Origin of the sequence: Collinsella sp. SGI.184 (assembly GCF_050313415.1) — a bacterium.
In the GTDB taxonomy this organism is placed as follows: Bacteria; Actinomycetota; Coriobacteriia; order Coriobacteriales; family Coriobacteriaceae; genus Collinsella.
In genome coordinates, this window is record NZ_JBNPLJ010000014.1 from 1 (window position 1) to 53,799 (window position 53,799).

43 protein-coding genes and 1 tRNA gene are annotated in these 53,799 nt (G+C 59.3%); 32 read left to right on the top strand and 12 right to left on the bottom strand.

Translation table 11 applies throughout. From position 1 onward, the window contains the following. Positions 1–52: 52 nt before the first annotated feature. Positions 53–1,039 (bottom strand): zinc-ribbon domain-containing protein, encoded by a 987-nt coding sequence (locus tag ACQRAJ_RS05870; protein WP_427747985.1) that lies wholly within the window; start codon positions 1,037–1,039, stop codon positions 53–55. 296 nt (positions 1,040–1,335) lie between these two features. On the opposite strand from ACQRAJ_RS05870, the gene tmk reads away from it, so the two are divergent. From tmk to ACQRAJ_RS05955, 17 genes are all read left to right on the top strand, one after another. Continuing rightward, entirely contained in the window at positions 1,336–2,019 is a 684-nt protein-coding gene (tmk, locus tag ACQRAJ_RS05875) for a dTMP kinase (RefSeq protein WP_427747986.1), read from the top strand. Between the two features lies 1 nt (position 2,020). Next, the gene (locus tag ACQRAJ_RS05880; RefSeq protein WP_427747987.1) at positions 2,021–3,148 is read left to right on the top strand and encodes an ATP-binding protein; all 1,128 of its coding nucleotides are present in this window, start codon (positions 2,021–2,023) and stop codon (positions 3,146–3,148) included. Continuing rightward, positions 3,139–4,833: a PSP1 domain-containing protein gene (locus ACQRAJ_RS05885; RefSeq protein ID WP_427728612.1), complete on the top strand. Its 1,695-nt coding sequence runs from the start codon at positions 3,139–3,141 to the stop codon at positions 4,831–4,833. Before ACQRAJ_RS05880 ends, ACQRAJ_RS05885 begins: the two co-directional genes overlap by 10 nt. A gap of 150 nt (positions 4,834–4,983) precedes the next feature. Beyond that, positions 4,984–5,742, top strand: coding sequence for a ComF family protein (locus tag ACQRAJ_RS05890; protein ID WP_427747988.1), 759 nt, complete (start codon positions 4,984–4,986; stop codon positions 5,740–5,742). Positions 5,743–5,753: 11 nt separating this feature from the next. Next, positions 5,754–6,863: a hypothetical protein gene (locus ACQRAJ_RS05895; protein ID WP_427728607.1), complete on the top strand. Its 1,110-nt coding sequence runs from the start codon at positions 5,754–5,756 to the stop codon at positions 6,861–6,863. A gap of 749 nt (positions 6,864–7,612) precedes the next feature. Further along, the gene (locus ACQRAJ_RS05900; RefSeq protein ID WP_427748015.1) at positions 7,613–8,605 is read left to right on the top strand and encodes a substrate-binding periplasmic protein; all 993 of its coding nucleotides are present in this window, start codon (positions 7,613–7,615) and stop codon (positions 8,603–8,605) included. A 317-nt stretch (positions 8,606–8,922) separates the two neighbouring features. Beyond that, positions 8,923–9,507: a ribosome hibernation-promoting factor, HPF/YfiA family gene (hpf, locus tag ACQRAJ_RS05905; protein WP_055285508.1), complete on the top strand. Its 585-nt coding sequence runs from the start codon at positions 8,923–8,925 to the stop codon at positions 9,505–9,507. An 80-nt stretch (positions 9,508–9,587) separates the two neighbouring features. Further along, entirely contained in the window at positions 9,588–10,541 is a 954-nt protein-coding gene (locus tag ACQRAJ_RS05910) for a DegV family protein (protein WP_427718953.1), read from the top strand. A 97-nt stretch (positions 10,542–10,638) separates the two neighbouring features. Continuing rightward, positions 10,639–11,718, top strand: a complete 1,080-nt coding sequence (locus tag ACQRAJ_RS05915; RefSeq protein ID WP_427747989.1) for an NAD(P)-binding domain-containing protein — start codon at positions 10,639–10,641, stop codon at positions 11,716–11,718. Positions 11,719–11,723: 5 nt separating this feature from the next. Next, positions 11,724–12,152, top strand: a complete 429-nt coding sequence (locus ACQRAJ_RS05920) for a hypothetical protein (protein WP_427728604.1) — start codon at positions 11,724–11,726, stop codon at positions 12,150–12,152. Between the two features lie 15 nt (positions 12,153–12,167). Then, on the top strand, positions 12,168–12,866 hold the full coding sequence (locus ACQRAJ_RS05925) for a hypothetical protein (protein ID WP_427718960.1): 699 nt from the start codon (positions 12,168–12,170) through the stop codon (positions 12,864–12,866). 6 nt (positions 12,867–12,872) lie between these two features. Then, positions 12,873–13,958: an isocitrate/isopropylmalate dehydrogenase family protein gene (locus tag ACQRAJ_RS05930; protein WP_427747990.1), complete on the top strand. Its 1,086-nt coding sequence runs from the start codon at positions 12,873–12,875 to the stop codon at positions 13,956–13,958. A 126-nt stretch (positions 13,959–14,084) separates the two neighbouring features. After that, on the top strand, positions 14,085–15,170 hold the full coding sequence (locus tag ACQRAJ_RS05935; protein WP_427747991.1) for a hypothetical protein: 1,086 nt from the start codon (positions 14,085–14,087) through the stop codon (positions 15,168–15,170). 532 nt (positions 15,171–15,702) lie between these two features. Beyond that, a complete protein-coding gene (locus ACQRAJ_RS05940; RefSeq protein ID WP_427728598.1) occupies positions 15,703–17,193 on the top strand; it encodes a PTS transporter subunit EIIC in 1,491 nt (496 codons plus the stop codon). A gap of 232 nt (positions 17,194–17,425) precedes the next feature. Continuing rightward, positions 17,426–18,157 (top strand): GntR family transcriptional regulator, encoded by a 732-nt coding sequence (locus tag ACQRAJ_RS05945; protein WP_427718969.1) that lies wholly within the window; start codon positions 17,426–17,428, stop codon positions 18,155–18,157. Positions 18,158–18,300: 143 nt separating this feature from the next. Next, complete coding sequence (gene nagA, locus ACQRAJ_RS05950) at positions 18,301–19,470, top strand: N-acetylglucosamine-6-phosphate deacetylase (protein ID WP_427728596.1); 1,170 nt, start codon at positions 18,301–18,303, stop codon at positions 19,468–19,470. Between the two features lie 32 nt (positions 19,471–19,502). Further along, the gene (locus tag ACQRAJ_RS05955; RefSeq protein ID WP_117778978.1) at positions 19,503–19,976 is read left to right on the top strand and encodes a YhcH/YjgK/YiaL family protein; all 474 of its coding nucleotides are present in this window, start codon (positions 19,503–19,505) and stop codon (positions 19,974–19,976) included. A gap of 212 nt (positions 19,977–20,188) precedes the next feature. Here the strand turns inward: ACQRAJ_RS05955 and ACQRAJ_RS05960 are convergent. Both ACQRAJ_RS05960 and ACQRAJ_RS05965 read right to left on the bottom strand, forming a co-directional pair. Beyond that, positions 20,189–20,264: transfer RNA gene (locus ACQRAJ_RS05960), tRNA-Thr, on the bottom strand. A gap of 206 nt (positions 20,265–20,470) precedes the next feature. Beyond that, the gene (locus ACQRAJ_RS05965) at positions 20,471–21,523 is read right to left on the bottom strand and encodes an aldose epimerase family protein (RefSeq protein ID WP_427747992.1); all 1,053 of its coding nucleotides are present in this window, start codon (positions 21,521–21,523) and stop codon (positions 20,471–20,473) included. Positions 21,524–21,729: 206 nt separating this feature from the next. Between ACQRAJ_RS05965 and ACQRAJ_RS05970 the strand changes: the two genes are divergently transcribed. Next, positions 21,730–22,494: a DeoR/GlpR family DNA-binding transcription regulator gene (locus tag ACQRAJ_RS05970; RefSeq protein WP_427747993.1), complete on the top strand. Its 765-nt coding sequence runs from the start codon at positions 21,730–21,732 to the stop codon at positions 22,492–22,494. A 510-nt stretch (positions 22,495–23,004) separates the two neighbouring features. Here the strand turns inward: ACQRAJ_RS05970 and lacG (ACQRAJ_RS05975) are convergent. Both lacG (ACQRAJ_RS05975) and ACQRAJ_RS05980 read right to left on the bottom strand, forming a co-directional pair. Beyond that, complete coding sequence (gene lacG / locus ACQRAJ_RS05975) at positions 23,005–24,426, bottom strand: 6-phospho-beta-galactosidase (RefSeq protein ID WP_427747994.1); 1,422 nt, start codon at positions 24,424–24,426, stop codon at positions 23,005–23,007. Between the two features lie 75 nt (positions 24,427–24,501). Then, positions 24,502–26,280, bottom strand: coding sequence for a PTS lactose transporter subunit IIBC (locus ACQRAJ_RS05980; RefSeq protein ID WP_427747995.1), 1,779 nt, complete (start codon positions 26,278–26,280; stop codon positions 24,502–24,504). 284 nt (positions 26,281–26,564) lie between these two features. Between ACQRAJ_RS05980 and ACQRAJ_RS05985 the strand changes: the two genes are divergently transcribed. Continuing rightward, positions 26,565–27,566, top strand: a complete 1,002-nt coding sequence (locus ACQRAJ_RS05985; RefSeq protein ID WP_427747996.1) for a LacI family DNA-binding transcriptional regulator — start codon at positions 26,565–26,567, stop codon at positions 27,564–27,566. A gap of 357 nt (positions 27,567–27,923) precedes the next feature. On the opposite strand, the gene lacG (ACQRAJ_RS05990) is transcribed toward ACQRAJ_RS05985, so the two are convergent. Beyond that, positions 27,924–29,363, bottom strand: coding sequence for a 6-phospho-beta-galactosidase (gene lacG / locus ACQRAJ_RS05990; RefSeq protein WP_154514977.1), 1,440 nt, complete (start codon positions 29,361–29,363; stop codon positions 27,924–27,926). A gap of 66 nt (positions 29,364–29,429) precedes the next feature. After that, positions 29,430–31,205 (bottom strand): lactose/cellobiose PTS transporter subunit IIB, encoded by a 1,776-nt coding sequence (locus ACQRAJ_RS05995; RefSeq protein WP_427728585.1) that lies wholly within the window; start codon positions 31,203–31,205, stop codon positions 29,430–29,432. Between the two features lie 357 nt (positions 31,206–31,562). Here ACQRAJ_RS05995 and ACQRAJ_RS06000 point away from each other — a divergent pair, with 357 nt between their 5' ends. The 7 genes from ACQRAJ_RS06000 (at position 31,563) to ACQRAJ_RS06030 (ending at position 38,121) form a co-directional block, all read left to right on the top strand. Next, positions 31,563–32,567 (top strand): LacI family DNA-binding transcriptional regulator, encoded by a 1,005-nt coding sequence (locus ACQRAJ_RS06000; protein ID WP_427728584.1) that lies wholly within the window; start codon positions 31,563–31,565, stop codon positions 32,565–32,567. Between the two features lie 214 nt (positions 32,568–32,781). Further along, on the top strand, positions 32,782–33,120 hold the full coding sequence (locus tag ACQRAJ_RS06005) for a PTS lactose/cellobiose transporter subunit IIA (protein ID WP_055252615.1): 339 nt from the start codon (positions 32,782–32,784) through the stop codon (positions 33,118–33,120). Between the two features lie 411 nt (positions 33,121–33,531). After that, positions 33,532–34,542: a hypothetical protein gene (locus ACQRAJ_RS06010; RefSeq protein ID WP_427747998.1), complete on the top strand. Its 1,011-nt coding sequence runs from the start codon at positions 33,532–33,534 to the stop codon at positions 34,540–34,542. Positions 34,543–34,852: 310 nt separating this feature from the next. Then, a complete protein-coding gene (gene lacA, locus ACQRAJ_RS06015; protein WP_006234830.1) occupies positions 34,853–35,281 on the top strand; it encodes a galactose-6-phosphate isomerase subunit LacA in 429 nt (142 codons plus the stop codon). Positions 35,282–35,344: 63 nt separating this feature from the next. After that, positions 35,345–35,869 (top strand): galactose-6-phosphate isomerase subunit LacB, encoded by a 525-nt coding sequence (gene lacB, locus ACQRAJ_RS06020; RefSeq protein WP_427747999.1) that lies wholly within the window; start codon positions 35,345–35,347, stop codon positions 35,867–35,869. 378 nt (positions 35,870–36,247) lie between these two features. Continuing rightward, positions 36,248–37,129 (top strand): aldose 1-epimerase family protein, encoded by an 882-nt coding sequence (locus ACQRAJ_RS06025; protein ID WP_427748000.1) that lies wholly within the window; start codon positions 36,248–36,250, stop codon positions 37,127–37,129. Positions 37,130–37,185: 56 nt separating this feature from the next. Further along, positions 37,186–38,121, top strand: a complete 936-nt coding sequence (locus ACQRAJ_RS06030; RefSeq protein WP_427748001.1) for a hexose kinase — start codon at positions 37,186–37,188, stop codon at positions 38,119–38,121. Between the two features lie 269 nt (positions 38,122–38,390). Here ACQRAJ_RS06030 and ACQRAJ_RS06035 read toward each other — a convergent pair whose 3' ends face one another. Then, positions 38,391–40,019 carry a UDP-glucose--hexose-1-phosphate uridylyltransferase gene (locus ACQRAJ_RS06035; protein ID WP_427748003.1) on the bottom strand — a complete coding sequence of 543 codons (1,629 nt, stop codon included), beginning with the start codon at positions 40,017–40,019 and terminating at the stop codon, positions 38,391–38,393. Then, positions 40,010–41,215 carry a galactokinase gene (locus tag ACQRAJ_RS06040; protein ID WP_427748005.1) on the bottom strand — a complete coding sequence of 402 codons (1,206 nt, stop codon included), beginning with the start codon at positions 41,213–41,215 and terminating at the stop codon, positions 40,010–40,012. The genes ACQRAJ_RS06035 and ACQRAJ_RS06040 overlap by 10 nt, the downstream gene beginning before the upstream one ends. Before the next feature lie 383 nt (positions 41,216–41,598). Here ACQRAJ_RS06040 and ACQRAJ_RS06045 point away from each other — a divergent pair, with 383 nt between their 5' ends. Both ACQRAJ_RS06045 and ACQRAJ_RS06050 read left to right on the top strand, forming a co-directional pair. After that, positions 41,599–42,585, top strand: a complete 987-nt coding sequence (locus tag ACQRAJ_RS06045; protein ID WP_427748017.1) for a LacI family DNA-binding transcriptional regulator — start codon at positions 41,599–41,601, stop codon at positions 42,583–42,585. A 129-nt stretch (positions 42,586–42,714) separates the two neighbouring features. Continuing rightward, positions 42,715–43,875, top strand: coding sequence for an FprA family A-type flavoprotein (locus ACQRAJ_RS06050; RefSeq protein ID WP_427748007.1), 1,161 nt, complete (start codon positions 42,715–42,717; stop codon positions 43,873–43,875). A gap of 64 nt (positions 43,876–43,939) precedes the next feature. On the opposite strand, the gene ACQRAJ_RS06055 is transcribed toward ACQRAJ_RS06050, so the two are convergent. Next, positions 43,940–44,743 carry a DeoR/GlpR family DNA-binding transcription regulator gene (locus tag ACQRAJ_RS06055; RefSeq protein ID WP_427748009.1) on the bottom strand — a complete coding sequence of 268 codons (804 nt, stop codon included), beginning with the start codon at positions 44,741–44,743 and terminating at the stop codon, positions 43,940–43,942. A gap of 334 nt (positions 44,744–45,077) precedes the next feature. Between ACQRAJ_RS06055 and ACQRAJ_RS06060 the strand changes: the two genes are divergently transcribed. Beyond that, the gene (locus ACQRAJ_RS06060; RefSeq protein ID WP_022095149.1) at positions 45,078–45,935 is read left to right on the top strand and encodes a class II fructose-bisphosphate aldolase; all 858 of its coding nucleotides are present in this window, start codon (positions 45,078–45,080) and stop codon (positions 45,933–45,935) included. 699 nt (positions 45,936–46,634) lie between these two features. Here the strand turns inward: ACQRAJ_RS06060 and vsr are convergent. Continuing rightward, the gene (gene vsr / locus ACQRAJ_RS06065; protein WP_427748011.1) at positions 46,635–47,621 is read right to left on the bottom strand and encodes a DNA mismatch endonuclease Vsr; all 987 of its coding nucleotides are present in this window, start codon (positions 47,619–47,621) and stop codon (positions 46,635–46,637) included. Between the two features lie 262 nt (positions 47,622–47,883). Here vsr and ACQRAJ_RS06070 point away from each other — a divergent pair, with 262 nt between their 5' ends. Together ACQRAJ_RS06070 and ACQRAJ_RS06075 are read left to right on the top strand one after the other, a co-directional pair. After that, complete coding sequence (locus tag ACQRAJ_RS06070; RefSeq protein ID WP_427728561.1) at positions 47,884–48,669, top strand: ABC transporter ATP-binding protein; 786 nt, start codon at positions 47,884–47,886, stop codon at positions 48,667–48,669. Then, positions 48,659–50,863, top strand: coding sequence for an FtsX-like permease family protein (locus tag ACQRAJ_RS06075; protein ID WP_427748013.1), 2,205 nt, complete (start codon positions 48,659–48,661; stop codon positions 50,861–50,863). The genes ACQRAJ_RS06070 and ACQRAJ_RS06075 overlap by 11 nt, the downstream gene beginning before the upstream one ends. Before the next feature lie 454 nt (positions 50,864–51,317). Here the strand turns inward: ACQRAJ_RS06075 and ACQRAJ_RS06080 are convergent, their stop codons facing one another. Next, positions 51,318–52,283: a response regulator transcription factor gene (locus tag ACQRAJ_RS06080; RefSeq protein ID WP_427728556.1), complete on the bottom strand. Its 966-nt coding sequence runs from the start codon at positions 52,281–52,283 to the stop codon at positions 51,318–51,320. Between the two features lie 330 nt (positions 52,284–52,613). On the opposite strand from ACQRAJ_RS06080, the gene ptcA reads away from it, so the two are divergent. Then, on the top strand, positions 52,614–53,687 hold the full coding sequence (gene ptcA / locus ACQRAJ_RS06085; RefSeq protein WP_427728553.1) for a putrescine carbamoyltransferase: 1,074 nt from the start codon (positions 52,614–52,616) through the stop codon (positions 53,685–53,687). Positions 53,688–53,799: the final 112 nt, after the last annotated feature.

Sequence of the window (53,799 nt, forward strand, 5' to 3'; positions counted from 1 at the left end):
CTACCGGCAGTTTAGGAACGTCCCTAACTGCCAGCTCGGGAACGACAAAACACTAGTTCACCTCGACGGGTTTGGCGCTGGGATAGCGGTCCTCAAAGTCCAAGCGATACTTGTTGCTGCTGGTTCCCGGCTCGTTGTCGCGTGCCAGCGGCGCCACGATTTCGTCCTTATGGTCCGAGGGCTTTGCGTACTTTAGGCTGATCTCCCAGGCATCGCAGATCGCGTCGATGCGGTGATCAAGGTCGTCATACAGGGCAATGATGTCTTTCCAGGAGTGGTAGTTCTTGGAGCTCATGGGGACGTCCAGGTCCTCGACGATATCGTAATACTGCTCGATGGTCTCCTCCGTGCGCTCGGCGACGTCGGCGAGATTTTGACGGGTGGTGCGATCTTCTTCCAGATAGCTACCATTGAAGGCCTGCGCGCAGGCGCGGACCTGGCTATCGAGGTCCTCGAGCAGGTCGTAGTATTCGCTCAGGCGACGGTAGAGGTTCTGCTCGGAGAGGGTTGCTTCGCCGCCAGCCTCGTCCTCGTCGTCATCGTCATCGTCGTAAAGGCTATTGGGGTCGCCGAGAGGCTTGAGGTCATCATCGTCAACATCGTGGTGCAGCTTGGTAACCTCGGCAGTCGTCTGCGTGGCGGAGTTGTCGAACGGTTTGATCACAAAGAAGATGACCAGGGCGATGATGATTGCCACCAGCGCAACGATAACGGCGACAAGCGCCCCGGTGCCGCTCTTTTTGGGAGCGGGGGTCTGTGGCGAAGCAGGCGCGTATGCGGGAGCCGGCTGCTGTTGGGGCGAGCCGCTCGCGACGGGTATGCACTGCGTGGTCTCGACGGCCGCGGGGCTTGCGGCGGGGTCGGGGCGATAAGCGAGGGGATCGTCCGCCTTGGCTTGCGGCGTATCAAGGGCCCCGGTCTGCTCAAAAGCGGGCTGGCTATCGCTCGCGGCTGTTTGCTCAACGGGTGCACCGCACGAGGTGCAGAACTTGGCATTATCTGCAAGAAGCTTGCCGCACGAGGCGCAATACCGAGACATTGCCACTCCTTTCGCCACATTTCAATGCCATACGACGATTATACCAAGCATCCAAAATTCCCCATCATAAGTTGCGGTGAAATAGGGACTGTTTGGCGGTCTTAGAGCTTCAGTCAGCCCCTATTTCACCGCAACTTTGTAAAGGCACCTTTAGTCATTGGGGACGTTCTTAAACGACCAGTCAATTAAGAACGTCCCCAATGACTAGGTTGGATTTGGGGTGCGCCTGCCCCTGGGGTATCATGATTTGGTTGATATATCTGCATTTACGCGCCTTGTAGGAAGGGGCTGCGCCCATGGCTTTTGAGCCCGCTCAACATAGCTTTATCACGCTCGAGGGCGTCGATGGTGCCGGTAAGTCCACGCAGGCGCGCCTGCTGGCCCGTGCGCTCGAGCTCGCTGGCTACCAGGTCGTGACCCTGCGTGAGCCGGGTGGTACCGCCATTAGTGAAAAGATCCGTGCCCTGCTGCTCGACCCCGCCAATACGGCGATGGGGGATACCTGCGAGCTGCTGCTCTACGAGGCCGCACGCGCCCAGCTGGTGCACGAGGTCATAGCTCCCGCCCTTGCGGCTGGCAAAGTGGTCCTGTGTGACCGCTTCTATGATTCCACGACCTGCTACCAGGCGTTTGCCGACGGTCTCGATCGCCAGATGGTACGCGACGCCAACAACCTTGCTGTCGCGGGGACGCACCCGGCGCTCACGCTCGTCTATCACATCACGCCCGAGCAGGCGGCGCTGCGCATGTCCGCCCGTGGTGCGGTCGACCGCATGGAGGCCAAGGGCATGGCGTTCCAGGAGCGCGTTTACCAGGGATTTAGTGCCATTGCCGCCGAGGAACCAGATCGCGTGAAGCTCATCGACGCCACCGCTTCCATCGAGGACGTCTTCGCGCAGACGGTCGAGCAGGTTCGCGCGTACGGTCTCGACATTTCCCAGGACGCCGTCACCGCCACGCTTGCCCAGGAGGCCGAGTAACATGGCCCCCGCTCAGACAAGCCTGCTGGCCAAGCTCGACACCCAAGAGCGCGTACGCGATTTTTTGACCAACGCCGTCGCCAGCGGCCGCGCATCGCACGCCTACCTGTTTTTGGGCGCTCCCGGTGCCGGCAAGCTCGATGCCGCCTGGGCGCTCGCCCAAGCCTTCCTGTGCGAGCAGGACGGCTGCGGCTCATGCGATAGCTGTGTGCGTGTCGCCCGCCATACGCACCCCGACGTGCACTATTACACGCCCGAGAGCGCCACGGGCTACCTCATCGCCCAGACCCGCGAGCTGCTCGACGACGTGCCGCTGGCGCCCATCCGTGCCAAGGCCAAGGTCTACATCATCGACCGTGCCGAGCAGCTGCGCGCCAACACCGCCAACGCACTGCTCAAGACGCTCGAGGAGCCGCCCGAGGGCGTTATGTTTATCTTGCTGGGCACCTCGGCAGACGTGATGTTGCCCACCATCGTGAGCCGCTGCCAGTGCGTGCCGTTTCGGCTGGTGTCGCCCGCCGTGGCCACGAAGGCCGTGAGCCGCGCGACGGGCCAGGATCTCGCACGCTGTCGCATGGCGGTCGCCGTGGCGGGGAGCCCCACGCGCGGCATCGAGTTCCTTAAGAGCGCCGAGCGCCAGGATGCTCGCCGCCAGATGGTCCGCGCCATCGATTCGCTCATCGCCGCCGACGAGGCCGATGTACTCAGCCGCGCCAAGTCGCTCATCGTCGCCGTTAAGGCTCCGCTCGCCGAGGTCAAGTCCACGCAGGAAAAGGTGCTCGAGCAAAACGCCGATTATCTGTCGCGTGGAGCATTGAAGCAGCTTGAGGACCGCAACAAGCGCGAACTCAACGCGCGCGAGCGTTCGGGTATCATGGAAGCGCTGGCGAGCGCGCGGACGCTCATGCGCGACGTGCTGCTGACGCTTCAGGATGAGGCGGCAGACATTGTGAACGAGGACGTGCGCGACACGATCGGGCGGCTTACCGCCGCGACGAATGTTGCGGGTGCCACCCGGGCGCTAGAGGCGGTCGCGACCGCCGAGCGCAACATTGCCAGAAACGTTACTCCCCAGCTGGCCATCGAGGTCATGCTGTTCGATATCAGGAAGGCACTGAAATGCCGTTAGTCGTACCCGTTAAGTTTACCTACGCCTCGCGCGACCTGTGGTTTGACCCGCAGGATCTGGATATCCTCGAGGCCGATTATGCCATTTGCTCCACCGAGCGCGGAACCGAGATCGGCCTGGTCACGGCCGATCCCTTCGAGGTGCCGCAAGACGAGATCGGTCAGCCGCTCAAGCCCGTGCTGCGTGTGGCGAGCGATATCGACCTGCAGCTTGCCGACGACCTGGCCATCCAGGGCGATGAGGCCATGGTCGATTTCCGCCGTCTGGTCAAAGATCTCGATCTCGAGATGAAGCCGGTGGGTGTCGAATACTTGTTTGGCGGCGAGAAAGCCGTGTTCTACTTTGCGGCCGAGGAGCGCGTCGATTTTCGTCAGCTCGTCAAGGACCTGTCCTCGACGCTGCACATTCGCGTTGACATGCGCCAGATTGGCGTGCGCGACGAGACTCGCTTGGTGGGCGGCTATGCCCAATGCGGACAGGAGCTCTGCTGCACGCGCTTTGGCGGACAGTTTGAGCCCGTCTCGATTCGCATGGCAAAAGAGCAGGACCTGCCGCTCAATTCGTCTAAGATCAGCGGCGTGTGCGGCCGCCTGATGTGCTGCCTGCGCTATGAGTTCGAGGCGTACAAGGACTTTAAGAGTCGTGCGCCCAAAAAGAAGACGCTCATCGATACGCCGCTCGGCAAGGCGCGTATCCAGGAATATGACACGCCACGTGAGCAGCTGGTGCTGCGCCTGGAGAACGGTAAAGTCTTTAAGGTCAACCTGGCCGATATGACGTGCTCGGAGGGCTGCAAAAAGAAGGCCGCCGAGCAGGGCTGCAGCTGCCGCCCCGACTGCGTGACGCGCGATGTGCTCGAGCGCATCGAGTCGCCCGAGATGCGCCTGGCGCTCATGGAGCTCGATCGCGAGAACGGCGTCGACGTGGGCGATGGCCTGTCGAGTGCCGACCGTCTGGCCGGCACGTCGATGCCCAAGCGCCGTCGTCGCGATGCCGAATCCGATGCTTGTGCCGGTCAGGCCCAGGGCGAGGGTCGTGGCCGCGGAAAGGGCCGCGGCAAGGCCGAGGCTTCCGAGGCCGAGGAGGCGGCCGGCGGCCGTCGTCGCCGCAAGCGCGCGGCGTCCGTCGACAACGGCGAGACCGCGGGCAAGAACGCCTCTCGCGAGCGCGAGGCTCAGCAGCCCCAGCAGCAAAACCGCGGCGGCGGCATGAACCCCACGCGCCGTCGTCGCCGCCACCTGTCGAGCGAGGAGCGCGAGGACGCCTTCCGCGCCGCAGCCGCTCGCGAGGCCGGTGCCGCTCCCAAGGGTGCCTCGGCCTCCGACGCGCCTGCCGACAAGGCTGGCAGGCCACGTGGCGAGGAGGAGCGTGCGCCGCGTCCGCGCCGTCGCCATTCCTCGGGCACGCAGCAGAAACCCTCGGTTCCTTCTGTGGCCGATCAGGTTTCGGATGGTGAAGTCAAGGTCACGCGCCGTCGCCCCGGCGATGGCGGAGGAGCTGCCGCCAAGGCTTCGCGCGGCGGTGCTCGCGACGAGCGCGAGCCGCGTGAGGATCGCAGTGGCGAGGGTTCGGCCGACCAGAGTCAGAAGCGCCGTCGCCGTCGCCGTTCCCGCAAGCCGCGCCAGGATGGTGGCGAAGGCTCGACCCACACCTCGTCCGCACCGCAACCGCCTGCCGGCGAATAGCGCCCTCAAGCGGATTCGACTTGTCTGACCCCAAGTGCAACGGGGTATCATGGCACTGAATCGACAACCCTCCCTTCGCCCAAGCGTAGGGAGGGTTTTGTCATAAATAACTGTCTGAATGGTTTGAGCCGCTTACGGAGTGCCGGCATCTTGCCGTTTGCGGATGAATTGCTACCGTTTGCCGAGCGCGCGGCGCATGAGGCACTCGAGGTTCTTTCGCCCACGCGATGCGCCGGTTGCGAGTGTGCCGGTGCGCTTATTTGTCAGGAGTGCCTGGCGTCGCTCACGCTTGTCGATCCGCGCCACAGCTGCACGAGGTGCGGCGCTCCGTTTGGAGGCCTGCTGTGTACCGAGTGCTCGGTCGAGGGTGCGTCTTCGACGGTGGCTAAGGCCCTCGATCGCTGCCTGGTGTGCGCTGTCTATGCACATCCGTTGCCGCGCATCATCAAGGCATACAAGGATGCGGGCGAGCGCCGTCTGGCACCGTATCTGGCAGAGCTGCTCTACGACACCGCCTTGCATGCCCAGGTAGCAGCCCCCGACCGTTACGGCGGCGTGCTGTCCGGTGTCGACGCGGTGGTATTTGTTCCCGCGACTGCGGCGGCGTTTCGGCGGCGTGGTTTTGATCACATGGAAGCAATCGCGCGCTCGTTTTGCGATCTTTCGGGCGTGCCATTGCTGGACGCCTTGGTCAAATACGGTCATGGCGACCAGCGCGAACTCGGTCGCGCCGAGCGCCGGGAACATGCCCGGGACATGTACGAGACGGTCGAGGATGTACGTGGCTGCCGTCTGCTGCTCATCGACGATGTCATTACCACGGGCTCGACAATGGCAGCAGCCTCGGCGGAGCTTAAGCGCGCCGGCGCCAAAGCCGTCGATGGCCTCGCTATCGCACGCGTTTGGTAGGGGTGATTCGTGTGGCGGTAACAATCAGGCAGTGTGACAAACCGACAAAAGAGCAGCTAGCGGCTTCCGTGATCCTGACGGGCGCCTCGGCGTTGCGTATGATTCGAGCCGAGCGCCGGCAGATGGGCTACATCGGCTGGAAGGACCTTGAGCCCGAGGAGGAGCGCCGCGTGCTGTGTACGTCATCGCCTTCGACCGAGGATATCTATCTTCCCGACCTGGTGCGAATTGGAGCCAAAAGCGGCGAGGTGCAAGAAGATCTGTGCTTGCTGGTGGGATCTGCGGCGCAGCGCCGCCGCATGCCTGGCGTGGGCTGGTCCGTGTGCTCCGGGTTGCCTGTCGGCTCGATTCTAGAGGTGGAACCGGGGGTGTACAGCCTATCTCCCGAGGCCCTTTGTGTTGCCGTCGCCCGCGAGGTCGGCTGTATCCAGGCGTTTGCCCTGGCCCAGGAACTGTGTTCCAAGATTTCACTAAGCGATCGCGGGAAGTATCTACCTCCCTATACTTCGCCTGTTGCGAATAGACTTGCAAAGGACAAGGACCAACCGGCAGACGTGGGCTACTTTGAAGTCGAGCCGGTGTTGACGCCCGATCGCCTGGCAGATTACCTTGCGGCATGCAAGGGGAGTGCGGCCAAACAACTGCTACGCCTGTGTCCCTACCTGTCAGAAAACCTGCGCTCACCCCTGGAGTGCATCATGCTTGCCATGTTTTCGCTTCCGTTTTCCTATGGCGGATTTGCCTGCGGTCCCTTTAAGACCGACTACAAGATCGAGTTCGATGACCGCGCGCAGGCAATCTCGGGGATGCCGTATGCAGTTTGCGATGCGTATCAGGAAACAGCCCGGTTTGACCTGGAATACAACGGTGAGCTTGGTCATTCCTCTCGAAGGGGACGTGTCCATGATGAAAAACGCAACACGGGCTTGATTACTATGGGAGTCGAGGTCGCGACGGTCAATAACGAGATACTTTGCGACATGGAGGCAATGGAGGCACTCGCATGGCGCATCCACCAGCGTATGCGAAAGCGGTACCGGAATCGTGTCGATGCCCGCAGGAAGAAGCAAGAGGCGTTGCTTAACACGCTGCGGGCGTGTTTTGGGCTTAAGCCGGTATAATTCGCGTCGAAAATAGGGGGTTAATCATATGCCCTGGCCAAAATATGGCAAATATGAGTACTGTCACTAAATCAGTAACAGCAAAATCAAGGAATTTAGGACTCGGCGGCGTCGTAAAGTAAAAAGATAATAAACAAATGTAGAATAACTAAGCATCAGGTTGGCGACACTGAGCGCAAAATCTGTCCGAGAGGCCAAAATTGCCTGTTACAAAATTGGTAACAGTACTCATATTTGCCATTTTTTGGCCACGGCACCCCGAGGCGGGCGCCCCGGAGCTCCCCGTAGGGGAGCTCTGGGCTTCATGGGAACACGCACGGTCCGCTCCGACCTGCGAAATCTGTACTCGCGGTGCGAATGACGACCTAACCTTAAACTTTAGCTTGAACTTAGCTATAATGCGCTACGTTCCCGCCAGGCTGTGGTTGCGGACGGGCAATGCGCCCATCCAAGTCCAAGACAGACGCGGTCAAAGGGATCCACGTAAGCGACCGCGTGCGCGCGGCGCGATCATGGCGCGTCCTAGATGTAAGCCGCACCGTCCGTTCTACTTTCTTTGGGGCAATACCGCCTCGCGGGCGAGCGGGCCAGTCGTGAAGGTGGCTGCGGCCTCCCGAGCAAACGCCCCGGTGCGCAAGTGTGGGGTCAAATACCAGGTCAGCTGGTGGGAACAACCCGATATTCCGTGCAGGGCACGGATCGTTTACGACACAGAAGGCAGGGTAGCGGACATGGTGAGGGGCAGCTTGATGCATGCAGCTCGGTTGGGTGCTGGGACCGCGGCGGTCATTGCCGTTTTGGGCCTGAGTGGATGCGCGTTCAATCCACTGTCCACGTTCACGACGCCCACGATCGACCAGATCGAGCGCGAGACCGTTACCCCCACGGTATCGGACGATGCCCTGGTCACGCCGGGAACCCTGACGGTCGCCCTCGATACTTCCGATGCCCCGCAAGCCATGCAGGATGCCGACGGAAACCTCACGGGCTATGCGGTCGATGCCGCTCGTGCCCTCGCATGCCGTATGGGTCTCAAGGTCGCCTTTGTCGATGCGTCCTCGGCCGATTCCGCGCTCAGCGATAAAAAGGCCGATATCTTCATTGGCGACGTCAGCTCTACGGACGGCGATATCAGCTCGCTTGGCACCTGTCTGTACGACGCCCCTGCCGTATTCGGCAAGAGCAGTGACGGCGAGTCGTTGAGCGTTTCCACCGAAACGCTTAACACCGCTACCCTGGGCGTTCAGACCTTTTCGGCCTCGCAGGAAGCGCTCGCCAAGCAGGGCATCACGGCCAACCAAAAGACCTTCTCCAACATCAACGAGTGCTTCGAGGCACTCGAGTCGGGCGAGGTCGATTACGTGATCTGTGATTCCACGGCCGGTGGTTACCTCGCGCGCCTGATGAGCCAGATCTCCTGTGTCGGCACGCTCGAGACGCCCTCCACGCTTGGCATCGCAGGCCTTAGCTCTAACGATGAGCTGTGCCGTGCCGTGAGCGATGCCCTCGACGACATCACGGTCGACGGCACGCTCGAGGCGGTCCACTGCGTCTGGTACGGCCAAATGCCCTATGACCTTACCGCCAAGACTGTTTCGGGGGCCAATGTGCAGGCATCCGAATCTACGTCCAACGAGACCGAGTCCTCCGATGGCGACACCTCCGATAACAACGGCGACAGCCCGTCGTCTAGCCAGGAGGGCGCCATCACCGACGATGACATCAACAAGCTCAATAGCTAGTTATTGGTAGGGGTGGCGCCTGCCATACATTGAACAAGGCGCTTCTTCACGGTTTCAACACGCATGGCCGGGTCTCCCCCATAGGGGAGCCCGGCTTTTCAATTTTGATAAAACCAGCAGCTCAAGGGCAATTTCCAGGAGAAAAACCAACTCCGCCGACGCCCTCATATAGCGCACTTTGCCGCGGAAAAGTGCGAGACTTCGGTATGCGGTATCAAGCAGTCGTTATTCGGGCCTTTGGGAATTCGGGTGATTAAATGCACGGCAATGGGTACATAGCCAGTACAGTAAGTCCCCGAGGCAGATTGGAGCCACGTATGGATATCAAGGTTTCTGGACGCAAGACGACGGTAACCGATGCTCTGCGTGCGCATGTGGACGAGAAGATCGGCGAGGCGCTCAAGGTTTTCGATATCGAGCCCATGACAGTCGACGTCGTGCTTCGTTATGAGAAGAACCCCTCGAACCCCAACCCGGCAATCGTCGAGGTCACGGTTCGTGCCCGCGGCTCTGTGATTCGCGTCGCCGAGCACGGCGCAGATATGTATGCCGCCATCGATCTCTCCGCCGATAAGGTCACCCGCCAGCTGCGCAAGTTCAAGACCAAGGTTGTGGACAACCGCCAGGGCGGTGCCAGCGCCGCGGATGTCGCACCGGTCGAGCGCGTCGAGGATCTGGCCGACCTGCTGCTGCCCGAGGAGGACGACGACCTGCTCGTCCGCGAGAAGGTCATCGATGTCACCCCGATGACTGAGGAGCAGGCGCTGGTGCAGACCGATCTGCTCGGCCACGACTTCTACGTGTTCGAGAACGCGACGACTGGCCTCATCAATGTGGTGTATCACCGTAAGAATGGTGGATATGGCATCATCAAGCCCCGCATCGAAACACTTGACGAGTAAAATACGTTAACTTGCATGAGTTAACGGTTGGCGGCCATCCCATGCGGGTGGCCGCCTTTTTTACGTAAGGAGTCGCTTTGATGGACAAGGCCGCATCCGCCGGTCATTCGGACCGTTGCCGTATCGTCGTCGATACCTGCTGCGACTTTAACCCCGAGGTCGCCGCGAACCTCGATGTCGATATCTTGGGCTTCCCTTTCATTATCGATGGCGAGGAGCGCACGGACGACATCTGGTCGAGCATGAGCCCTAAGGAGTTCTACGACCGCATGCGCGCCGGTGCCCGCGTGTCCACCTCGGCTGTGTCGCTCGGTCGCTATATCGAGTTCTTTACCGAGTGCGCCAAAGAGGGCACGCCCACGGTTTACCTGTGCTTTACCTCGGCGCTGTCGTCGAGCTACAACTCCGCGTGCCAGGCGGCAGATGCCGTGCGCGCCGAGTATCCCAACTTTGAGCTCTACGTGGTCGACAACGCTCTGCCCTGCGCGACCGGCGAGCTCCTGGCGCTTGAGGCCGTGCGCCAGCGTTCGGCGGGACTGACTGCCAAGCAGCTGGTCGATTGGGCAAACGAGGCCAAGACCTACGTGCACGGCTACTTTACGCTCGAGAGCTTCGATGCGCTGGCTGCCGGCGGCCGCATTCCGCCCGCGGCGGCGCAGCTCACGGCAAAGCTCGACGTCAAGCCCGAGCTCTCCTACGACCTTGCCGGCTCGCTGTCGCTGATCGGCGTCAACCGCGGCCGCAAGAAGGCGCTCAAGTCCATTCTCAAGTCGTTCCGCGAGAACTACGTGCCCGATCGCACTATGCCCATCGCCATCATGACGGCCGATGCCGAAAAGGACGGTGACTGGCTCGAAGCCGCCATCCGCAAGGAGGAGGGCTGCGCCGACGTCACGATCATTCGCAGCTCCGTGGGCCCCACCATCGGCTCGCACGTGGGCCCCGGCATGGTGGCCTGCGCGTTTTGGGGCAAGAACCGCACCGACAAGGCGTCGCTTTCCGACCGCATCGCCCGCCGCGTGCGCGGCCAGTAGACAAGCGCTGCGTCCGTAATCGCCCTCGACTCACAGCCCAAACGCTGGCAACGAGTATTCAACCTGGTAATAACACCCAACCCAAAAGGAAAGGTTTATGGCAAACAAGCTCTCTGTCGCATTTATCGGCACCGGAATCATGGGTGCCCCTATCGCCGGCCACATTCTGGACGCTGGCTATCCCGTCACGGTCAACAACCGCACCAAGTCCAAGGCTAGAGCGCTTGTTGAGCGCGGTGCCGTCTGGGCCGATACGCCGGCAGATGCCGCGGCGAACGCCGACGTCGTCTTTACCATGGTGGGCTATCCCTCCGAGGTCGAGGAGCTCTACCTAGCGGGCGACGGTCTGCTTGCGTGCACTAAGCCCGGTGCGGTCCTGATCGACCTCACCACGAGCTCGCCCGAGCTGGCGCGCGACATTGCCGAGGCCGCCCAGGTTTCCGGCCGCATGGCGTTTGACTGCCCCGTCACCGGCGGCGAGTCGGGTGCTATCGCCGGCACGCTTACGGCTATCGTGGGCGCTACCGAGAACGACATTGCCCCGGTCCGCGATATCCTTTCCACCTTTGCGGCAACCATCTGCTGCTTCGATGGCGCCGGCAAGGGCCAGGCTGCCAAGCTCGCCAACCAGGTGTCGCTGGGCGCCTGCATGGTCGGCATGGCCGATGCGCTGGCGTTTGCCGAGCTGAGCGGCCTTGATATGGAGAAGATCCGTCAGATGATCCTGGGCGGCACCGGCAAGTCCGGTGCCATGGAGAGCTTGGCGCCCAAGGCGCTCGACGGCGACTACAAGCCCGGTTTTATGGTGGAGCACTTCATCAAGGACCTGCGCTTGGCGCTCGCCTATGCCGACGACCGCGAGCTTGCGCTGCCCGGCGCCGACGTGGCCTTTACGCTCTATGACATGCTCGACGCCATCGGTGGTGCCAAGCTGGGTACCCAGGCCATCAATGTCCTCTATAAGGAGGAGGCCGACGCCATTGCAGCCGGTCTGGACTGGTCGCAGTATCGTCCCGAGGAGCATGGTGCTCACGAGGAAGGCTGTGGTTGCGGCGAGCATGGCGACGACCACGAGTGCGGTTGTGGCCACCACCATGGCGAGGACCACGAGTGCTGCGGCGGCCACGGCCATGACGACGGCCACGAGTGCTGCTGCGGCCACCATCACGAGGAGTAGCGACCATGAGCTGGACGTTCGTGGTGCTTGCACTAGTGCTCTTTCTCTTTGCGATCTACATTGGCTTTTTGTGCGGCCAGTGGGCGTGCGAAAAGCGCGTCGTCACCAAGCGCGACTACTGGATTGCCAACTTTGCAGGAGCGGCGGCAGTCGTCCTGCTGACCTGGGTGTTCTCGCTGTTCCCGCTGGTGCAGTTTGCGCCGATCGGCTGGCTTGGCGGCTTTATCGCCGGCCTTAAGATGAGCTTTGGCGAGTCCGTTGGTCCGTGGCGCAAGCACGATGAGGTCTTTAACGTCAACCAGGCTCATCGCGCCGCCGCCGACGCAGGAGACGCCGAGGAGCGCCGCCGCGCGCGTCGCAATGGCGCGGCTGACCGACAGCTCATCTCGGTCACCGATGACAGCAAGGGTGCTGGCAGGCACACTAAGAAATAGTAAGAAGAGGTAACTATGGCAGAAAACAAAGACGAACAGCTCACCGACGAGGAGCTGGCACAGCTTCAGCTGGCAGAGGAGAACGAGAACACCGTCGACCGCTTGGTCCAGGAGCTCGGCTGCCCCACGCGCCGTATCCGCCAGTTTGCCGCCCGCGTGCTGCACCTGCTTGCCGAGCGCGACCCGCAGCGCGTCGTGCCCTGCGTGCCCGCGCTGATCGAGGCGCTCGACCGGCCCGAGGCTCAGACTCGCTGGGAGGCCCTCGATGCCCTGGCGGCGCTCGCCACCACCTGCCCCGACCAGCTGGGTGATGCCTTTGAGGGCGCCGAGACCGCACTGTTTGACGAGATTTCCTCCACGCTGCGCTATGCCGCCTTCCGCCTGCTGTGCGTGTGGGGTGCCACGAGCGTCGAGCGTTCGCGCGAGGCTTGGCCCATCCTGGACGAGGCCATCCAGTGCTACCACGGTGACCTCGAGTATCGCGATATGCTCGGCTGCCTGTACGAGTTTGGGAAAGGCGAGATCGATGCCGAGATCGCCGAGAAGCTTGCGCTGCGCCTTAAGTTCGATGCCGAGAACGGCAAGGGCAGCTATCTCAAGGCCCGTTCGAGCGAGATTTGCGAAATGCTTGTTAAACGTTTTGGCCTGGATCTCTCCAAAAAGAAGAAGCGTGCTAGCGTTAAAAAATCTGACGACGCCGAAGACGAGGAGTAACAGATTATGGCGCACGATGTAGTCCTGATTCCCGGTGACGGGATCGGTCCCGAGATTACGCAGGCCATGCGCCGCGTGGTCGAGGCCGCCGGTGTCCAGATCAATTGGAACGTCCAGGAGGCCGGTGCCGGCGTCATGGACGAGTTTGGCACGCCGCTGCCCCAGCATGTGCTCGATGCCGTCGCCCAGACCAAAGTTGCCATCAAGGGCCCCATCACCACGCCGGTCGGTACGGGGTTCCGCAGCGTCAACGTTGCCCTGCGTAAGAACTTCGATCTGTACGCCTGCGTGCGCCCCTGCCTGTCGCAACCGGGCGATGGCTCGCGCTTCCGCGATGTCGACCTGGTTATCGTGCGCGAGAACACCGAGGACCTCTACGCTGGTATTGAGTTCGACGAAGGCGCTGCCGAGGTCGAGGAGCTTTCACAGCTTGTCGAGCGCTCGGGTCAGAAAACCTTCGCCGCGGATTCCGCCATCTCGATCAAGCCCATCTCCATCGCCAAGAGCCGCCGTATTGTGGAGTACGCCTTTGAGTATGCTCGCCGCTGCGGCCGCAAAAAGGTGACGGCCGTGCATAAGGCCAACATCATGAAGGCGACTGACGGCCTGTTCCTGCGCGTGGCTCGCGAGGTGGCTGCCAACTATCCCGATATCGAGTTCAACGACAAGATCGTCGACGCCACCTGCATGGGTCTGGTTCAGAACCACAACGACTTCGATGTTCTAGTCCTGCCCAATTTGTATGGCGATATCGTCAGCGACTTGTGCGCCGGTCTTGTGGGCGGCCTTGGCATGGCCCCCGGCTCCAATATCGGAGCCGACTGCGCCATCTTTGAGGCCACGCATGGCTCCGCGCCCGATATCGCTGGCCAGGATATCGCTAACCCCACGGCCGAGATTCTGTCTGCGGCCATGATGCTCGATCATCTGGGCGAGAACGATGCTGCCAATCGTATTCGCTCCGCCGTATCTGCCACGCTCGACGAGGGCGAGCAGGTTACCGGTGACGTGCGTCGTGCCCAGACCGGCTCCATTGAGGGCGCCGTGGGCACGCAGGCCTTTGCCGATGCCGTTATCGCGCATCTTGCCTAAGGGGATACGGCTTCAAACGCCTAAGCGGTACTTATACGTTTGCGGATAACCTGAGAATGAATACGCCCGGCGCTCTGTCGGGCGTATTCTATTGAGGACTATGTTTCTTAACAAGGAGTAACTGATATGGGTCTGATTCAAAAGAAGGACGAAAAGGACGAGATCGACGGCATCCAGATCATCGAGCGCGGCGAAGGCCCCGACGGTGACGAGGACGAGAAGATCGATCTGGTCGCAGGTACGTCTGCCGAGCACATTGCTGCCGGCACGACCGCCGAGGAGGAGGACGCCCGCCTGGAGGCTCAGATTACCGCGGATGCCGCCGACGAGAACCTCATGCCTGAGGAGCAGGACGAGGACGATGACTCCGACGTGGACGACAGCGCATCCAAGCACAAGAAGACGATGATTGCCGCCTTTGTGGTCGCCATCGTGATCGCTGCTGTGGTCGGCTTCTTTATCGGCAACGGTGGTTTTGGCGGCAAGGGCGTCGGCTCGGCGACCCTCACCGAGGACCAGCTCGATTCGACCGTGGCAAGCTACAGCTACAACGGCAAGAAGAGCGACATCACCGCGCGCGAGGCCATCGAGAGTCAGTACAGCCTTGATACCGTCAAGGATAGCGATGGCAACTACACCGCTCCCTCTGCCGACGTTATCCTGTCCTACGTGCGCAACAAGATCCTGCTCGACGCCGCCGAGGACGAGGGCATCACCGTCTCTTCTAAGGAGATGAAGAAGTACGCCGAGGATTCCATCGGCACTTCGGACTACAAGACCATGGCCACGCAGTATGGCGTGTCCAAGGATCAGGCCAAGCAGATCGTCCGTCAGTCCGCGACGTTGCAGAAGCTCTACAAGAAGAAGGTGGGCGATAGCTCCGCAAGTATGCCGATCGCTCCGACCGAGCCTTCTGACGGCAACGAGGACACCGCGAGCAAGGACTACGCCGACTACATCATCAACCTTGCCGGCGACGAGTGGGATAGCGAAAAGGGCACCTGGAAGGACAAGGACAGCACCTACGCTAAGGCCTTTGCCGACGATGCCTTTACGGCCGATAGCGCTACCTACAAGCAGGCCATGACTGCCTATTACACCGCCTACCAGCAGTACTCTTCGCAGGCTTCGAGCGCCAGCTCCAAGTGGACCGAGTACGCCAACGGCCTCTACGCCAAGGCCAATATCAGCATCTACGGCCTGTTTGCGTAAAGATTGCCTGAGCCTTCGAGTACGAAGCCGAAATATTTGCTGAAGCCCCCTAGAGCGGACATCGTTCTAGGGGGCTTTTTGCGTTGGAGGAAAGGGCGGGGAAGAGGGAGTAGGAGGGGTTTAATATACAAATTCTTGGAGACTTTATTCATGTAAAGTGAAAACGATTTCGGCCAAACTGGTAGTAACAATGTGGTACCACTGTTCATCTGGTAGTAACCAATTTTGATTCGAAATCGAATGGAAATTGCTAAGAATTAGTTTGGTAATGAAAGAAAAGCAGCACGTTTACCTGCGTAAATTACCGTTTACGGGCCAAAAATAACCGTTTGGCAACGAAATAGTAATTTGAACGAAATGTGGTGGACGTTTGAATTGAGTGTGTGCTACCGTACATACCAGCAACCCCAAATAGGGACTGGGTTGTCTAAGTTTGCGCACCAATGCCGGCAAGCGGAGAAGCCGGTATGCACAAGGCGCGGACATGGAACTCGTTGGTGAACAACGAAAGAAAGGTTGGAGGAGATACCATATGATGAAGTACCTCCAGAAGCTCGGCAAAGCGCTGATGCTTCCCGTCGCGGCGCTTCCCGTCGCAGGTATTCTTATGGGCGTGGGCTACCTGCTCGCTCCCGCAGTCATGGGTGCTGCCGGTGACACTACCGGTTTTGCCTATACCGCCGGTTTCCTGCTCATCAAGGCAGGCGGCGCTCTTATCGATAACATGGCCTGGCTGTTCGCAGTCGGCGCCGCTGTCGGCCTTGCCGACGATCACGATGGCACCGCTGGCCTCGCTGGCCTCGTCGCCTTCCTGATGATTCAGCAGCTCCTGAACCCTGCCGTTGTTGGCACTATCCGTGGTATGGATGCCGACGCCCAGACCGCTTGGCTCGCCACTACCGAGGGTATCGCGTTCTCCAAGATCGCTGGTAACTCCTTCATTGGTATCCTGTCCGCCATCATCGGTGGCACCTGCTACAACAAGTTCAAGGACACCCGTCTTCCCGACTGGCTGGCCTTCTTCTCCGGCAAGCGTTGCGTCGCCATCATGACTGCTGTCATCTGCATCGTCGTTTCCGTCGTCCTGCTCTTCGCTTGGCCCCTCATCTTCGGTGCGCTCGTCGCTCTGGGCGAGGGTATCGCTGCTATGGGTGGCATCGGCGCTGGCATCTACGCCTTCCTCAACCGCCTGCTCATCCCGACTGGTCTCCACCATGCTCTGAACAACGTGTTCTGGTTCGACACCATCGGCCTTGGCGACCTGACCCACTTCTGGGCTGGCGAGACCTCTGCCGACGTCAAGTGGAGCCTCGGCATGTACATGTCTGGCTTCTTCCCCTGCATGATGTTCGGTATCCCGGGCGCTGCCCTGGCTATGGTTCAGACCGCTAAGAACAAGAAGGCTGCTATCGGCCTGGTTGTCTCCGCCGCCATCTGCGCCTTCGTCTGTGGCGTCACCGAGCCCTTCGAGTTCGGCTTCATGTTCCTGTGCTTCCCGCTCTACGTTGTGTACGCTGCCCTGTACGGCATCTTCACCATCATCACCTACTATGTTGGTTTCCGTGCTGGCTTCTGCTTCTCTGCTGGCGCTACCGACCTCCTGTTCTCCGCTAGCCTCCCGGCTGCTGCCAACACCTGGATGATCATCCCGATGGGCATCGCTGCCTTCCTGGTCTTCTACCTCGTGTTCCGCTTCGCCATCACCAAGTTCAACCTCATGACCCCTGGTCGCGAGGATGAGGATGTCGAGGAAACCTCCGCTTCCGCCGCTGCTGGCGACGACAAGTTCGCCGCTCTGGCCGCCGCTGTTCTCGCTGCCGTCGGTGGCAAGGAGAACGTTAAGACCGTTGACTGCTGCGCTACTCGCCTTCGCTTCGAGCTCGGCGATTCCGCTCTGGTCGACGAGGCTGCCTGCAAGAAGGCTGGCGCTCTGGGCGTTATGAAGATGGACAAGGGTGCTACCCAGGTCATCATCGGTACGCAGGTCCAGGCTGTTGCCGAGGAGCTCAAGAAGCTTCTCTAAGCCTTAGAGACGTACGTGTCTTGCAAAGGGTCGTCCCGCTCCGCGGGGGCGGCCCTTTTTGCTACCTCGGTACTTGATGAGGCGGTGCGATTGGTATTACAGTACACGGGCAATTAACCGGTAAACAATATTGCAATGTGCTGGTTGACCTGCTGTTATTCCGTTAAAACTGCTATAGTACGTGGTGTCTGGTTACAACCAATTTCGAGTCATTTATCCGGCAGGTATCATCATGGCAATGGGAGCGCGCAAACAGCCTCTGTACGATCAGCTCGTCGATTTGCTGACCGATAAAATCGATCACGAACTTCGACCCGGCGACTATTTGCCGTCAGAGCGTGACCTGTCGGAACGCTACGGGCTCTCGCGTACGACGGTTCGCCTTGCCCTGCAGGAGCTTGAGCGCCTGGGCCTGGTGGTTCGTCAGCGCGGCCGTGGAACCATGGTGTGCGACCGCTCTCTGCAAACGGCAAACCTCTCGCAAATCTATAGCTTTACCGAGCAGATGAAGGCAATCGGCCGTGTGCCCAAGACGACGATTCTTGAGTTTACCGAGGTCGAGGCTGACAAGAATATTGCCGTAGAGATGAACGCGCGTCTTGGCGAGCGTCTGTACAAGATCAAGCGCCTGCGTATTGCCGATTGTGTGCCGCTGATGATTGAGTGTACATATCTGCCGAGTCGCAAGTTCTTTGCGCTTAAGCGCCCCATGATCGAGAACAAATCGCTGTACGACATGATCGAGCAGGACTTTCACGAGAAAGTTCGCGTGGCAGAGGAAGAATTCTACGCGAGTATCGCCCGCCATTCCGACGCCCGTCTGCTCGAGATTGCCGAAGGCGCACCGGTCCTGGATTTGATTCGTACCACATATGACATGAACAACGAGGTTATCGAGTATACGCGTTCGGTTGCGCGCGCCGACCAGTTTAAATACAAGGTCTACCACAACCGCGCAGTCTAGAGTTATTGGGTATAAACGGCTTGGTGTGTTTTGCGGCGGGTGCAAAATGCGCCAAGCGGTAGAAGGCAACGAACAATCGCTCGAATTAACAATGCAGTGGTTTTTGATCCGCCCTAAAACGCACTGCGGGTACGGGAGCATAGATGAGCACGTATGCTATCAAGGCCGACAAGTTCTTTTTGCCGGCGGGGCCGCAGCTGGGCGGCTACCTCATGGTCGAAGATGGCGTCTTTGGCGCTTGGCAGGCCGATGAGCCCGCTTGTGAGATCAAAGATTATTCGGGTACATGGATTGCGCCGGGCATGGTGGACACCCACATTCATGGCTTCTATAACCATGCCACGACCGATAATGATGCCGAGGGTATCAACATCAGCTCGACCGAGCTCGCTCGTCGTGGTACCACCAGCTGGCTGCCTACGACCTTTACCGACGGCGTGGAGCAGATCAAGGACGCCTGCGCTGCCATTGCACAGGCGGACGAGGAGCGCGGACCTGAGTTCTGCGGTGCTCGTATTCAGGGCATCTACCTGGAGGGTCCGTTCTTTACCATGAAGCATGTGGGCGCCCAGAACCCTGCTTATCTGATCGGCCCGTCCGAGAAAGTTTTTGACGAGTGGCAGGAGGCCGCCGGCGGTCGAATCGTCAAGAGCGCTATGGCGGCCGAGCGTGACGGCGCCGCCGCTTACGCCGCGGCTCTGAGCGCAAGGGGCGTCGTGACCTGCATCGGCCACTCTGATGCCACCTATGATGAGTGTGCTGCCGCCATCAATGCTGGCGCCAGCTGCTTTACGCATACCTACAACGGCCAGCGCGGTCTGCATCACCGTGAGCCCGGTGTCGTCGGGGCCGCTATGACCACGCCCAACACCTATGCCGAGATCATTTGCGACGGCAAACACGTAAACCCTGCTGCTATTAAGGCGCTGCTGCAGGCCAAGGGCTGGCAGCACACAGTGCTGATCACTGACTGCCTGGGTTGCGGCGGCATGCCCGAGGGCAAGTACACCAGCGGTGGCATGGATGTCATTATGAAGGACAACCTTTGCTGGCTTGCCGATGGCTCTGCTATCGCCGGCTCGGTGCTCACGCTCGCACAGGGTGTCAAGAACATTGTCGACTGGGGTCTCGCGAGCGCCGATATCGCAATTCGCATGGCGACCGAGGTGCCCGCGCGCTCTGCTCACGTCGAGGATAAATGTGGCAGCATTATGCCTGGCCGCGATGCCGATTTTGTCGTGTTCAATCCCGACCTTACCCTGGTCGAGACGTATGTGGGTGGCAACAGCGTCGGTAACGCGTTTGCCGAGTAGCCGCCAAAGAAACGATTCGAGAGGGGATTTAGATGATTTACGGTGCATTGGGCGATATCGAGGAGTACCGCGGAATGCTTAAGGGCCTCGACGTGCTGATCGACTGGCTCGAGGAGAACGACCCGGCGGAGCTCGAGGTCGGCAGCCATCCGATTCTGGGCGACAAGGTCTTTGCGAACGTCATGGCTCCCACGACGCGTCCCGAGGCCGAGGCTCACTATGAGACGCATCAGCGCTATCACGACCTGCAGATCGACGTCGAGGGTCGCGAGGCCTTTAAGGTCGCCACGGGCAGCCTGACGCTGGTCCAGGAGTTTGACGAGAAGGACGACTACGATCTGGTCGATTCCGACGCCTCGATCGCCGGCGATCTTGCCGACGACAAGTTTGCGCTGTTTGTTGCCGGCGAGCCTCACATGCCCACGCTCGAGTTCCCGGGCGATGGCGCGCAGCCGGTCAAGAAGATCTGCTTTAAGCTGCTTGCCGACGCCTACTGGGAGGAGTAGCGAACTGCCCGACTGAGCTGTTCTTCTGATGGCGTGTTTTCCCTAAGGGAAGCACGCTACGACCCCGTTAATCGTGTTTTCCCTAGGGGAATCACGATTAACGGGGTTTCTGTTTTTGAATAGGGGAGCTGACGCTGTTGCGATGCGTGGATTGGCACGCGCACTCAAAATCGGCAACAAAAAAGCCGCCCGAAGGCGGCTGTCTTGTGCAATGGAGCCAGCGACCGGGCTCGAACCGGTGACCCCCGCTTTACGAGAGCGGTGCTCTACCAACTGAGCTACGCTGGCGGCCATGTGGTGACGCAGCTGAGGCGTCAACGGCTGTCTATGATACGGGACATCGCAAATCCGCGCAAGTGCTCTGACAGCTTTTCTCACGTTAAATGCACTAATCATTCAAGCCGGGATGTGCCTGGTTGCCTACAACTAGGTAGAAAAACGCCCGTCGGCGGTGTGCCGGCGGGCGCTGCTGTGCGATATGTTGCGTTATGAGCTTAGTGCCTCATAAAGTGGTATTCGATCACATTGCTGTAGGGATGACCCGGGCCCACAATGCCCTGGGGGAACAGCGTCTGGTGCGGCGTGTCGGGGTACATCTCGGCCTCGAGGGCAAAGCCGGCGCCCCAGCCGTAGTTGGCATCGTCCTTGGCGTGCTCATCGCCTAGCCAGTTGCCGGTGTAGAGCTGCACGCCCGGGGCGGTGGTGTAGTAGTCCAGCTCACGGCCGGTCCACATCTCCTCGACGTGCAGGGCACGGCGCAGATTGCGGCCGTACTGATAGCCGCCAATGCACAGGCAGTGATCGTAGCCGCGTGCCTGCTTAATCTGCGGATGGTCGGCCTCCATGCCAGGCGCGACGGGGCGTAACTCGCGAAAATCAAACGGTGTTCCCTCGACCGGAGCAATCTCGCCAGTAGGAATGTTCTGGTCGTCAATGGGCAGGTAGTGGGCAGCGTTAGCAACAAAGAAGTGCTCGCAGTCCATGCCGGCATTATGACCGGCAAGGTTAAAGTACGTGTGGTTGGTCATGGACACGTACGTGGCACGGTCGCTCTCGCAGCCATACTCGATACGGAAGCGGCCGGTGTGCGTCACGGTAAACACGGCCGTAAAGGTGCGGTTGCCGGGCAGGCCCAACTCGCCATCCTCAAGTGAGGTGGTCATGCGCACGGCGTTGTGGGCCTCGTCGAGCTCAACATCCCACACGCGCTTGTGCAGGCCGTGCTCAAGATCGCTGTGCAGGTTGTTGGCGCCCTCGTTGGCGGGCATATGCCAGTCCGTACCGTCGATGGTGATCGTGGCGCCCGCGGTGCGGTTTGCCACGGGGCCGATGGTCGCGCCAAAGCAGGCGGGGTTGTCAAAGTAATCCTCGAGCTTATCGAAGCCCAGCACCACATCGCGCACGTTGCCGGGAATGTCGGGCACATCGATACCCAGCACGGTGGCGCCATAGTCCATAATGCGAACGCAGATCTCGGGCCCGTTGAGGGTGTAACGATGAACGGGGGTACCGCACGGCGCGGTGCCGAAAAGCTCAGAAGTGATCATTTGGTTCCTAACATCGAGGTATTTCCGACAAACTGTAGCGCGAACAGGTGAGATTATCACTACACCCCACTAAAGCAGGGGGTATTTTTCTCAAAAAAGTGATGATTGGAGCTGTGCGGGCGTTCATTTTTGACGCGCGCGAGTCTGATACAATTTGTTCGTTACTGTTTGAATGATATGCGCGCAAAGAACGGCGAGGATTCATCGTGATTAAAGCGGAGCGACAGGATAAGGTTCGTCAGCTGCTCGAAGAGCAGGGCACGGTCTCGGTCAAGGAGATCTCGGACGTGCTGGGCGTCTCGGACATGACGATCCGTCGCGACCTTGAGGAACTTGCGAGCCTGGGCGAGATCGAGCGCGTGCACGGCGGCGCCCGCAGTGCGCAGGGTCGTCCCCACGCTATGTTGCGCCACGAGTACTCGCACAGCGAAAAGCGCACCAAGCATGCCGAGGAAAAGCTGCAGATTGCGCGCCGAGCCGTGGAGCTTATCGAGGAAGGTTCGACCATCTTTTTGGGTACGGGCACCACGGTTGAGCAGATGGCATCGATGCTGCCGGCGTGCCGCCTGCGCATTGTGACCAACTCGCTTTCGGTGTTTAACCTGCTCGAGGCGCGCGAAGACTGCGACCTGTGCCTCGTGGGCGGCATGTATCGTCGCCGCACCGCCGCTTTTGTGGGACCAACGGCCGAGGATACCCTGCGTGCGTTGGGTATCGACGCGGCGTTTATCGGTGCCAACGGCATCTTGGACGGTGACGTATCTACGTCCAACATGGACGAGGGCCGTATCCAGCAGCTCGCCTTTAGCAAGGCAGACTCGCGCTATCTGATCGCCGATTCCAGCAAGATTGGCAGGCGCGACTTCTACACCTTCTGCCGTCTGGACAGCCTGGATGCCGTGGTGTGCGAGCCGGGTATTACCGCCGAGGACCGCGCCGCCATCGAGGAACACACGCAGGTCATCTGCTAGCTAACGCTATTGGATTGCTAACAGGCGATGCGGGAGGACTTTTACCTCCTGTCATTGTGGAAACCAGCGCGTCAGCGCTACGCGATATGACGCGCAAATGGGGACTTCGCTATCAAATTGTCTCAACCTGTGATATCTAGGCGGCCAAAAGCGAGTCAGATGTTACAGATCGAGATTTTTGGCTCAGCCTATTCCGTTTGTCTCAATCTGTAACAGCTAGGACCTAAAAACTCGACTAGGTGTTACAGATCGAGATTTTGTCTACCCAGCCATCACCTTTGTCTTGATCTGTAACAGTTAGACGGTTAAAAGCGAGTTAGATGTTACAGATTGAGATATTTCTGCTCGGGCGTTCTGTTTGTCTCGATTTGTAACAGCTAGGGCCGAAATATTCGGCTAGATGTTACAAATCGAGACAAACGACCTGCTCGGGCCGAGCCAAAACAAAAAGGCCGCATGCGAACCCGTGGAGGGATTCGTATGCGGCCGACAGGGGGTATGCGGCGGAAACTAGGCCATGAGCAGGCCGGTCTCCGCGACGTTCTTGTACCAGTACGCGCTCGCCTTGGGATAGCGCTTCTGGGTCTCAAAGTCGATGTAGAACAGGCCGTAGCGCTTGTTGTAGCCGTTGGTCCAGGAGAACTGGTCCTGCAGCGACCACACAAAGTAGCCGTCGACGTTCACGCCGCCGTCGATCGCCTTGAGGATCCACGCGAGATGCTGGCGCATGTAGTCGATACGAGGGGCGTCGTCGATAAAGCCATCCTCGAAGTCGTCCTTATAGCCCATGCCGTTCTCGGTGATGTAGATCTTCTTGTAGTTGGGGTAATCGTTCTTAATGCGCAGCAGCAGGTCGTACAGGCCCTCGGGATAGATGATCCAGTCCCAATCGGTGGTGGGAACGCCTTCGCGCACGCACGACTCGCCCACGCCCTTGAGGAACCAGCGCGAAGATCCCTTGTCGCCGGTGCCATTGTGGTTGATGTCGTTTTCGCCCTCGGCAGCACGCAGGAACTGGCACTTGTAGGTGTTGACGCCCAGGCAATCGTTGTAGGGGAGCGCGGCGGTCAGCGCGGCGATGTCCTCGTCGCGGACGTCGAGCTCGCCGCCGGCGATATGGGCCAGCTTGGTCGCGGCTTCCATGGTGTCGGCTGCATAGTGGCCGCGGAAGGTGGCATCGAGTACCCAGCGGTTGTTGATGACGTCGGCCATGCGAGCTGCCTCGCAGTCGGCAGCGCTGTTGGGATCGAGGGGATACTTGGGCTCCAGGTTCTGGACAATGCCGATCTCGCCCTCAAAGCCACCCTCATGGAAGGCGACGACGGCCTTGGCGTGGGCCACCATCATGTTGTGCATAAGCTGGAAGGCCTTGTCCAGGCGATACTTCTCGCCGTGCGGCCAGTTGCCGACGATAAAGCTGCCCTCGGCGGTCGCGGGAATCTCGTTAAAGGTAAACCAGTGCTTGACCTCGGTGAACTCGGCAAAGCAGAACTTGGCATACTCGACAAAGGCGTCGATCGTCGTGCGCGTCAGGAAGCCCTCGCCGCCGTTCTGGTAAAAGGCCTCGGGCGTATCGAAGTGATCGAGCGTGACATAGGGGATAACGCCGGCATTGTTGCAGGTGGCAAAGAGCTCGTGATAGAAGGCAACACCCTCGGGGTTAATCTCACCGGTGCCGTTGGGGAAGATGCGGCTCCAAGCGATGGAGACGCGGATACCGTTGATGCCGAAGCGCTGGCACAGGTCGATATCGACCGGGTACTTGTTGTAGAAATCGCTTGCGGGGTCGGGGGAGAAGCGACCCTGAGCGGCCAGGAAATCGTCCCAGGGCACTTTGCCCTTGCCGTGCGTGCGGGTCTCGCCCTCAACCTGGTAAGCAGCGGTGGCGCCGCCAAACACAAAGCCGTCGGGGAACTGCATGGGGTTGGTCATGAGGCATCCTTTCTGTGGGATACGAATAGGGAGAGGTGCCCGAACTGGGGATCCGGGCACCAACAGAGGGAGGAACTAGTCGAGGTTCTCGCGGAGCCACTTGATGGCGCCAGCGGGGTCGCGAGTAAGGTCGATATATTCCTTACCGCGCGGGGCGAGCAGCTTAATGCCCAGGCGATCGGTGTCGGCCTTCATGTCGTTGTAGTAGCTACGAACCTGCGGGGCAAGCACGATAACGTCGTACTGATCCATGATGGCAGTGTGCTGACCATAGGCGCCCGCGGAGGAAGCGATGTTCTCTCCGGTCTGCGCGGCACCTTCCTTGATGGCGTTGGCAAGCATGGCAGAGGTGCCGGCGCCGGCGCACAGGACGAGGACCTTCAGGCCATCGACATCCTTCTTGGCGGATGCATCGGCGGCGGACTCGGGCTGATCGGCGACAGGCTTGCTGTCGGCGGCGGCAACGGTCGTCTCGACGGAAGCGGTGGCCTGCTCGACAGCGGGCGCAGGGTTGCTGGCGGCGATGGTGGCAGCACCGTCGGACTCGAGACCCAGCTCGGCGGCGCGCTCGGCCTCCTGGTCGCAGAGCAGCTTATCGTATGCCTTCAAGAACGGCAGGTAGATGATGGCATCCAGCAAGATGATAATCGCGACAAATACTAGGGCGATAAGCTGGAAGTTCGTGGTGATGAAAATGCCGATGGGGGCAGGGGTAGCCCAAGGCACCACGAAGGAGAAGCCGTTCATGCCTACATTATCGATAAAGAACTTGGCAACACTTACGTTGACGCAGCCGGCGGCAACAAAGGGGATGAGCATGTAGGGGTTAAGGATCATCGGCGCGCCAAAGAGCAGCGGTTCGTTGACGGCGAAGGCAACAGGAACAATCGAGGCCTTACCGACGGCTTTGAGCTGCTTGGACTTCATAAAGAGAATCAGCAGAAGCGGCACGATGAACGTGGCGCCGGTGCCGCCGAACTCACCCACGAGCGACATGTTAAAGGTGAGGGAATGGGCGGGGTGACCACCGGCCAGCAGAACCTGCAGGTTCTCGGCCTGGTTGGCAAGACGGATGGGGTCGATGCCCGGCTGGACAATCGAAGGACCATGGACACCGATGAACCAGAAGAACGCGGTGGCTGCCTGGATAAGGATAAGGCCAGGATAGGTCTCTGCAGCGGTAAAGAGCGGGGAGAGCAGTTTGATGAGCAGCTCGGAGAACGGAACGCCCATGAGGTTGCGCACGACGACATCGATGATGCCGCAGATGATGACGGCGCCGCCAAAGGGGATGATGTCGCGGAAGTTCTGAGCGATGGCGCCCGGGACTTCCTTGGGCAGCTTAATGGTCAGATCGCGCGAGACGCAGAACTTATAAACCCAAACGGTAATGAACGCGGCGATATAGGCCGAGAACAGACCGCGCGTACCCATGCTGGTGCAATCGAAGACCGAAAGCTCGGAGCCGTCGAACTTGGTAGTGAACTGCGTAACAGCGAGCAGCAGCATGCTGCACTGGGCGGCCACCATGGTGGAGCCGTCGTTGAGCACCTTGCCGGCGGGCATGCGACGGTTCATGGAGGCCGTGAAGTTCTTGGCGGTGGTGCCGGCAACCATGATGCCCATAACGCCCATGGTGAAGTTGTACAGCTTATTGCACCAGTCGATGAGCGGCTGGGGCAGCGTGATGCCAACTACGCCGGGAAGGGTGGCAATCAACAGGAAGATCGAAGAGGTGAGGACAATGGGCATACACCCAAGGAATCCGTCCTTGATGGCCTGGAGGTAGATGTTTCTCGAGATCTTCTCAAAGAACGGCTGATGCTTTTCGAGCATCTTTACGATGGCGTCCATAAAGCTCCTTTGTTACTTGATGCGCGATGCATGTGGATGGAACTGGTCGTCGATGGATGGTCAGGACTGCCCGGAAACCTTCCCGCTTAAGGAAGGCATTGCGAAATGACAACGTTGTCATTTCGTTAATGACAACGTAAGACATTTTTGGAAGAGCAACAAGGATTTACGGGTGAACGGTCGATATTGTCCGATAAACGGCTGATTTGTCAGTCGGGCAGGTAGTGTATGCTAGAACGCAAAAAACAAGCGATAGAGAACCGAGTGGAGAAGCAGTGGCAACGATGGACAAGAAGAATGTTTCGATGAACGATGTGGCGATTGCCGCGGGTGTTTCTCTCAAGACGGTTTCGCGTGTGATCAACGAGCCCGATAGCGTGCGCGAGTCGACGCGCGATAGGGTCCATGCTGCCATGGAGGCGCTTGGGTTCCGGGCGAACTTTGCCGCGCGTTCACTCAAGTTGGGCCGTTACGGGTGCATCGGCGTGGTGATGTTCCACTTGTCGGGCGGCGCCGTGGACATGATTGACGGAATCGCCGATGCAGCCGAAGAGCGAGGCTTTGCGCTCACGATGATCAAAAAGCGGGCGGGGGAGAAGATGACCCTTGCCGAAGCGGCGCGCAGGATGTCGCAGCTTCCCGTCGACGGCATGATCTTCAACCTGCGTCAAATGGTCGATGACTTTGATACCTTTGAGGCGCCGAAAGACCTCAAGACGGTGATTATCACGCCGATGGAACATCCTACCTGCTCTACCGTTAGTGACGATCAAGAGGGTGGTGCGCGCATGGCGTGCGAGTACTTCTTAAATCGCGGGCACAAGAACGTGTATTTCGTTTCTGGTAAAAAAGAGTCGCTGTCGAGCCAGTGCCGTATGAAAGGTTGGCGTGCAGCACTCGAGACGCGTGGCATTGAGCCGCCCGAGCCTCTGCAAGGTGATTGGAATGCGGATAGTGGCTATGCCGCGGGCCTTGTGCTTGCCGATAAACCCGATTGCACGGCGGTCCTCGCTGCTAACGACTGCATGGCAAACGGCGTTATGATGGCTCTACGTGACAAAGGGCTCAGTGTGCCCGACGACGTGTCCGTGATCGGCTTCGACGATGAGCTCTACAAGACGATTCCCAACTCGATTCTGACGTCGGTGAAGTTTCGCCACCGCGAGCTGGGCATCCGTGCACTTAACGAGGTCGTCGCAGGCCTTGAGGCTCCGAGCTCCAGAAGCCGCACGCTTGTGTCGGGCGTGCTGATCGAGCGTTCCAGCGTGAAGGACCTGCGGGTGTAGACGTGCTCAGCTCGTTCATCTCAATCTGTAACAGGTAGGACCGAAATACTCGGCTAGATGTTACAGATCGAGATTGAGAGGATTGTCCTGTGCGTTTATCTCAATCTGTAACAACCAGACGTCCAAAACCGGTTTTAGTGTTACAGATTTAGACAATTCGGCCCCGTCTTCCCGGTTTGTCTTGATTTGTAACAGCTAGGGACCAAAAACTCGGCTAGATGTTACAGATCGAGACAAACGGCCCCCCAGCCGAACAAAAACAAAAGGCCGGGGGCGGCGCGCCGTGTGACGTGCCACCCCCGGCTGAGAAATGGGGACAGGTTATGTGAGCGGGGCAATTCCGCTGGTCGCCAGCCGCTAGTCCAGACGACGGGTCTGCGCCACGTGCTTGTACCAGTAGGCGCTTGCCTTGGGCGTGCGCTTCTGGGTTTCAAAGTCAACGTAGAAGAAGCCATAGCGCTTGTTGTAACCATTGGTCCAGGAGAACTGATCCTGCAGACTCCACAGGAAGTAGCCGCCCACGTTGACGCCCACCTCCATGGCCTTGAGCAGCCAGCGCAAGTGCTGCTCGATGTAGTCGATGCGCGGCTGATCGTCCACAAAACCGTCCTTGTAGGGATCCTTGTAGCCCATGCCGTTTTCTGTAATGAAGATCTGCTTGTAGTTGGGGTAGCGCTGCTTAATGTAGACGAGCAGATCGAACAGGCCCTCGGGATAGATGATCCAGTCCCAGTCGGTGGTGGGGATGCCAGGCTTGTTCACGTGCTCGCCAATACCCTTAACGCGCCAGCGGCCGGTGCCCTTCTCGCCCGTACCGTTGTGGTGCAGGTCGTTCTCGCCGTCGTAAGCCTTCAAGAAGCGGCACTGGTAGTTGTTGACGCCCAGGTAGTCGTTGTAGAGCGCGGCCTCGCGCATAATCTCGAGGTCCTCGTCCAGGATCTCGATGGTGCCGCCCGAGACGGCAGCCAGACGGTTGGCGCACTCGAGGGTGTCGGGCGCGTAGTCGCCTCGGAAGGTGGCGTCGAGCAAGAACTGGTTCTGCAACACGTGCTCGTTGTTGGCGGCTTTGATGTCGGCGGGGTCGTTCTCGTTGAGCGGATACTTAAACTCCAACGACTGAATGACGCCGATTTTGCCCTTAAAACCGCCGTTGTGGAAGGCCAGTACGGCCTTGGCGTGGGCGAGCATCATGTTGTGCTCGCACTGGAAAGCCTCGGCCAGATGCGCCTTGACGCCGCCGGGGAAGGTGCCCTCGATGTAGGTGTTGGAGGCATCGGCCCAGATCTCGTTAAAGGTGAACCAGTAGGTCACCTGGTCGGCGTACTCCTTAAAGCAGAAGGTGGCAAAGTCCACAAAGGCATCGATGGTCTCGCGGTTGAGGAAGTCGCCCTTCTCAAAGAGGGCAAGCGGCGTGTCGAAGTGATGCAGCGTGACAAACGGCTCAACGTGGTGCTTGTGGCACTCGGCGAAGAGATCGTGGTAGAACTGCACGCCCTCGGGGTTGATCTCGCCGGTGCCGTTGGGGAAGATGCGGCTCCAGGCAATGGAGAGGCGAATGCCGTTGATGCCGAACTCCTCGCACAGCTCCAGATCGACGGGGTACTGGTTGTAGAAGTCCGAAGCGGGATCGGGGGAAAAGCGCCCCTGGGCCTCCAGGAAGTCGTCCCAGGCAACCTTGCCTTTACCGTGGGTGCGGGTCTCGCCCTCTACCTGGTAGGCAGCAGTGGCGCCGCCAAAGACAAAGTCCTCGGGAAACTGCGCAGGCGGGTTGGTGACGCTAGCAGGGTTAACGGACATGATGATCCAATCGTCTAAATCGAAGGGCCAGCCGGTCTTGGATGATCGGCTGGCCCTGTGCGTTACTTACTTCGAGAGTTGCTCGCTTACGAAGGCGAGAGACTTATCGCCGTTCTGGGAAAGCTCAATGTACTGCTTACCGCGGCAGGCGACGCACTTGTTGCCCACGCGCTCGCAGTCCTTCTGCAGGTCGGCCAGGTAGCTTGCGGCTTGCGGGGCCAGGACGACCAGATCGAAGTCGGGGAGCATGTCCACGTGGTTGCCATAGGCCTCGGCAGCGGTTTCAAGATTGATGCCGCGCTCCTTGGCGGCCTTGGCCAGCGCGTTGGCGAGCAGGCCCGAGGTACCGCCACCCTGGCAGAGCACGAGCACGCGTTTGCCGTTGAGGTCGCTGGTGGCCGTTGCCTCGGCAGCGGGTGCTGCGGAAGCGGCGGGGGCGCCGGCTTCCACGGCCTCGGCAGCAGCGCCGGCGGCAACGCTCTTGGCGTCGGCCTTGCCCTGGAAGGCATCGTTGAGCTTGGCGGCCTTCTCGGCGTTCTTGGCGGCGAGCTCCTCCTGGGAAATCTCGGCCTCCTCGGCGCACTTCTGGGCGTCATAGGCACGGAAGAACGGATAGTACAGAACGAAGTCGACGACCAGGATAAGGGCGAGCATCACAAAGGCGAGCGGCTGGAAGCCCAGGCCCATGATGGTGCCGATGGGGCCGGGGACGGTCCAAGGCAGGGTGTACATAAAGCCGTTCATGCCCAAGAAGTCGATAAAGATCTTGAGGATCCAGATGTTGGCGATCGGGGCAAAGACAAACGGGACAAAGAAGACGGGGTTGAGCACGATAGGCGCGGCGAACAGCAGCGGCTCGTTGACGGCAAAGCACACGGGGACGATGGCGGCCTTACCGACAGCGCGCATCTCCTGGGACTTGGCCAGGAAGCAGAACATAAAGACCAGGACGAGCGTGGCGCCGGTGCCGCCCATGCAGACGACGAAGTACTGGGCACCCTGGGTCAGGACAGCGGAAGCGTGCTGGCCGGCCTGGAACGCAGCCAGGTTGTCGGTCATGTTGGCAACGAGGGCGGCGGCGATGGCGGGCTCGACGATCGAGGGGCCGTGGACGCCCACGAACCAGAACAGGCTCATGGCGCCGTAAATCACAGCAAGGCCGATGTAGCCGTCGGCAGCGGTGAACAGGGGCTGGAACACCTGGATGACGCCCTGGGCAAAGCAGAAGCCAAAGGCAGCGCGGAAGACGATGTCAAAGACCCAAAAGACGGTGATGCAGACGGAGAAGGGGATGATGTCCTTAAAGGTCTGCGAGATGTTGGGCGGAACCTGCTCGGGCATCTTGACGGTGATGTTGCGCTTGATAAAGAACTTGTAGATGATGCCGGTCACAAACGCAGCGATGAAGGCGGTCAGCAGGCCCTTGGAACCAAGGTAGGTGGTGTTGAAGCCACTGGCGGCATCCGTGGCGATGGTGTCGCTCGAAAGGAGCAAGAAGCCGATGATGGCCGCGCACATGCACGAGATAAAGTTGATCTGGTTATTCTTGGGCAGATCGCGGTTCTGGGCGTCGGCGAAATGCTTGGCCGTGGTAGCGGCGCAGGCGATGGCCAGGATGCCCATGGAGTAGTTGTAGCACTTCCACAGGGCGTTGTTGATGTCATCGGGCCAGTAGAAACCCCAGATGTTGGGGACCGAGGCTACCAGGCAAAAGATGGACGAGAAGATGATGATGGGGATGACGGAGATAAAACCGTCGCGGATCGCCTTGAGGTACTTGTTGCGGGCGATCGCGTTGAAAAAGGGCTGGCCCTTTTCGATGGTGGCGATGAGTTGCTCCATGCAAAGCTCCTAAGAGTCGGTGGGTTAGCAACGATGGTAGCTTTTGACGTTTGGTTGCCAAAATGTTGACGTTGCCATTTTGTGACACAAAATAAGACGCGAACCGATGGCCCCTGTGCCTGCGGACCGTCGATTTCTTGCGCGTAAACGTTTGAGCCGCCCGGTGGCTCTGTGTTTGCGCAATGGCAACGTTAACATTTGGGCGATAAAAGCCGTTCGGGGAAGCAAAAATGTCGGTGAACGGTAGGTTTTGGGTGGTGAGCGTATGGTGGGGGAGGCGTTAGATATACTTGAAGATGTTTCATTTGACTGCGTAGGGTGCCACCAATGGCATCGTTGACATAGAAAGATCGACCTATGGCCGCTGTTAAAAAATCGGTTTCCGTTAAGGATGTGGCGCTCCTCGCGGGCGTCTCAGAACAGACGGTCTCGCGCACCGTCCACGATTCGCCCAGCGTGCGCCCCGAGACCAAGGAGCGCGTGCGTGCCGCCATGCGCGAGCTGGGGTATCGCCCCAATTTTGCCGGTCGATCGCTGCGCCGCGGCAAGTTTAAGACCGTCGGCGTCGCCATGTTCAACATTACCGGTACCGGCAACCTCGACCGTATGGAGGGCTTTGCCGCCGCCGCCGATAAGCACGGCTACGCCATTACCCTCACTAAAGTAGATGGACATCCGTATACCCTCGAGAGCGCATCGTCGCGCATGAGCGCACTGCCGGTGGATGGCATGGTCGTGATCATGAATCGCATGCCGGCGGACTTTGGCACCTTTGAGCCGCTGCCTGGTATGCAGACGGTGCTCGTTACCATGCTGGAGCACCCGCTGTGCTCGACGGTCGATAACGATCAGTTCGATTGTTCGCGCCAGGTTGTCGAGTACTTGCTGGGGCAGGGGCACAAGACCGTGCACTTTATCTCGTGTCCCGAACGCTCGCTTTCGGGCATGCAGCGCGAGGAGGGCTGGCGCGAGACATTGCGCTCGCATGGTATTGAGCTGCCGCGACTCATCCGTGGCGACTGGACGGCGCAGAGTGGATATGCCGCAGGCCAGGCTCTGGCGGACGATCCGACCTGTACTGCCATCTATGCCTCCAATGACGCCATGGCCTACGGCTGCATTCGCGGACTCGAGTCGCGCGGAAGGCGTGTGCCCGAGGACGTGAGCGTGGTGGGGGTTGATGATAGTCTGGGCGACATCGTGCCCGATCGTCGCCTGACCACCGTGCGCTTTGACAACAAGCGTGTCGGCATGTGGGCAGTCGACAAGATCGCCGGCGCCGAGGGAGTTGCGTCTGGCGTGGAGCACATGCTGATCCCCGGCGTGCTCGTAGAGGGCGATACGGTGCGCGATTTGCGTTAGGGCGCGGTCCTGTTTGGGTTTCCGTTAATCATGTTTGATATTGTTCGAAATGGTTTGGAAACCGTTCGCGGGTTAAAAGTGACCGTTCATAGCTCGAAATTACGTTTTGTATTGTTCTTTTTTGTTTGAATGTTATTGTTTCTGTCATACACAGCGCAGCGCGTATGCCCGGACGCGATGCTCTCCATTGGTTCATATGTGAAAGGAACGCAATATGGCAACCAAAGAAGAAATCTCGATGGTTGGATTCGAGATTGTCGCATACGCAGGTGACGCCCAGACCGATCTGCTTGCAGCGCTCGATGCTGCTCGCGAGGGTGACTTTGAGAAGGCCGAACAGCTGCACAAGGATGCCAGCGATGCACTTATCGGCGCCCACGACACGCAGACCAAGCTGCTTTCGCAGGAGGCCGGCGGCGGCGAGATGGAGATGACCTTCATCATGGCTCACGCTCAGGACACCCTCATGACCACTATGATCTTGGAGAAGCAGGCCCGCTTTACCATCGATGCCTACAAGCGCATCGCCGAGCTCGAGGCCAAGCTCGCCTAACGAGCCCGCACAACCAAGCCCCTTCCAAAAGCCCTGCCGCTACCCGCAGCAGGGCTTTTTCTGTCCTCCTCCAAGTTGCGGTGAAATAGGGGCTGACGGCCCAAAATGATCCGTTCTCCTCCGTCCCCAGGGGATCGGTTGGCAGCGTCGCCACGAAACTGGCGCATCTACTACGTTTAACCCGATACCCCCGTCCATACCCGCGTTTCATAGAAAACTGCAGGCGTTCTACCTGCGGTTTTGTTTTTACGCCACGGGGCATGGTCGGGGATGGGCAGTTAAACGTAGTAGATGGGCCCATTTCGTGGCAAGCGGGTCATGCGGCAGCCCGTTGCGCCTCCTCCCGTTCGGTTTTTCGCTGGGTGGGTATACTTCCATCCGCAATACAGGCCGGAATGAGGAGGTATCCAAATGCCGGACAACGGATCTATTCAAAAGAGAGACGCGAGCGAGATGGCTCATGGGCGTCCTGTCCAGATAACCGAGCAAACAACGGTGACCGAGCTGCAGCCCAGCCTATCCGATGTCGTGTGCGCAAACAAAAAACTGCAGATTGGCCTCATCGTTGCGCTCGTGGCACTGGCGCTGCTGTCGGGGTTTGTGGCTCGTCCGCATTTCGCCGATACCAAGACTTGGGACTCTACCATCGAGGTCATCGATCAAAAGAAGGGCAATGTATTGGCGCTCACGACCTCGTGCGTCGCCCTATCTGCGGGTATCACTGCGCTGCCGGGCGATACGGGAACGCCGGTTGCCGAGCAGCTCGCACAGCTTTCGGGTAATCTTGGTATCGTGCTTGCCGTGCTATACCTAGAGAAATATTTACTCACGATTTTGTGGTCGGTTGGCCTGGGCATCCTGATCCCGTTTGCGCTGGTGCTCTTTGCAGCGTCGCTTGGCATTCACGGACGCTGGAGCACGAGCACGGTCATTCGTCGCGTGGCAACGCGTGTGCTGGTGGTCGCCATCATTAGCATGGTGTTGGTGCCCGCGAGCGTATGGGTGTCGCAGAAGGTCGATGAAACGTATCGAGTGAGCATCGAGGCGGCCGAGCAAAAGGCGACTGACGCTGCGAGTGCGGCAGATAGCGATAGCTCCAAAGCAACCAAGAAAAAGACTGAGTCCGCAGAGTCCAAGAACGTGCTTGAACAGCTTGCCGACGGTGCCTCGGGTCTCGTCACGACGGTGACCAGCGGCGCCAAGCAGATGACCGATGAAATTGTGCAGCAGGTGACCGATCTGATCGAAGGCGTCATTGTGATGATAGTGACCTCGTGCGTTATCCCATTGCTGGTGCTCGCGGCGTTTTTGTGGCTGGGGCACACACTGCTGGGGATTGATATTTCCGGTCCGACGAATTATTTGACGGGCCGCTTTCTGGGCACTCCGTCCAAGCATGCCAAGAAGGGCGGGCAGTCCTAGTAGCTAAAACAGCTGTATATACCGGGGAATACCGCCGAAGGGCGGCCGAGACACGTTCTCGGCCGCCCTTTTGTTTGTTGAACACATGGTCGCTACGCCCGCGCCCGGTCCAAACGGTCAGCAATCATCCGTGAACGGTATTTGTTCAAAAAAGAACAAAGATAAACAAATAGTTGTTGCAGTTAGTGTTCGAATGTGTTCAAATAAACATGAACAGTGAAGAATCGCACATTCAGATGCCCGGACCTGAACGCGATTCAACACTTCCAAACAGAAACAACGCACCTGCGTATCTCTCAAGGAGGATGTCATGAGGGTTGTAATCGCTTCCGATGCCGACGGTATGTCGATGAAGGAGTCCATCAAGGAGATGCTCATCGCCGATGGTCACGAGGTCGTCGACTATTCCGAGACCCCTGCCGCGGACTTTGTCGATTCCGCGACCGCCGTTGCCAAGGACCTGCTGGAGCACAAGGATTCCCAGGGCTTCGCATTCGATAAGTACGGTGTCGGCTCCTATATGGCCGCCGTCAAGATCAAGGGCATGGTCGTCGCTAACATTTCCGACGAGCGTTCCGCCTACATGACCCGCGAGCACAACGGCTCGCGCATGGTCACCATGGGCCCGGGCGTTGTGGGCACCGAGGTCGCCAAGAAGATCGCCCGCGAGTTCCTGCGTGCACAGTACGCCGGCGGCCGTCACCAGATCCGTGTCGACATGCTCAACAAGATGGCCTAACGAGAGCCACCGAGAACTCGAACTTCTACCTCAACTTGTGAATTCAGACGAAAGGACGTTCTGATGAAGAAGACCATCGCAATCGGTTGCGACCATATCGTTACGGACGAGAAGATCTATCTGGCCGACCGCCTGGAGCAGGCTGGCTACCAGGTGCTCGACTGCGGCACCTACAGCCACACCCGTACGCACTATCCCATCTACGGTAAGGCCGTGGGCGAGGCTGTTGCCAGCGGCAAGGCCGACTTTGGCGTGGCCCTGTGCGGCACCGGCATCGGCATCACCAACGCCGTCAACAAGGTTCCCGGCGCCCGCTGCGCCCTGGTTCGCGACATGACCTCTGCCCTGTATGCCCGTCGTGAGCTCAACGCCAACATCGTGGGCTTTGGTGGCAAGATCACCGGCGAGTTCCTGATGGCCGACATCATGCTTGCCTTCCTGGAGGAGCCTTACGAGAAGACTCCCGAGCACGACGCCCTGATTGCCAAGATCGATGCCTGCAATAAGGCCGACGCCGAGGCTCAGACTGACCCGCACTTCTTTGATGAGTTCCTGGAGAAGTGGGACCGCGGCGAATACCACGACTAGTGGGGTTACGCGGTTTTACCAAACCGCGTAACGGGTCGACGCTGCGCGGCGCTCAGGCACCCCATCTCGTCGTTCAAACCGTCGCTCGCGTACATGAAGTACGCGTCGCTCCTCTTTCGCGGCGACCTGGGGCACCTGATCGCCGCTCGCTGACGTTGGGGGTACCTGTGGGGTTACCGCTGTTGTTGCGAAGCTTTCTGGTTCGGTAAGCTGCTCCGATAACACGTTTGCTTGGCTTGACTTGTGTGCTTCGTTATTGACGGACCCGGCATTCTGCAGCTTTTTAATTGACGGCTCGCGTTTCTGTGAGGGGGCGCGGGCCGGTTTTCTATCAGCCCTATTGACTTGGTGGGCTGTCGTAAGAAAGGGAAGACTCCTATGGAGTTTGTTCTTGATAACGGTTCTATCCGCGTGGCACTGAGCACGGCGGGCGGGTCGTTCACTTCTATTGCGGCCAACGGCCGTGAGTACCTGTGGCAGGGTGATCCGGCAGTCTGGTCGGGCCAGGCCCCCATTTGCTTCCCGATCTGCGGTGGCCTTCGTGACGGCCACGCAATGACCATGGGCGGCCGCGAGGTAAAGCTCGCCCGCCACGGCTTTGCGCGCAAGCAGGAGTGGAAGCTCGAGGAACAGAGCGACAACATGGTTGCGCTGAGCTTAAGCTCTGCCGACCATGCCGAGTTGCTCGAGCAGTACCCGTATCCGTTTAAGATCGTTGCTCGTTACACGATTGATTCGGAAAAGGTTGCCGTGTCGTACGAGGTGACCAATGAGGGCACCGAGGACATGCCGTTCTTTGTGGGCGGTCACCCCGGCTTTAAGTGCCCGCTCGACGAGGGCGAGTCCTATGACGACTACGAGCTTCGTTTTGAGCAGCGTGAGGCCACCGACCTCTGCACTGCCGTTCCCTCGACGGGCCTGATTGATGTTGAGCATCGCAGCAAGAACCCGATGGTTGGCCATGACCTGCCGCTGACCCACGAACTCTTTGACTTTGCGGAGACCATCTTTGACGTGCTCGAGAGCCGCGTGGTTACGCTGACCAAGAAGACCGAGGACAAGGGCGTGCGCCTGACGTTCCCCGATATGCCGTACCTGATTGTGTGGAGCAAGCCCGAGGGTGACTTTGTGGCCGTGGAACCGTGGGGCGGCCTGTCCACCTGCTCCGACGAGGACGATATTCTGGAGCACAAGCGCGGCTGCCTGGTGGCCAAGCCGGGGGAGACCGTCACCCGCGGCTTTGAGATCGAGATCCTTTAACGAGCTATCGTATGTTTGGGGTCGCGCGTGTCGTGCCCCGGAAACAGGAGTTCAATATGATTCTGACTGTTACCATGAACCCGTCGATTGATACGCGCTATCAGATCGATAAGCTGGTCATCGACGATGTTAACCGCGTGACGCCCGAAAAGACCGCTGGCGGCAAGGGCCTCAACGTGAGCCGTGTGCTGCTGCAGCTGGGCGACGACGTGCTCGCGACTGGCCTGCTTGGCGGTCACATGGGTGCCTATATGGCCGAGCTCATGGATGCCGACGGCGTCAAGAACGACTTTGTGCCCATTGCCGGCGAGACGCGCATTTGCCTGAATATTCTGCACGAGGGTAATCAGACCGAGCTTTTGGAGAGCGGCCCGCAGATCGCCCCGGCCGAGCTCGAGGCCTTTACGGCCAAGTTCGCCGAGCTTGCAGCGAAGGCGGACGTTGTGACGCTTTCGGGCTCGCTGCCGCGCGGCGTCGATGCCGGCTACTATGCCGAGCTCGTCAAGATCGCCGAGGAGGCGGGCGCCAAGGTGCTGCTCGACACCTCGGGTGCATCGCTGGAGGCCGCGCTGGAGTCCGAAGCTAAGCCCGAGCTCGTAAAGCCCAACCTGACCGAGATTAACGGCCTGCTGGGTACGTCCTTTACGACCGATGATGTCGATGCCCTGCGCGAGGCGCTAGCCGCCGATGACCGTTTTGCCGGTATCCCCTGGGTCGTCGTTTCGATGGGCGCTGCCGGCTCGGTGGGCTTCCATGAGGGCCGCGCGTTCCGCGCCAAGACGCCCGCGATTGCGGCTGTGAACGCGACGGGTTCCGGCGACTCGACCATCGCCGGTTTTGCGCATGCCATTGCTGCTGGTGCCGACGACGTCACGGTGCTCAAGACCGCCAATACCTGCGGCAAGCTCAACGCCATGGATTCCAAGACCGGCCACCTGGTCATGGACCGCTGGGACGAGGTCTACAACAGCGTAGAGGTAACCGAACTTTAGAGTTACGGCGTACCGAACAAAACGAGAGTGGATAATCTCCCATTTTGGGCTCGCAAGCGGGCTTAGAGTGGGAGATTTTCCACTCTCATGAGAGGCAGCTAATTTGGGACGGGGCTATTTTGACTACTTCTAGATGCAAAGTAGTCAAAATAGCCCCGTCCCAAATTAGCTGCCCTTGCACCAAAAACGGCGCCCGCCGGCGATGTTGCCGGCGGGCGCCGTTGTCTTGAAGACGAAATGATCCGTTTTCCTCCGTCCCCAAGGGATCATTACAGCGAGTCGATAAAGCGCTGCTGGGCGGCGCGACCGGCCTCGTCCCATTTAAAGACGCCGGCGTTGTCGAGCACGTGGCCAAACACCATGCCGACCTCCTCGTGCAGGATGTCGATGGCGCTATCCGCCGTAAGCTCGTCGGCGCGGCGGGCAAAGACGTCCTCGGCCCATGCGGCGTGGCTGCGGCAAAGGTCGTCGCCCTCGAGCGCGCCGGCAAGGTCGTAACTGACATCGGCCTTGGCTGCCAGCAAGTGCTCGCGGACAGCGCCGAGCTCGGGAACCAAGCGCGGCGGCAAAATGGCCAGGCCCATGACCTCGATCAAGCCGATGTTCTCCTTCTTAATATGGTGGTACTCGGCATGCGGGTGAAATACGCCCAGCGGATGCTCGTCGGTTGTGATGTTGCAGCGAAGCGCCAGGTAGGCCTCGTAGATCTCGCCGCCGGCATTGCCGCGAGAGTCGACGCGGCGTATGACGGGCGTCACAGTGTTATGCGCCACGCCGTCGGCTGTGTGCGCGATGACGCCCACAGACTCATCGGTCCACTCGCGCCAGGCGAGGATAATCTTCTCGGCGGCGTCGAGCAGCTGGGCGCGGTCGTGCGAGCGCAGTCTCAGCACCGAGAGCGGCCACTGCAACACGGTGCCGCTGACCTGGTCAAAGCCGGGCACGTTAAACTGCGAGACCTCGGCGGCATGCATCATGGGGAACTCGTGCGCGCCGCCCTGGAAGTGGTCGTGCGACAGAATCGAGCCGCCCACGATGGGCAGGTCGGCGTTGGAGCCAATAAAGTAGTGCGGGAACAGGTCCACAAAATCGAACAGGCAGGTCAGTCCCTTACGGTCGACGTGCATCGGGCGATGCTCGGCGCTCATAGCGATGCAGTGCTCGTTAAAGTACGCGTACGGGCTGTACTGGAAGCCCCAGCGCTCGCTGTCGAGCTGGATGGGTATGACGCGCAGGTTCTGGCGAGCAGGGTGGGCGCCGCCGTCGGCTGCGGCGGAGCGTCCAGGGTAGCCCTCGTTCTCGATGCACAGTTGACAGGCGGGATACTTCTCGCCTGTGTTCTTTGCGGCGCCGGCCGCGGCAATGTCGCGCGGGTCCTTCTCGGGCTTCGACAGGTTAATGGTGATTTCCAGGTCGCCCCAGTTGGTGGGGGTACTCCATTTGATATTGCGCGCGATGGCGGCGCGGCGCACGTAACCGGCGTCACAGCACAGACCATAGAACCAGTCGGTCGCGGCGCGGGGCTCGTTGACGCCCATGCGTCCGTTGAACTCCTCGTTTACAACCGAAGGCCTCGGCATGAGCGCGCCCATGATGCGCATGGCGATGCGGTCGCGGCCCGACGCCGTGTCCTCGGCAGCGCCGTTGGCAACGGCGTCCTCGGAAAGCGCGGCAAGCGTGCCCTCCAGGTCAAAATTGGGGAGCGTATCGGGGTGCAAGAGCGAGAGCTTCTCGTTCTGCATCGCCCAAGCCATGTCGAGCGCAGGACCCGTGGCGCCGATGCACTCTAGAATGGTGTTGTAGGCCCAGATGCGGTCATCCTGTCCGATCATGGATCGATGGATGGCATACTCAATCAGGCCCTGCGCGGCCTCGCGCACATCAGTCATTACAGCCATGCCGCGTAAGCCCCCTTGTCAGAAATTGCGTAGTGGCGGGCAGAGCCCTCGCCCAGCCAGCCGTTCATCTTGGTGATGAAGGTGTCGACCAGGTCGAGCGGCACGAAGGCCTGGATGGTGCCACCAAAGCCGCCACCGTGGATGCGGACGGCGCCGCGGCCGTCGAGCACATGCTCGGCCAGCGCCAAGGCATACATGGAAGGTTGCTCGGAGCCCAGTTTGGCGACGACATTCTGCAGGTACATGGCAGAGCTGGCACCGGACTCGCGCGTCAGGACCAGGAACTGGTCGATGTCGCCGGCGCTAAGGGCTGCCCAGCGCTTATCGACCAGGCCGTTCTCGTGCCAGTAGTGAACGGCGCGCAGGCAGGCACGGTCGCCCAGCTTGGCGCGTAGCTCAGGGAGCTTGGCGTCAAAATCCGCCACGTTTACCTCGCACAGGCGTGTCTTGCCAAACTCGGCGGCGACGTCCTGCATCTCGCGCGGAACGGCGGCGTAGTCGTCGGTAGCTGCCACATGGTCGGCGCCAACCTTAACGAGCACGAGCGCATAGCCGTGATCCTCAAAGTTGAGTTCGAGCTTCTGGGTTTTAGGCTGAGCCTGGTCCTCAAAGTCCATGTAGGCGAGGCCGCCCAAGCAAACGGCGGCCTGGTCCATCAGACCGCAGGGCTTGCCGTAATAGTTGTTCTCGGTGCGCTGGCTCATCTGGGCGAGCGCGACGGGCTCAATGGCGGGTGCGCCCCAGAGCGTCTCCATGGCACGACCGTACGCCGCCTCGACGGCGGCAGAGCTGGAAAGGCCGCCGCCCGAGGGGACGGAGCAGGTGAAGGCGAAGTCGAAGCCCTGGGGCTCAACGCCCAGAGCGGCGATTTCGTGGGCCATACCGCGGACGAGGCTCGCGGACGTGCCCTTCTCGGGCTCTTGAATATCCAGCGTGTCGAGCGTGATCTCAAAGGTAGGATAGCCCTCGTCGGCGACGCGGATCTTGTTGGAGTCGGTTGCCACGGCGATACCGTCAACGGCGACATCGAGCGAGCCGGCGATAACATGGCCGCCCTCGTGATCGGTGTGATTGCCGCTGATCTCAGAACGCCCGGGCGCGTGCACGTAGAGCACCTGGCGGTCGCCGATGGGTCCAAACTCCTCCTCAAACAGCTTGGTGAGCATGGTGAGTGTCTTTTCGTCGGGGGTGGTCATGGGAGTCCTTTCCTTGGCGCGCACGGGTGAGTTTTGCGTCGCTATGAGTACGTTAACAACTTGAAGCGGCATGAACCAAGTGTTCACGATGCCGCACGTTACGGGCTATGTTAACGTACTCATAACACAACGCTTGTCACTTTTTGAGAATCCGGTAGTCGGTAGAATTACAGCCGTGAACGGTACCGCCGTATGGACTTATAAAGCAGAAGAGATGCAGATAGAAAAAGTAGAGTACGTTAACATGCGTCCGACGATAGCGGGCCTCGGCGCGGGGTGCATTTCTGCCCGGGCCGGCATGCACGCCATTCAGATCTCGCAAGGGTGAAGGTGATTCTGTGGCAAGGCACTCGTCCAACGATACAGGTACGCGTCCGGTCTCCATGGCCGACGTCGCCCGCGCTGCCGGTGTTTCGCAGCAGACGGTTTCGCGCGTCGCCAACGGCTTGCCCAACGTTAACGAGCAGACGCGCCAGCGCGTGCAGGCCGCTATGCAAGAGCTCGGTTTTCGTCCGAGTTATGCCGGCCGCTCGCTGCGCGACGGCCGTTACCATTCGGTCGGTCTGTGCGTCAACGATATCACCAAGTTTGGCAACCTCTCAATGATCGACGGCATCGCCAGCGCTGCTCGCGAGCATAATTGCGCCATTACGCTGGTCGAGATGTCCAAGACCGAGGAGTTTTTGCTTGCCGAGGCCACGCGTCGTATGGCTGCGCTGCCGGTGGACGGCATCATCATCGGCATGAGCCGCATGGCGCCCGATTTTGAGACGTTTGATCCGCTGCCGGGCATTGGCACGGTTATTGTTACCATGTACGCGCACCCGCGGGTGACCACGGTCGACTCCGACCATTACGGCTGCTCGCTCTTGCTTATGGATCATCTGTTTGAGCTGGGGCACGAGCAAATTCGCTATATTGGCGGCCCGTCGTTCTCGGTCGACGAGCAATTTCGTCGCGCCGGCTGGCAGGATGCGCTCGAGCACAAGCACATTAAGCCGCAGGCGCCGCTCGAGGGCGACTGGTCTGCCAACAGCGGCTACGAGGCCGGCAGGTACCTGGCCGAGCACGATCGCACCATGACGGCGATTTATGCGGCAAACGATCAGATGGCAAATGGCGCGATTACCGCGCTGCGTGATAGCGGCCTGCGCGTGCCCGAGGACGTAAGCGTGGTGGGCGTCGACGATTCGCTCGACGATTTTGTCGCGCATAACGAGCTCACGACCGTTCGATTCGATTTACATCAGCGTGGACGCGAGGTGTTTGAGCACGCGGTTCCCGAGGCGGGTACGGCGGGCAAAACCGTTGCTATTCGTATTCCCGGCCAGCTCATTATCCGACATAGCACAGCGATGCCATGCTCATAGTTTAGGCAGGTAAACGGCGATTTATCGTATTTTAATAACAATCGGTAAGGATGCCGGCAGACAACAGTTGGAATGCTGCCAAGTGCTATGATAGACAGGTTATTTTGTCTATCTAGGAGGCTGTGCCTGATGGAGATCACCAAGGATATCCGCTACATTGGCGTCAACGATCACGACATTGACCTGTTCGAGGGCCAGTACGATGTGTCCGAGAACGGTATGGCATACAACAGCTACGTTATCTTGGGCGAAAAGATCGCTGTCGCCGATTCGGTCGACGGTGGTTTTGTCGACGAGTGGCTCGGCAACCTCGAGGCCGCGCTCGATGGCCGTACGCCCGACTACCTGGTCATCCATCATATGGAGCCTGATCACTCCGCCGGTATCGCCGCCTTTATGGAGCGCTATCCCCAGGCGCAGATTGTGGCCAGCATGGGTGCTTTCCGCATGATGGTCAACTACTTTGGCACCGACTTCCCCGAGCGCAAAATGGTTGTCAAAGAGGGCGACGTGCTCGACCTGGGCGGCCACAGCCTGACCTTTATCGGTGCTCCCAATGTTCACTGGCCCGAGGTGCTCTTCTCCTATGAGGCCACCGACAAGGTGCTCTTTAGCGCCGACGGCTTTGGCAAGTTTGGCGCCAACGACATCGAGGATCCCGAGGGCTGGGCCTGTGAGGCTCGCCGCTACTACTTTGGCATCGTGGGAAAGTTTGGCAAGTTTGTGCAGGCCGTGCTCAAAAAGGCTGCCGATCTGGATATTCAGATCATCTGCCCGCTCCACGGTCCTGTCCTTACCGAGAATCTGGGCTATTACCTCGACACCTACAACACCTGGTCGAGCTATCAGCCCGAGGACGAGGGCATCACGATTGCCTACGCGAGTGTGTATGGACATCTGAAGGCTGCCGTCGAGGAGCTCGCATCTGCGCTCGAGGCTCGCGGCCAGAAGGTTTCCGTCTTTGACCTAGCTCGCGACGACATGGCCGAGGCCGTTGAGGATGCGTTCCGCTATGACCGCCTGGTGCTCGCCTCCATCACCTATCAGGGCGAGATCTTCCCGTTCATGAGCACCTTTATCCACACGCTCGCCGAGCATGCCTACCAGAACCGCACCGTGGCGCTCGTCGAGGCCGGTTCCTGGACGCCCGCCGCTGCCAAGGTTATGACCAAGGAACTCGAGGGCATGAAGGACATCACCCTGGCGCAGAACAAGGTGACCGTGCTGGGCTCGCTCAACGACACATCACGCGCCCAGATCGAGGCCCTCGCCGACGAGCTTTCCAAGTAGCGATATTTCGCTTTTAACGGGCAAAACCACCACAAAGGGACAGGCCCTTTGTGGTGGTTTTTGTTTAAGCGCCGGCGATGATGAGGGCTGGACGTGCGTTGTCGGCGGCCTCGGCGATTGAGGTGGCGACGGCGGCGTCGGGGTCGCTGTCCATCACGATGATGTCGACGTCGGCAAGCTCGGCAAAACGGTACATGCCGCGTCCGTTGACCTTACTGGCGTCCATGAGGGCGACGCTTTGACGGGCGGCACCGACCATAGCCGCTTTGGTCTCGGCCATCTGCGGAAAGTCGGTCGTAAAGCCGCAGCCGGGAACAAAAGCGCCAGGACACATGACGGCAAGGTCGGCGTGGACCATTTGGAGCGCCTGCATGGTAAGTGGGCCGTACAGATAGCGATGACCTTTGCGCAGTGCCCCGCCCAGCATGACGACATCGACCGAGGGCATGCTCTCGTCAATATAATCGGCGATGGTAATGTCGGCCGTGATAACGGTGATGCCGTCGCGCTGATCGAGGAGCCGGACGAATTCGAGCGCCGTGGTGCCCGAGTCGACGAGCAGCGTGTCGCCGTCATTAACGAGCTCGATGGCGCTTTGCGCGATGGCCTGCTTGGCGGCGACGTTGACATTGATGCGGCGATCTTGCGTGGAGACGGTCAGGCGTTTGTGGAGCGATACGGCACCACCATGTGTGCGACGCAGCTTGCCTGCTTCGGCGAGCGCGTCCAGGTCGGCGCGGGCGGTGACGGAGGACACGCCAAAGGTCTGGGCGATTTCTGCTACCTGCACCGAGGCGTTATGCTCGAGTATTTCCATAATGGCGGTACGGCGCTCGTCAGCAAAAGCACGGTTGGTAGCTTGGGCCATGTTTGCTCCATTCTCGGCTATATTTGCAGGAATTGTGTTGACTCTATTTTCGTTCATTTTCTTTTTGAGTAAGAAAACACCTTTCGATTACTTATCTTTTCTATAAAAGAAAGACGCTAAACGCTCAAAATACAATATCGAACACGCCCACTCGGTTCCAATTCCTTCCGTTTACTTTTCAAAAACGACTGTATTGGCCTGCATGGACTCAATATCTCGCACGTGCAAAGCCGCTGAATTTCATACAATGAACGCAGTAAAACGCAAGGTAAAACGCCTTGTGAACAACTACGCCCGATGTCCAGATGCGGGCGAGGGAGAGGAGCAAACGCTCATGGCACTTGTTACCACCGAAAAGATGCTCAAGGACGCTCAGGCCGGCCACTACGCCGTCGGCGCGTTCAACGTCGAGAACCTCGAGTTTGTTATGGCCGTTCTGGCCGCTGCCGAGGAGACCAAGTCCCCCGTCATCATGCAGACCACCCCGGGCACCATCAAGACCGCTGGTCTGGACTACTTCTACGGCATGGTGAAGGCCGCTGCCGAGCGCGCTTCCGTGCCCGTCGCTCTGCACCTCGATCACGGCGATGGCTATGACCGCTGCATGCAGGCTTTCCGCACGGGCTACACCTCCGTCATGATCGACGGCTCGCACGAGTCCTTCGAGGACAACATTGCCCTGACCAAGTCCGTCGCCGACGCTGGCCGCGCCATGGGCGTGCCCGTCGAGGCCGAGCTCGGCAAGGTTGGCGGCAAGGAGGACGACGGTCCCGCGGTTGAGGGCGAGAGCCCCTACACCGATCCTGCCGAGGCCAAGGAGTTCGTCGAGCGCACTGGCTGCACCTCGCTGGCCATTGGCGTTGGCACCAGCCACGGCGTGTACACGAGCGATCCGCACATCGAGCAGTCCGTGGTCAAGGCCATCCGCGACGCCGTCGACGTGCCGCTGGTTCTGCACGGCACTTCCGGTGTGCCCGATGAGCAGGTTGCCGAGGCTGTGAAGAACGGCATCTGCAAGGTTAACTACGCTACCGAGCTGCGTCAGGCCTACACCAAGGGCTTCATGGCCTACATGGCCGAGAACCCCGCCTGCTTCGATCCCAAGAAGCCGGCCAAGGAGGGCATGCGTGAGATCACCGAGCTGGTTAAGATCCGCATGACCAACCTCAACTCTGTGGGCAAAGCAGAGTAACAGCAAGGGTACTCTGATCCCACCGGGCCGTCCGGAAACGGAAAAGGGCCTATCTCTCAGAACGTCCTCGGACATGTCGGAAGCCCCGCTGCGCGCTACGCGCTGCGGGGCTTCCTCCGTCCTGCGGAATGCTCTGAGAGATAGGCCCTTTTCCGTTTCCAGACGGCCCTGCTCGATCGCTCTTGTGGCGTTGGGGCTGAAGGGGTGGGGCGCTAGGGACGCTTTGTTGGTGGGGGCTAGTATGCCCGGGCTTGGTTGGGGAATGACTTGTTTAGGGATGCTTGGAGCTTATCGAAGGATATTCGCAAGTTGAGATGCTGATCGGTTGAGCGTTTGGCTTTTGTGGTGGGGGAGTCGAGGAGGCCGTTTCTCTGTGTCGGGGGGAAGGAGAAAAGGTCTGCATGTTTTAGGGATGGCTGCTGTGCTGCGTCATTGGAAGAATGCATGCTTATGCGGCCTCCTCGATGTCCACCAAAAGGTTGCGCACGGGGTGTGCTGCTAGGTCCCGTTCGTTGGCAGTATTATGCCGCGGCTGCTGCAAAGAAGCGCTAAAGAAAGGCTTAATCAGGTTTGTTACAACAATGAAACCGCAGGTCAAAGGTATCGAATAACACTCTTGAAAGGTTTTGAGCTTAAGGGCTTTCTAAGGTTTGCGGCTCGGATGTGGCGCGGACGTGCGGAGCGTGTGACTGATCGCTGTTAGCGCTGCGGTGCGGCGGCGCGTACCTGTTCGATGACCTTTTCCATGGTGGCGTCGATGCGGTCTTTCTTGAGCTCACATTCCCAGACGGTGATGGGCGTCCAGCCCATTTGGGTAAGCGCGTCGATGGCGGCTCGGTCGCGCTCGACGTTGCGGCGAAACTTTGCCTCCCAAAACTCAACATTGCGCTTGGGCTGGCTCGGATTGCACTTAGGGCAGCGATGCCAAAAGCAGCCGTTGACGAAAATGGCGATCTTGCGCCCGGGAAAGGCGATGTCGGGCTTGCCGGGTACCTTCCATTCCAGACGGTATCCCGTAAGGCCCGCTGCCCGCAGGCGCTGGCGAACGAGCAGCTCGGGTTTGGTGTTGGCGCGCTTGTTGCCCTTCATGGACTTTTTTATAGCGGCGCGACGGCGCACCAGTTCGCGCTCGTCAGCGGAGAGGTCCGAGGTATCGATGCCGTCGAGCAGACCTGGTTTGGGACGCTTTTTGCTGCGGCGCTTAGGTGCGCGCTTGGGTTTGGCGGCAGATTCGTCGGACGTGGTGGCCTTGGCATCGTTGGCGGCGTTAGCCTCAAGCCGGTCTTCCTTCAGCTCAATCAGAGCATCGATAAGCCCTTTGTCGGCGGGCATCCATTCCACCGTAGCAAGCGAGGTGCGCGGAATCCAGCGGATATCGAGCTGGCGGTCGTGCTTCTGGGGCTCATCGGAGTCATCGGCGAGCGAGCAGTAGTAGCACTCCATGGAGAGATGAAAATCGGGGTAGTCGTACTCAACGGTATAGAAATCGCGCAGGTTGGTGACTTTTACCTGCAGCTCTTCCATGAGCTCGCGGCGTACGGCGTCCTCGGGCGTCTCGCCGCGCATGAGCTTGCCACCGGGGAACTCCCAAAGTCCCTGCATGTCGCCGTAGCCGCGCTGCACGGCAAGCAGCTCATCGGATCCTTCCTTGCGAATGATCCCAGCGGCAACATGAACAGTCTTCAACAGGAGTCCTCTCTCAACATCGACACATGACAAGGCAGCTCATTTGGGTAGTCTTTTTGGGACGGGGCTTTTTTAGCTGCCCTATGTCAAATGCGGCCTCATGCTTCGAAGGCTACGGATAGGGTAGCTAAAAAAGCCCCGTCCCAAAAAGGCTACCCCTACCTTACGCAACGGTAAGGCAAGCGTAAGCGATATCGATGGTAGCCGACTCGGCTTCTTGCGACTATAGATGCCGTAGACTAATCGCAAGAAAGGACTCGGTATGCAAACCACGCACATGGCGACCCCGGTACTGGAAGTCGTGCATCTCGAAAAGGTATACGGAGCGCTGGGCAACGTGACCCGCGCGCTCAACGACGTCAGCTTTACCGTCAACCGCGGCGAATTCGTTGGCATCATGGGCGCTTCGGGCTCGGGCAAGTCGACGTTGCTCAACTGCGTGTCGACCATCGATAGTGCCACAAGTGGCACGATCCGCATCAACGGCCAGGACGTGACGCGCATGAAGCAGGCTAAGCTTTCGCAGTTCCGCCGCGAGGAGCTCGGCTTTATCTTCCAGGACTCCAACCTGCTCGATACGCTCACGGCACGCGAGAACATCGCCCTGCCGCTCACCATCGCCCGCACAAGCTCGGCAGAGATCTCGACCCGCGTGCAGGATGTGGCAGCGCGCCTGTCCATCAGTCAGGTGCTCGACAAGTATCCCTACCAGATGTCCGGCGGTCAGCAGCAGCGCGTTGCCGCGGCTCGCGCGCTCGTCACCGACCCCACCATGATCATGGCCGACGAGCCCACCGGCGCTCTCGATTCCAAGAGCGCTCGCCTGCTGCTCGAGAGCCTGGAGGCCCTTAACCGCCGCCTGCGCGCCACCGTGCTCATGGTCACGCACGACAGCTTTGCCGCCAGCTACACGAGCCGTGTGCTGTTTATTCGCGACGGCAAGATCTTCACCGAGCTGCGCCGCGGAGACACCGACCGCCGCGAGTTCTTCGACCGCATTATGGAGGTCGTTGCCATGATGGGCGGTGAGGGCTCCGATGCTCTGTAAACTCGCTTGGGGCAACGTCCGCCGCGCCGGCCGCGACTACCTCGTCTACCTTTTGACGCTCACCCTGGGCGTCACGGTCTTCTATGCCTTTAACACCATCTCGATGCAGGTCGACATCGCCGGAATCGATGAAGAGGGCTTGGCGCAGGTTATGGGCAGCATGCTCGGCTACCTGACGTACTTTTTGGCCGGTGTCATGGCCTTTTTGATGGTGTATGCCAATAACTTCATCATGAAACGCCGCAAGAAGGAGTTTGGCCTGTACCAGGTACTCGGCATGGGGCGCGGGCGCGTCGCCACGATCATGGCGCTCGAGACCGTGATAGTATCGGTTGTGGCCTTTGTCGCCGGCATTGTGCTGGGTGTGGGACTCTCCCAGCTCATGACGTTCTTTACGGCCTCGCTCTTTAAGACACAGATCGCCAATTTCCACTTCTTTTTCTCGGTGCATGCGTTCAACCTGACCCTTGCCTGCATGCTCGTAATGTTTGTGCTCACGCTACTGCTGAACCTTCGCGCCGTACGTCGTACCAAACTCATCGAGCTTATGGGTGCCGAGCGTCGCAACGAGAGCATCAAGACACGCAACCCCTGGATCGCGATTGCCATCTTTGCTGTGGGCGTGGTGTTTGTGGGCGTGGCCTATTACCGTCTGCTACGTGATGGGTTCCCGCTAACCGCGACGGACAGCAAGCTGCAAGAGGCCATGAACCAGTTTGGCATTACGACCGCTATGGTTACCGTGGGTACCTTTGCCCTGTTTTGGGGACTCTCGGGCATGCTTATCAAGCTGCTGCAGAGCCTGCGCGGCGTGTATTGGCGCGGCCTCAACATGTTTATCGTGCGCCAGCTTGCGGCCAAGGTCAACACGGTGTGCTTTTCGATGGGCGTCATCGCGATGCTCCTGTTTTTGGCCATCACCTCGGTGACGTGCGGTATGTCGATTGCCAGCGTGATGAACGAGAATCTGGAGCGCTATAACCCTGTTGATGTGTCTCAGACGTATGTCTATTACACGCCCGATACGCTCGACTACTACAAAGAGTACGTCAATCCGTCTGATGTAGCCGATCGCATGGTGCTGGCCGATACAACGGTCGATTTGTACCCCGCATGGCACGGTAAGGACAAGTCGGCGGACAACAACGACGAGACCGGCAAGAAGGTCAATATCGCCGATGTTGCCGGTGAGCATGTGCAGATTGATTCGTATCTAAGTTACCCGTTTGGCGGTTCGAGCCCTTCGGTGTCTGCGGGTGAGATGTGCAAGACCATGGGCGAAAAGCTTCCCAAGGCGTTCGGGGGCAGCAAGCCCGATGCGATAGGTCTGTTTGTGACGCCGGCGAGCCAGTACAACAAGCTGCGTCAGATGATGGGCGAGGAGCCGGTGAGCATTGGCCGCGACCAGTACTTGCTTACGTGTGATATGGGCGGTGAGCTGATCGACCTGTACACCAAGTATATGGCCGGCGGCCATGCCCTTACCTTGGGCGGGCATACGCTCAAACCCGCAACCGATAAGTCGGACGAAGATACGGCGGCCATCGCCAACTCGGCGATGGGCAGTAATCCGGGTACCGTCGTCGTTGCCGACGAACTGTTGTCCCAACTTAATCTGCAGCCGTATTCCAGTAGCCTGCTCGTTAACTACAAACAGGGGATGGATACGACCGAGGCAGACGAGAGCATTAAATACACTGTGCTCGACAATCTGCTCGTTGACGGCAAGGAGCCGGGATCGTGGGGAATCTTCATCACACGCTCCGAGATGTACGCGCAAGCAGCGCAAATGAACGGTCTTATTAGCTACCTAGCCATCTACATCGGCTTTGTATTGGTCGTTGCATGCGCGGCGATTCTGTCGATCCAGCAACTCTCCAACGTGGCCGACGGCAGCCGCAGCTATCGTGTGCTGGCACAGATCGGCTGCGACGACCGCCAGATTCGCCATTCGGTGATGGCGCAGCAGGCGGTATTCTTCCTGTTCCCGCTGGCAGTGGGTCTGGCGCACTCCTTTGTGGCACTTAAGGTGATTATCGAGCTGGTGAGCATATTCGGAAATATGAGCATCGGCGGCACCGTGGGCCTCACCTGTGCAATCTTCCTGGCAGCATACGGTGGCTACTTCCTGGTGACGTACCTCATGAGCGCCGGAATGGTGCGAGCTGCCATAGCCACCCGCTACAGCGAGTAACTCATCCAGTTTGGAATCATTGTAGGTTGAGCATAAGTCAGCGAAAGCGCCCCTAAGCGAGTAAGGTGACGTGAAAGAGGAGGGAAGCGTACTTTTGTACGCGACCGACGACTGAACGTCAGATTGCTCGCTCAGGGGCGCTTGCAGCGTCGAGCCGTTATGCGGTTTGGTAAAACCGCGTAACCCTTCCTTCGCGGCGGTTTTTTGCCTATCTGGTGTGTCTCGGATGCAAGTGAGTAGACTTATTTAGATATGCCGAGCACATCGCGACAAATGTTCAATAAAATCGCAGGTCAGAGCCGCGGCGTTTTGGGCCGTGCTCGACCTCCTGCAAAAAGTCTACTCACTTGGTCTTACTGCTAGAAGACCGCCACAAGGGAAGGCAGCTCTCTTGCGGCGGCTGGCGTTTGCCCAGATAAAACCTACCAAAATAAACCTGTCCCTTTTTGGCAGGTTAACGCTTCCAAAAGTGGAGGATGAGCGTGGTTCGGTTTTGCTGCTCGGTTTTGACCAGGATGTTGTGGATGTGGGTCTTGACGGTGCCCACGGCAAGGAATAGCTCGTCAGCAATCTCTTGGTTCGACTTGCCCAGCACAACCAGACGCAAAACCTCGGCCTCGCGGTTGGAGAGCCTGTAGGCGTTGCGATAGAAGGGCATTTGCTCTTCGATGTGTCGATCAAGATCGTTGACGTTCTTTTCCTCGGGCGCCTTCTCCATGCGAATTGAAAGCACGTGGTATGAGTAGATGATCAGCAGAATCGCAAAGTAGCACGCAAAGACGTTCTCGCTAAAGTTGCGCTCAGATAGATAAAGCTGCAGCCAAGAGGGTGCCAGACTCATGGGGATGACAAGGATGTTGTAGAAATCTTCGGCAACGATGCAACCGACCAGAATAGCGCCGATAATCAGGTGCTTTCGCTGGTTGTTAACGCGTGCCTTCAGCTCAACCTCCGTACTTTTATGAGCCGTCCAAAAGATATACAGTCCCACAAAGAGAAGGAATACCTGACGCATCGTGTAGTAGAGCCACTGACGCATGGGGCCGGAGGGGACAGCGACGATAGTCAGCGACTCTAACAGCAAAAACATTAAGACGGGGATAGTGAACTGCTTTTTTGAATGCTTATCGAGCAAGTCCATGGCAATCAGCCAAATAAAAGCCTGTGAAATGGTCGCCACAAGGGTCCGAAACGCAGGCATGGTAATTGCGTAATAGTCGCTGGCCGGAAAAGTCTCGTTTTGCAACGTGTATTCAAAAAAGAAGATCTCGGTCATCTCGATGGCGTAGCAAATAAAAACGCCGCTGCCATAGATAAAGAAGCGTCGATGGGACGAGGCGTAGGCGGCAAGCGAAAGCACTGCCGTCACAATACAGATTACGAGTATCGCTAAGGTATAGAAGAACATGAGCGTGTCCATTTGTCACCGTCCTGCCTCATTTAAACTCTTATGGAGCCCGCTATTTCCCACGGGTATACTTGTCTCAGCCGGTCGTTCCATTGCGGATTAGAGACCTGATACAGCATAGCCGTATACCGTTCGCGGTTCCAGACGGTAAACCCCCTGCAAGCCCGCTGCCTGCGGGTTTATATTGGTTTATAGAGGGTGTAACTCCGTGAACGGTCTTTAATCCCGAATAAACTAGGTAAAAATTGCACACGGGTGAATGATGGTCTTGTCAACACGAGGTGTGATGTACGAGCGCCTCACAGTTAATAAGTCGGCAAGACCGGCGGAAAGGAAATCGATATGGCACTGCCTAAGGATTTCATCGACACCAACGACTTCACCAAAGAGCAGATCCTGGCTATCGAGGATCTTGGCCTGGCAATGAAGAAGGCCATCAAGGTTGACGGTTATTATCCGCACCTGCTCCGCAACCAGAGCCTTGGCATGATCTTCCAGCAGGTCTCCACCCGCACCCGTCTTTCCTTCGAGACGGCCATGACCGACCTCGGCGGCCATGCTCAGTTCTATGGCCCTGGCACCATCCAGCTCGGCGGTCACGAGTCCCTGGGCGACACCGCTCGCGTTATGGGCTCGCTGCTCGACATCATGATGGCTCGCGTTGACCGTCACAAGGACGTCGTCGGCCTCGCCGAGGGCTCTGCTGTGCCCGTCATCAACGGCATGTCCGAGTTCAACCATCCCACGCAGGAGATGGGCGACCTCATGACCATGCTCGAGAACCTCCCCGAGGGCAAGAAGATCGAGGACTGCACCCTGGCCTTCATCGGCGATGCCACCCAGGTCTGCGTCTCCCTCATGTTCATCGCCTCCAAGGTCGGCATGAAGTTTGTCCAGTTTGGACCTAAGGGCCACCAGATTCCCGACGGCGGCCTGCACGTTGGCACCGTCGAGGAGCGCGCCGAGTTCGGCAAGCAGATGATGGCCATCGCCGAGGAGAACTGCAAGGTCTCCGGCGGCTCGGTTGTCATCTCTGACGACATCGAGTGCATCAAGGGCGCCGACTTCATCTACACCGACGTGTGGTATGGCCTGTACGACGAGGAGGTCTCGGGCGAGAACTACATGGACGTGTTCTATCCCAAGTATCAGGTCACCATGGACATGATGAACTTCGCCGGCCCCAACTCCAAGTTCATGCACTGCCTGCCGGCCACCCGTGGCGAGGAAGTCGTCGACGAGGTCATGGACGATCCCGAGCGCTCCCTGTGCTGGGTCGAGGCCGAGAACCGCAAGCACTCCATCCGTGCTCTCCTTGCCGCCCTGGGCAAGCGCACTCCGCTCAACGACGAGGGTGTCGAGTACTCCGCCAAGGCTGAGCTCCACGCCGCTCTCGAGGCTCTCGAGCAGCTCTAAGCCTCAAGGCTTCTAAAAGCATGTTTGCGGGCGGTGGATGCTCGTCTCCTGTCGCCCGCTCACCGAGGCCCAAGCAATTGCCTTAATACCTTAGGGCCTCGAATCTGTCCAA

What these genes read in the sequence shown, in the direction of transcription:
- ACQRAJ_RS05870 (WP_427747985.1), bottom strand. Translation starts at nt 1,039, where the DNA reads ATGTCTCGGTATTGCGCCTCGTGCGGCAAGCTTCTTGCAGATAATGCC.
- tmk (WP_427747986.1), top strand. Translation starts at nt 1,336, where the DNA reads ATGGCTTTTGAGCCCGCTCAACATAGCTTTATCACGCTCGAGGGCGTC.
- ACQRAJ_RS05880 (WP_427747987.1), top strand. Translation starts at nt 2,021, where the DNA reads ATGGCCCCCGCTCAGACAAGCCTGCTGGCCAAGCTCGACACCCAAGAG.
- ACQRAJ_RS05885 (WP_427728612.1), top strand. Translation starts at nt 3,139, where the DNA reads ATGCCGTTAGTCGTACCCGTTAAGTTTACCTACGCCTCGCGCGACCTG.
- ACQRAJ_RS05900 (WP_427748015.1), top strand. Translation starts at nt 7,613, where the DNA reads ATGCATGCAGCTCGGTTGGGTGCTGGGACCGCGGCGGTCATTGCCGTT.
- hpf (WP_055285508.1), top strand. Translation starts at nt 8,923, where the DNA reads ATGGATATCAAGGTTTCTGGACGCAAGACGACGGTAACCGATGCTCTG.
- ACQRAJ_RS05910 (WP_427718953.1), top strand. Translation starts at nt 9,588, where the DNA reads ATGGACAAGGCCGCATCCGCCGGTCATTCGGACCGTTGCCGTATCGTC.
- ACQRAJ_RS05915 (WP_427747989.1), top strand. Translation starts at nt 10,639, where the DNA reads ATGGCAAACAAGCTCTCTGTCGCATTTATCGGCACCGGAATCATGGGT.
- ACQRAJ_RS05920 (WP_427728604.1), top strand. Translation starts at nt 11,724, where the DNA reads ATGAGCTGGACGTTCGTGGTGCTTGCACTAGTGCTCTTTCTCTTTGCG.
- ACQRAJ_RS05925 (WP_427718960.1), top strand. Translation starts at nt 12,168, where the DNA reads ATGGCAGAAAACAAAGACGAACAGCTCACCGACGAGGAGCTGGCACAG.
- ACQRAJ_RS05930 (WP_427747990.1), top strand. Translation starts at nt 12,873, where the DNA reads ATGGCGCACGATGTAGTCCTGATTCCCGGTGACGGGATCGGTCCCGAG.
- ACQRAJ_RS05935 (WP_427747991.1), top strand. Translation starts at nt 14,085, where the DNA reads ATGGGTCTGATTCAAAAGAAGGACGAAAAGGACGAGATCGACGGCATC.
- ACQRAJ_RS05940 (WP_427728598.1), top strand. Translation starts at nt 15,703, where the DNA reads ATGATGAAGTACCTCCAGAAGCTCGGCAAAGCGCTGATGCTTCCCGTC.
- ACQRAJ_RS05945 (WP_427718969.1), top strand. Translation starts at nt 17,426, where the DNA reads ATGGCAATGGGAGCGCGCAAACAGCCTCTGTACGATCAGCTCGTCGAT.
- nagA (WP_427728596.1), top strand. Translation starts at nt 18,301, where the DNA reads ATGAGCACGTATGCTATCAAGGCCGACAAGTTCTTTTTGCCGGCGGGG.
- ACQRAJ_RS05955 (WP_117778978.1), top strand. Translation starts at nt 19,503, where the DNA reads ATGATTTACGGTGCATTGGGCGATATCGAGGAGTACCGCGGAATGCTT.
- ACQRAJ_RS05965 (WP_427747992.1), bottom strand. Translation starts at nt 21,523, where the DNA reads ATGATCACTTCTGAGCTTTTCGGCACCGCGCCGTGCGGTACCCCCGTT.
- lacG (WP_427747994.1), bottom strand. Translation starts at nt 24,426, where the DNA reads ATGACCAACCCCATGCAGTTCCCCGACGGCTTTGTGTTTGGCGGCGCC.
- ACQRAJ_RS05980 (WP_427747995.1), bottom strand. Translation starts at nt 26,280, where the DNA reads ATGGACGCCATCGTAAAGATGCTCGAAAAGCATCAGCCGTTCTTTGAG.
- ACQRAJ_RS05985 (WP_427747996.1), top strand. Translation starts at nt 26,565, where the DNA reads ATGGACAAGAAGAATGTTTCGATGAACGATGTGGCGATTGCCGCGGGT.
- lacG (WP_154514977.1), bottom strand. Translation starts at nt 29,363, where the DNA reads ATGTCCGTTAACCCTGCTAGCGTCACCAACCCGCCTGCGCAGTTTCCC.
- ACQRAJ_RS05995 (WP_427728585.1), bottom strand. Translation starts at nt 31,205, where the DNA reads ATGGAGCAACTCATCGCCACCATCGAAAAGGGCCAGCCCTTTTTCAAC.
- ACQRAJ_RS06000 (WP_427728584.1), top strand. Translation starts at nt 31,563, where the DNA reads ATGGCCGCTGTTAAAAAATCGGTTTCCGTTAAGGATGTGGCGCTCCTC.
- ACQRAJ_RS06005 (WP_055252615.1), top strand. Translation starts at nt 32,782, where the DNA reads ATGGCAACCAAAGAAGAAATCTCGATGGTTGGATTCGAGATTGTCGCA.
- ACQRAJ_RS06010 (WP_427747998.1), top strand. Translation starts at nt 33,532, where the DNA reads ATGCCGGACAACGGATCTATTCAAAAGAGAGACGCGAGCGAGATGGCT.
- lacA (WP_006234830.1), top strand. Translation starts at nt 34,853, where the DNA reads ATGAGGGTTGTAATCGCTTCCGATGCCGACGGTATGTCGATGAAGGAG.
- lacB (WP_427747999.1), top strand. Translation starts at nt 35,345, where the DNA reads ATGAAGAAGACCATCGCAATCGGTTGCGACCATATCGTTACGGACGAG.
- ACQRAJ_RS06025 (WP_427748000.1), top strand. Translation starts at nt 36,248, where the DNA reads ATGGAGTTTGTTCTTGATAACGGTTCTATCCGCGTGGCACTGAGCACG.
- ACQRAJ_RS06030 (WP_427748001.1), top strand. Translation starts at nt 37,186, where the DNA reads ATGATTCTGACTGTTACCATGAACCCGTCGATTGATACGCGCTATCAG.
- ACQRAJ_RS06035 (WP_427748003.1), bottom strand. Translation starts at nt 40,019, where the DNA reads ATGGCTGTAATGACTGATGTGCGCGAGGCCGCGCAGGGCCTGATTGAG.
- ACQRAJ_RS06040 (WP_427748005.1), bottom strand. Translation starts at nt 41,215, where the DNA reads ATGACCACCCCCGACGAAAAGACACTCACCATGCTCACCAAGCTGTTT.
- ACQRAJ_RS06045 (WP_427748017.1), top strand. Translation starts at nt 41,599, where the DNA reads ATGGCCGACGTCGCCCGCGCTGCCGGTGTTTCGCAGCAGACGGTTTCG.
- ACQRAJ_RS06050 (WP_427748007.1), top strand. Translation starts at nt 42,715, where the DNA reads ATGGAGATCACCAAGGATATCCGCTACATTGGCGTCAACGATCACGAC.
- ACQRAJ_RS06055 (WP_427748009.1), bottom strand. Translation starts at nt 44,743, where the DNA reads ATGGCCCAAGCTACCAACCGTGCTTTTGCTGACGAGCGCCGTACCGCC.
- ACQRAJ_RS06060 (WP_022095149.1), top strand. Translation starts at nt 45,078, where the DNA reads ATGGCACTTGTTACCACCGAAAAGATGCTCAAGGACGCTCAGGCCGGC.
- ACQRAJ_RS06070 (WP_427728561.1), top strand. Translation starts at nt 47,884, where the DNA reads ATGCAAACCACGCACATGGCGACCCCGGTACTGGAAGTCGTGCATCTC.
- ACQRAJ_RS06075 (WP_427748013.1), top strand. Translation starts at nt 48,659, where the DNA reads ATGCTCTGTAAACTCGCTTGGGGCAACGTCCGCCGCGCCGGCCGCGAC.
- ACQRAJ_RS06080 (WP_427728556.1), bottom strand. Translation starts at nt 52,283, where the DNA reads ATGGACACGCTCATGTTCTTCTATACCTTAGCGATACTCGTAATCTGT.
- ptcA (WP_427728553.1), top strand. Translation starts at nt 52,614, where the DNA reads ATGGCACTGCCTAAGGATTTCATCGACACCAACGACTTCACCAAAGAG.